The sequence below is a fragment of the Pseudomonas sp. O39 genome (assembly GCF_045447295.1).
Taxonomy (GTDB): Bacteria; Pseudomonadota; Gammaproteobacteria; order Pseudomonadales; family Pseudomonadaceae; genus Aquipseudomonas; species Aquipseudomonas antarctica_A.
Window position 1 is genome coordinate 55,949 of record NZ_JBJGXV010000022.1, and the last position, 56,558, is coordinate 112,506.

Annotated in this window: 49 protein-coding genes, 8 tRNA genes and 1 pseudogene (1 of these 58 cut by a window edge); 24 read left to right on the forward strand and 34 right to left on the reverse strand. The window is 60.6% G+C overall.

Annotated features, from left to right (window positions below; translation table 11 throughout):
* Nucleotides 1–44: the start of a LysR family transcriptional regulator gene (locus ACI77D_RS23195; protein WP_407017573.1), read on the reverse strand. Its footprint begins 880 nt before the window's first position; the window shows 44 of its 924 coding nt (coding positions 1–44); the start codon lies at nt 42–44; the stop codon falls past the left edge of the window.
* Nucleotides 45–150: 106 nt separating this feature from the next.
* On the opposite strand from ACI77D_RS23195, the gene ACI77D_RS23200 reads away from it, so the two are divergent.
* A complete protein-coding gene (locus tag ACI77D_RS23200; RefSeq protein WP_407017574.1) occupies nt 151–1,662 on the forward strand; it encodes an MFS transporter in 1,512 nt (503 codons plus the stop codon).
* A 78-nt stretch (nt 1,663–1,740) separates the two neighbouring features.
* On the opposite strand, the gene ACI77D_RS23205 is transcribed toward ACI77D_RS23200, so the two are convergent.
* The 4 genes from ACI77D_RS23205 to ACI77D_RS23220 form a co-directional block, all read right to left on the reverse strand.
* Nucleotides 1,741–1,817, reverse strand: a tRNA-Asp gene (locus ACI77D_RS23205).
* Nucleotides 1,818–1,836: 19 nt separating this feature from the next.
* Nucleotides 1,837–1,912: transfer RNA gene (locus tag ACI77D_RS23210), tRNA-Val, on the reverse strand.
* Nucleotides 1,913–2,088: 176 nt separating this feature from the next.
* Nucleotides 2,089–2,165: transfer RNA gene (locus ACI77D_RS23215), tRNA-Asp, on the reverse strand.
* 19 nt (nt 2,166–2,184) lie between these two features.
* A tRNA-Val gene (locus ACI77D_RS23220) sits at nt 2,185–2,260 on the reverse strand.
* Between the two features lie 159 nt (nt 2,261–2,419).
* Here ACI77D_RS23220 and rdgC point away from each other — a divergent pair.
* The 3 genes from rdgC to sugE all read left to right on the forward strand — a co-directional run bounded on the left by rdgC (nt 2,420) and on the right by sugE (nt 4,898).
* The gene (gene rdgC / locus ACI77D_RS23225; RefSeq protein ID WP_003190130.1) at nt 2,420–3,340 is read left to right on the forward strand and encodes a recombination-associated protein RdgC; all 921 of its coding nucleotides are present in this window, start codon (nt 2,420–2,422) and stop codon (nt 3,338–3,340) included.
* A gap of 171 nt (nt 3,341–3,511) precedes the next feature.
* A complete protein-coding gene (locus ACI77D_RS23230; RefSeq protein ID WP_407017575.1) occupies nt 3,512–4,477 on the forward strand; it encodes a bile acid:sodium symporter family protein in 966 nt (321 codons plus the stop codon).
* A gap of 106 nt (nt 4,478–4,583) precedes the next feature.
* The gene (sugE, locus tag ACI77D_RS23235) at nt 4,584–4,898 is read left to right on the forward strand and encodes a quaternary ammonium compound efflux SMR transporter SugE (RefSeq protein WP_017136389.1); all 315 of its coding nucleotides are present in this window, start codon (nt 4,584–4,586) and stop codon (nt 4,896–4,898) included.
* Between the two features lie 117 nt (nt 4,899–5,015).
* Here sugE and ACI77D_RS23240 read toward each other — a convergent pair whose 3' ends face one another.
* The 3 genes from ACI77D_RS23240 to ACI77D_RS23250 form a co-directional block, all read right to left on the reverse strand.
* The gene (locus ACI77D_RS23240) at nt 5,016–6,890 is read right to left on the reverse strand and encodes an MFS transporter (protein WP_262667455.1); all 1,875 of its coding nucleotides are present in this window, start codon (nt 6,888–6,890) and stop codon (nt 5,016–5,018) included.
* A gap of 63 nt (nt 6,891–6,953) precedes the next feature.
* Nucleotides 6,954–8,102 (reverse strand): TDT family transporter, encoded by a 1,149-nt coding sequence (locus ACI77D_RS23245; RefSeq protein ID WP_407017576.1) that lies wholly within the window; start codon nt 8,100–8,102, stop codon nt 6,954–6,956.
* 114 nt (nt 8,103–8,216) lie between these two features.
* Nucleotides 8,217–9,404, reverse strand: a complete 1,188-nt coding sequence (locus ACI77D_RS23250) for an MFS transporter (RefSeq protein ID WP_407017577.1) — start codon at nt 9,402–9,404, stop codon at nt 8,217–8,219.
* Between the two features lie 91 nt (nt 9,405–9,495).
* Between ACI77D_RS23250 and ACI77D_RS23255 the strand changes: the two genes are divergently transcribed.
* Nucleotides 9,496–10,041, forward strand: a complete 546-nt coding sequence (locus tag ACI77D_RS23255; protein ID WP_262667453.1) for a TetR/AcrR family transcriptional regulator — start codon at nt 9,496–9,498, stop codon at nt 10,039–10,041.
* 135 nt (nt 10,042–10,176) lie between these two features.
* Here ACI77D_RS23255 and ACI77D_RS23260 read toward each other — a convergent pair whose 3' ends face one another.
* The 4 genes from ACI77D_RS23260 to ACI77D_RS23275 form a co-directional block, all read right to left on the reverse strand.
* A complete protein-coding gene (locus tag ACI77D_RS23260; RefSeq protein ID WP_064451655.1) occupies nt 10,177–10,956 on the reverse strand; it encodes an ABC transporter permease in 780 nt (259 codons plus the stop codon).
* Nucleotides 10,953–11,885: an ABC transporter ATP-binding protein gene (locus tag ACI77D_RS23265; protein ID WP_064451654.1), complete on the reverse strand. Its 933-nt coding sequence runs from the start codon at nt 11,883–11,885 to the stop codon at nt 10,953–10,955. Before ACI77D_RS23265 ends, ACI77D_RS23260 begins: the two co-directional genes overlap by 4 nt.
* 134 nt (nt 11,886–12,019) lie before the next feature.
* The gene (locus ACI77D_RS23270; protein ID WP_407017578.1) at nt 12,020–12,637 is read right to left on the reverse strand and encodes a glutathione S-transferase family protein; all 618 of its coding nucleotides are present in this window, start codon (nt 12,635–12,637) and stop codon (nt 12,020–12,022) included.
* 56 nt (nt 12,638–12,693) lie between these two features.
* On the reverse strand, nt 12,694–13,353 hold the full coding sequence (locus tag ACI77D_RS23275; protein ID WP_064451652.1) for a transglutaminase family protein: 660 nt from the start codon (nt 13,351–13,353) through the stop codon (nt 12,694–12,696).
* 190 nt (nt 13,354–13,543) lie between these two features.
* On the opposite strand from ACI77D_RS23275, the gene ACI77D_RS23280 reads away from it, so the two are divergent.
* The gene (locus tag ACI77D_RS23280) at nt 13,544–15,991 is read left to right on the forward strand and encodes an acyl-CoA dehydrogenase (RefSeq protein ID WP_064451651.1); all 2,448 of its coding nucleotides are present in this window, start codon (nt 13,544–13,546) and stop codon (nt 15,989–15,991) included.
* A 75-nt stretch (nt 15,992–16,066) separates the two neighbouring features.
* On the forward strand, nt 16,067–16,474 hold the full coding sequence (locus ACI77D_RS23285) for a PA2817 family protein (protein ID WP_064451650.1): 408 nt from the start codon (nt 16,067–16,069) through the stop codon (nt 16,472–16,474).
* A 127-nt stretch (nt 16,475–16,601) separates the two neighbouring features.
* Here the strand turns inward: ACI77D_RS23285 and ACI77D_RS23290 are convergent, their stop codons facing one another.
* A complete protein-coding gene (locus tag ACI77D_RS23290; protein WP_407017579.1) occupies nt 16,602–17,534 on the reverse strand; it encodes a LysR family transcriptional regulator in 933 nt (310 codons plus the stop codon).
* Nucleotides 17,535–17,623: 89 nt separating this feature from the next.
* Here ACI77D_RS23290 and ACI77D_RS23295 point away from each other — a divergent pair, with 89 nt between their 5' ends.
* Complete coding sequence (locus ACI77D_RS23295) at nt 17,624–18,250, forward strand: alanyl-tRNA editing protein (protein WP_407017580.1); 627 nt, start codon at nt 17,624–17,626, stop codon at nt 18,248–18,250.
* Here ACI77D_RS23295 and ACI77D_RS23300 read toward each other — a convergent pair.
* Together ACI77D_RS23300 and ACI77D_RS23305 are read right to left on the reverse strand one after the other, a co-directional pair.
* Entirely contained in the window at nt 18,247–19,821 is a 1,575-nt protein-coding gene (locus tag ACI77D_RS23300) for an alkaline phosphatase (protein WP_262667449.1), read from the reverse strand. The genes ACI77D_RS23295 and ACI77D_RS23300 overlap by 4 nt on opposite strands.
* The gene (locus tag ACI77D_RS23305) at nt 19,818–20,372 is read right to left on the reverse strand and encodes a GNAT family N-acetyltransferase (RefSeq protein ID WP_064451647.1); all 555 of its coding nucleotides are present in this window, start codon (nt 20,370–20,372) and stop codon (nt 19,818–19,820) included. Before ACI77D_RS23305 ends, ACI77D_RS23300 begins: the two co-directional genes overlap by 4 nt.
* A 190-nt stretch (nt 20,373–20,562) precedes the next feature.
* On the opposite strand from ACI77D_RS23305, the gene ACI77D_RS23310 reads away from it, so the two are divergent.
* From ACI77D_RS23310 to ACI77D_RS23335, 6 genes are all read left to right on the forward strand, one after another.
* Nucleotides 20,563–20,970 (forward strand): biopolymer transporter ExbD, encoded by a 408-nt coding sequence (locus ACI77D_RS23310; protein WP_064451646.1) that lies wholly within the window; start codon nt 20,563–20,565, stop codon nt 20,968–20,970.
* A 2-nt stretch (nt 20,971–20,972) separates the two neighbouring features.
* Nucleotides 20,973–21,707, forward strand: coding sequence for an energy transducer TonB (locus tag ACI77D_RS23315; RefSeq protein WP_407017581.1), 735 nt, complete (start codon nt 20,973–20,975; stop codon nt 21,705–21,707).
* A 24-nt stretch (nt 21,708–21,731) separates the two neighbouring features.
* Nucleotides 21,732–24,014, forward strand: coding sequence for a TonB-dependent receptor (locus ACI77D_RS23320; protein WP_064451644.1), 2,283 nt, complete (start codon nt 21,732–21,734; stop codon nt 24,012–24,014).
* A 25-nt stretch (nt 24,015–24,039) separates the two neighbouring features.
* On the forward strand, nt 24,040–24,687 hold the full coding sequence (locus ACI77D_RS23325; RefSeq protein ID WP_407017582.1) for a MotA/TolQ/ExbB proton channel family protein: 648 nt from the start codon (nt 24,040–24,042) through the stop codon (nt 24,685–24,687).
* Between the two features lie 55 nt (nt 24,688–24,742).
* Entirely contained in the window at nt 24,743–25,960 is a 1,218-nt protein-coding gene (locus ACI77D_RS23330; RefSeq protein WP_407017583.1) for a phospholipase D-like domain-containing protein, read from the forward strand.
* Between the two features lie 273 nt (nt 25,961–26,233).
* Nucleotides 26,234–27,973 (forward strand): dipeptidase, encoded by a 1,740-nt coding sequence (locus ACI77D_RS23335; protein WP_064451641.1) that lies wholly within the window; start codon nt 26,234–26,236, stop codon nt 27,971–27,973.
* Nucleotides 27,974–28,220: 247 nt separating this feature from the next.
* Here the strand turns inward: ACI77D_RS23335 and gltS are convergent, their stop codons facing one another.
* The 5 genes from gltS to ACI77D_RS23360 form a co-directional block, all read right to left on the reverse strand.
* Complete coding sequence (gene gltS, locus ACI77D_RS23340) at nt 28,221–29,432, reverse strand: sodium/glutamate symporter (protein ID WP_407017584.1); 1,212 nt, start codon at nt 29,430–29,432, stop codon at nt 28,221–28,223.
* Between the two features lie 199 nt (nt 29,433–29,631).
* Nucleotides 29,632–29,707, reverse strand: a tRNA-Gly gene (locus ACI77D_RS23345).
* Between the two features lie 3 nt (nt 29,708–29,710).
* A tRNA-Glu gene (locus ACI77D_RS23350) sits at nt 29,711–29,786 on the reverse strand.
* Nucleotides 29,787–29,891: 105 nt separating this feature from the next.
* Nucleotides 29,892–29,967: transfer RNA gene (locus tag ACI77D_RS23355), tRNA-Gly, on the reverse strand.
* Nucleotides 29,968–29,970: 3 nt separating this feature from the next.
* A tRNA-Glu gene (locus ACI77D_RS23360) sits at nt 29,971–30,046 on the reverse strand.
* 358 nt (nt 30,047–30,404) lie between these two features.
* Between ACI77D_RS23360 and ACI77D_RS23365 the strand changes: the two genes are divergently transcribed.
* Together ACI77D_RS23365 and ACI77D_RS23370 are read left to right on the forward strand one after the other, a co-directional pair.
* Nucleotides 30,405–31,175, forward strand: a complete 771-nt coding sequence (locus ACI77D_RS23365; protein ID WP_064451639.1) for a hypothetical protein — start codon at nt 30,405–30,407, stop codon at nt 31,173–31,175.
* 116 nt (nt 31,176–31,291) lie between these two features.
* Nucleotides 31,292–32,104: an alpha/beta fold hydrolase gene (locus tag ACI77D_RS23370; RefSeq protein WP_407017585.1), complete on the forward strand. Its 813-nt coding sequence runs from the start codon at nt 31,292–31,294 to the stop codon at nt 32,102–32,104.
* Nucleotides 32,105–32,143: 39 nt separating this feature from the next.
* Here the strand turns inward: ACI77D_RS23370 and ACI77D_RS23375 are convergent, their stop codons facing one another.
* The 4 genes and pseudogenes from ACI77D_RS23375 to ACI77D_RS23390 all read right to left on the reverse strand — a co-directional run bounded on the left by ACI77D_RS23375 (nt 32,144) and on the right by ACI77D_RS23390 (nt 36,603).
* Nucleotides 32,144–33,025: a methyl-accepting chemotaxis protein gene (locus ACI77D_RS23375; RefSeq protein WP_407017591.1), complete on the reverse strand. Its 882-nt coding sequence runs from the start codon at nt 33,023–33,025 to the stop codon at nt 32,144–32,146.
* Nucleotides 33,002–34,111, reverse strand: a pseudogene (locus tag ACI77D_RS23380) (HAMP domain-containing protein); the annotation flags it as partial. The gene ACI77D_RS23375 and the pseudogene ACI77D_RS23380, both read right to left, overlap by 24 nt.
* A 114-nt stretch (nt 34,112–34,225) precedes the next feature.
* A complete protein-coding gene (locus tag ACI77D_RS23385; protein ID WP_064451636.1) occupies nt 34,226–35,638 on the reverse strand; it encodes a PLP-dependent aminotransferase family protein in 1,413 nt (470 codons plus the stop codon).
* Nucleotides 35,639–35,841: 203 nt separating this feature from the next.
* Complete coding sequence (locus ACI77D_RS23390; RefSeq protein ID WP_064451635.1) at nt 35,842–36,603, reverse strand: SDR family oxidoreductase; 762 nt, start codon at nt 36,601–36,603, stop codon at nt 35,842–35,844.
* 229 nt (nt 36,604–36,832) lie between these two features.
* Here ACI77D_RS23390 and ACI77D_RS23395 point away from each other — a divergent pair, with 229 nt between their 5' ends.
* Nucleotides 36,833–37,840 (forward strand): NADP-dependent oxidoreductase, encoded by a 1,008-nt coding sequence (locus tag ACI77D_RS23395; protein ID WP_064451634.1) that lies wholly within the window; start codon nt 36,833–36,835, stop codon nt 37,838–37,840.
* A 135-nt stretch (nt 37,841–37,975) separates the two neighbouring features.
* Here the strand turns inward: ACI77D_RS23395 and pyrF are convergent, their stop codons facing one another.
* Nucleotides 37,976–38,674 (reverse strand): orotidine-5'-phosphate decarboxylase, encoded by a 699-nt coding sequence (pyrF, locus tag ACI77D_RS23400; protein WP_064451633.1) that lies wholly within the window; start codon nt 38,672–38,674, stop codon nt 37,976–37,978.
* A gap of 260 nt (nt 38,675–38,934) precedes the next feature.
* Here pyrF and ACI77D_RS23405 point away from each other — a divergent pair, with 260 nt between their 5' ends.
* Together ACI77D_RS23405 and ACI77D_RS23410 are read left to right on the forward strand one after the other, a co-directional pair.
* Nucleotides 38,935–39,699: a response regulator gene (locus ACI77D_RS23405; protein WP_064451632.1), complete on the forward strand. Its 765-nt coding sequence runs from the start codon at nt 38,935–38,937 to the stop codon at nt 39,697–39,699.
* Nucleotides 39,699–40,733, forward strand: a complete 1,035-nt coding sequence (locus ACI77D_RS23410) for a HAMP domain-containing sensor histidine kinase (RefSeq protein ID WP_064451631.1) — start codon at nt 39,699–39,701, stop codon at nt 40,731–40,733. The genes ACI77D_RS23405 and ACI77D_RS23410 overlap by 1 nt, the downstream gene beginning before the upstream one ends.
* Nucleotides 40,734–40,761: 28 nt before the next feature.
* Here ACI77D_RS23410 and ACI77D_RS23415 read toward each other — a convergent pair whose 3' ends face one another.
* From ACI77D_RS23415 to ACI77D_RS23455, 9 genes are all read right to left on the reverse strand, one after another.
* Nucleotides 40,762–41,823, reverse strand: a complete 1,062-nt coding sequence (locus tag ACI77D_RS23415; protein ID WP_064451630.1) for an AI-2E family transporter — start codon at nt 41,821–41,823, stop codon at nt 40,762–40,764.
* A 72-nt stretch (nt 41,824–41,895) separates the two neighbouring features.
* Entirely contained in the window at nt 41,896–42,714 is an 819-nt protein-coding gene (locus tag ACI77D_RS23420; RefSeq protein ID WP_064451629.1) for a DUF4892 domain-containing protein, read from the reverse strand.
* Between the two features lie 114 nt (nt 42,715–42,828).
* A complete protein-coding gene (locus ACI77D_RS23425; protein WP_407017586.1) occupies nt 42,829–43,683 on the reverse strand; it encodes an alpha/beta hydrolase in 855 nt (284 codons plus the stop codon).
* Nucleotides 43,680–44,483, reverse strand: a complete 804-nt coding sequence (locus ACI77D_RS23430) for an alpha/beta fold hydrolase (protein ID WP_064451627.1) — start codon at nt 44,481–44,483, stop codon at nt 43,680–43,682. Before ACI77D_RS23430 ends, ACI77D_RS23425 begins: the two co-directional genes overlap by 4 nt.
* A 97-nt stretch (nt 44,484–44,580) precedes the next feature.
* The gene (locus ACI77D_RS23435; protein WP_128590296.1) at nt 44,581–45,024 is read right to left on the reverse strand and encodes a hotdog fold thioesterase; all 444 of its coding nucleotides are present in this window, start codon (nt 45,022–45,024) and stop codon (nt 44,581–44,583) included.
* Between the two features lie 30 nt (nt 45,025–45,054).
* Complete coding sequence (locus ACI77D_RS23440) at nt 45,055–46,704, reverse strand: AMP-binding protein (protein ID WP_221294322.1); 1,650 nt, start codon at nt 46,702–46,704, stop codon at nt 45,055–45,057.
* A gap of 86 nt (nt 46,705–46,790) precedes the next feature.
* Nucleotides 46,791–47,240, reverse strand: coding sequence for a phosphohistidine phosphatase SixA (gene sixA / locus ACI77D_RS23445; RefSeq protein WP_407017587.1), 450 nt, complete (start codon nt 47,238–47,240; stop codon nt 46,791–46,793).
* Nucleotides 47,237–47,584: a DUF4389 domain-containing protein gene (locus tag ACI77D_RS23450; RefSeq protein ID WP_262667443.1), complete on the reverse strand. Its 348-nt coding sequence runs from the start codon at nt 47,582–47,584 to the stop codon at nt 47,237–47,239. The genes sixA and ACI77D_RS23450 overlap by 4 nt, the downstream gene beginning before the upstream one ends.
* Nucleotides 47,585–47,594: 10 nt before the next feature.
* Entirely contained in the window at nt 47,595–48,620 is a 1,026-nt protein-coding gene (locus ACI77D_RS23455; protein ID WP_064451622.1) for an NAD(P)H-dependent glycerol-3-phosphate dehydrogenase, read from the reverse strand.
* A 195-nt stretch (nt 48,621–48,815) separates the two neighbouring features.
* Between ACI77D_RS23455 and ACI77D_RS23460 the strand changes: the two genes are divergently transcribed.
* From ACI77D_RS23460 to fabB, 5 genes are all read left to right on the forward strand, one after another.
* Nucleotides 48,816–50,948: a TonB-dependent siderophore receptor gene (locus tag ACI77D_RS23460; protein ID WP_082895854.1), complete on the forward strand. Its 2,133-nt coding sequence runs from the start codon at nt 48,816–48,818 to the stop codon at nt 50,946–50,948.
* A 1-nt stretch (nt 50,949) separates the two neighbouring features.
* Entirely contained in the window at nt 50,950–51,879 is a 930-nt protein-coding gene (locus ACI77D_RS23465) for an ABC transporter substrate-binding protein (protein ID WP_407017588.1), read from the forward strand.
* The gene (locus tag ACI77D_RS23470) at nt 51,876–53,777 is read left to right on the forward strand and encodes an ATP-binding protein (RefSeq protein WP_407017589.1); all 1,902 of its coding nucleotides are present in this window, start codon (nt 51,876–51,878) and stop codon (nt 53,775–53,777) included. Before ACI77D_RS23465 ends, ACI77D_RS23470 begins: the two co-directional genes overlap by 4 nt.
* A gap of 249 nt (nt 53,778–54,026) precedes the next feature.
* Nucleotides 54,027–54,542, forward strand: coding sequence for a 3-hydroxyacyl-[acyl-carrier-protein] dehydratase FabA (fabA, locus tag ACI77D_RS23475; RefSeq protein WP_032859207.1), 516 nt, complete (start codon nt 54,027–54,029; stop codon nt 54,540–54,542).
* 11 nt (nt 54,543–54,553) lie between these two features.
* On the forward strand, nt 54,554–55,774 hold the full coding sequence (gene fabB, locus ACI77D_RS23480) for a beta-ketoacyl-ACP synthase I (protein ID WP_053255243.1): 1,221 nt from the start codon (nt 54,554–54,556) through the stop codon (nt 55,772–55,774).
* Nucleotides 55,775–56,558 lie beyond the last annotated feature (784 nt).

Below are 56,558 nucleotides of genomic sequence, written 5' to 3' on the forward strand. Positions count from 1 at the left end.
GCGGTTTTCACGAAGGCGATCACACCACTGAGATTATCGGTCACACCATTACATCCTTATCGTCCGCTATGAACGGAATGTAGGCCTGTTTATCGGTAATTACATCCTGATTAGAGTCTTTATCTTCATAGAACGTTAGGAATGTACGCGATGAACACAGTCGAACCCGCCCATGGTCGCTATTCGATTCTGGCAGCCATTTGCCTGGCAGCCCTGGTGCTGCCCATGAGCTTTACCGGCGGCGCGGTGGCGACGCCGTTTATCGGCCAGGCATTTGCCGCCCACCCCACGCAACTGGTGTGGGTCACCAACGCGTTCATGCTCAGTTTCGGCAGTTTGTTGATGGCCGCCGGCACCCTCGCCGACCTCTATGGGCGCAAGCGCTTGTTCTTGTGGGGCATGGCGCTGTTTACCGTGGCCTCCCTGCTGCTGGCCGTGGCGCCGGGCATTCTTTGGCTGGATATAGTGCGCGGGGTGCAAGGCGTTGCGGCGGCCATTGCGTTGGCCAGTAGCTGTGCGGCGCTGGCACAGGTGTTTGATGGCCATGCCAGGACGCGTGCCTTCAGCCTGCTGGGCACTACTTTCGGCGCGGGCCTGGCGTTTGGCCCGCTGCTGTCGGGGCTGCTGATCGAACACTGGGGCTGGCGCGCGATTTTCCTGGGCACGGCATTGCTGGCGGGGCTCTCACTGCTGTTCGCCGTGCCCAACATGCGTGAGAGCCGCGACCCGCAGGCGCTGCACCTGGACGTGGCCGGCGTGCTGACCTTTTCGGCCATGCTGGTGAGCTTGACCACGGCGGTCATTCTGGCACCGGAACACGGCTGGGGCTCAGCAACGACCCGGTATCTGCTGGCGGCAGCAGCGGTGTTTTTGCTGGTATTTATTCGGGTTGAAAATCATACGAGCCAACCGATGCTCGACCTGCGGCTGTTTCGCTTTGTGCGCTTTATTGGCGTGCAGTTGCTGCCGATCGGCACCTGTTACTGCTACATCGTCCTGATCGTACTGTTACCGCTGCGGTTTATGGGTGTCGAAGGCGCCAGCGCATTTGAGGCGGGTTTAATGATGCTGGCGCTGTCCGCACCCATGCTGGTCGTACCGATTATTGCCGCAACGCTGACACGTTGGCTGTCGGCGGGCGTACTGTGCGCCGTTGGCCTGTTGATTGCGGCTGCGGGCTTGTACGGGTTGAGCCTGGCCAGGATCGGCCAGCCGTTGCAGACCGTCGCCGCACTGCTGGTCATCGGGATCGGCACGGGCTTGCCGTGGGGTTTGATGGATGGCCTGGCGATCAGTGTGGTACCCAAGGAGCGCGCGGGCATGGCGGCAGGCATTTTCAATACAACCCGAGTCGCCAGTGAAGGGGTGGCGCTGGCAATCACGGTTGCCGTGTTGAGCGCACTGGTTGCCCATCATCTGCCCGCAGGCACTGCGCAGGACGCGGCAGTGCTTGCCCAGCAGTTGGTCATGGGCGACGTCCGAGACGCCAGTGCAAACATCCCACTGGAATTGCTGCGCACGGCCTACCTTGCGGGCTTCAATACCTTGCTGCAATTGCTGGCAGGACTCACCCTGTCTACAGCGGCGGTGGTCTTTGTGTTCCTGAGCCGACGCGAAGTTGCGCCAATAGCCGCGGCGCCGACCGTTGAGTCGCTGCGCTGAATCGCAGGCAAAAAAAGCCCGCTCAATGAGCGGGCTTCTTGTGGTGACCTGGCGTTCAGTGTTCCAGGTTACCGAATATGGCGCAGCGGACGGGACTCGAACCCGCGACCCCCGGCGTGACAGGCCGGTATTCTAACCGACTGAACTACCGCTGCGCGTAACACTTGAAGCGAATGGTGGGTGATGACGGGATCGAACCGCCGACATTCTGCTTGTAAGGCAGACGCTCTCCCAGCTGAGCTAATCACCCTTCGTTTCGGTGTGGGCGCATCATACAACAAAAAAACGTAATGTGTTGATTTAAATGCAATTTATTTAAAAAAACTTCATTGCGTGATTGTTTGCCGTATTTCGGACAAAAAAAACCCGCTCAATGAGCGGGCTTTCTGTGGTGACCTGGCGTTCAGTGTTCCAGGTTACCGAATATGGCGCAGCGGACGGGACTCGAACCCGCGACCCCCGGCGTGACAGGCCGGTATTCTAACCGACTGAACTACCGCTGCGCGTAACACTTGAAACGAATGGTGGGTGATGACGGGATCGAACCGCCGACATTCTGCTTGTAAGGCAGACGCTCTCCCAGCTGAGCTAATCACCCTTCGCTTCGGTGTGGCGCGCATTCTACGGAGCGACCCTAAGTCTGGCAAGCACTTTCTTAAATCTTTTTTTTGAGGCCTTCCAATGGCTTAGGCAGGGTTGGCCTCAGCCCTGATCAAGAGAATAATGCCCCCCTTTGTATAAAGGAGAGACTCACCCCATGTGGTTCAAGAACCTGCTTATCTATCGCCTGACCCAAGATCTGCCTGTTGATGCCGAGGCGTTGGAAGCGGCAATGGCCACCAAACTGGCGCGCCCTTGTGCAAGCCAGGAGTTGACCACTTACGGTTTCGTCGCGCCTTTCGGTAAAGGTGAAGACGCTCCCCTGGTTCACGTCAGCGGTGACTTCCTGCTGATCGCCGCGCGCAAGGAAGAACGCATCCTGCCAGGTAGCGTGGTGCGTGACGCACTGAAAGAGAAAGTCGAAGAGATCGAGGCCGAGCAAATGCGCAAGGTCTATAAAAAGGAACGGGACCAGATCAAGGATGAAATCATCCAGGCCTTCCTGCCGCGTGCGTTTATTCGTCGCTCGTCGACCTTCGCCGCCATCGCGCCGAAACAGGGCCTGATCCTGGTCAACTCGGCAAGCCCGAAACGCGCCGAAGACTTGCTGTCGACCCTGCGCGAAGTGATCGGCACCCTGCCGGTACGCCCGCTGACGGTTAAAACCGCACCGACTGCGATCATGACCGACTGGGTCACCACCCAAAAACCGGCCGATGACTTCTTCGTCCTCGACGAATGCGAACTGCGCGACACCCACGAAGATGGCGGCATTGTGCGCTGCAAGCGCCAGGACCTGACCAGCGAAGAAATCCAGTTGCACCTGACCACCGGCAAAGTCGTGACCCAATTGTCCCTGGCCTGGCAGGACAAGTTGTCCTTCATGCTCGACGACAAGATGACCGTCAAGCGCCTGAAGTTCGAAGACCTGCTGCAGGATCAGGCCGAACAGGACGGCGGCGACGAAGCCCTGGGCCAACTGGACGCCAGCTTTACCCTGATGATGCTGACGTTCGGCGAGTTCCTGCCGGCGTTGGTTGAGGCACTTGGCGGCGAAGAGACGCCACAAGGCATCTAAGCCATGTGAAGATCAAAATGTGGGAGCGGGCTTGCTCGCGAATGCGCAGTGTCAGTCACTTAATAGGCTGACTGATTCACCGCATTCGCGAGCAAGCCCGCTCCCACATTTGATTGGGTTTCCAAGCAAACATCAGCACTCCCGAACTTACCTGATAACAAGGACATCCCCATGCGTGCTCTCGCCGCCTTGAGTCGCTTTGTCGGCAATACCTTCGCCTACTGGGTGCTGGTTTTCGCGGTCCTCGCCTTCCTTGAGCCCAGCTGGTTCATTGGCCTCAAAGGCGCCATCGTGCCGCTGTTGGGCCTGGTGATGTTCGGCATGGGGCTGACCTTAAAACTTGAAGATTTCGCCGAGGTCGCCCGCCACCCGTGGCGCGTCGCACTCGGCGTAGTCGCGCACTTTGTGATCATGCCGGGCGTGGCCTGGTTGCTGTGCCAGGCGTTCCACCTGCCGCCGGAAATTGCCGTCGGCGTGATTCTGGTCGGCTGCTGCCCAAGCGGCACGTCGTCCAACGTGATGACCTGGCTGGCGCGGGGCGACCTGGCGCTGTCGGTGGCAATCGCCGCCGTCACCACCCTCCTCGCCCCGCTGCTCACACCGGCGTTGATCTGGCTGCTGGCGTCGGCCTGGCTGCCGGTGCCGTTCATGGAGTTGTTCTGGTCGATCCTGCAAGTGGTGCTGCTGCCGATCGTGCTCGGCGTGGTGGCGCAACGTGTGCTCGGCGAGCGGGTCCGCCATGCCGTGGAGGTGTTGCCGCTGGTGTCGGTGGTCAGCATCGTGATCATTGTCGCGGCGGTGGTTGCGGCGAGCCAGGCGAAGATCGCCGAGTCCGGCCTGCTGATCATGGCCGTGGTGATGTTGCACAACAGCTTTGGCTACCTGCTGGGCTACTTCACCGGTCGGTTGTTCAAGCTGCCATTGGCACAGCGCAAATCGCTGGCGCTGGAAGTGGGCATGCAGAACTCCGGGCTGGGCGCCGCACTGGCCAGCGCGCACTTTTCGCCGCTGGCGGCGGTGCCGAGTGCGCTGTTCAGCGTCTGGCACAATATTTCCGGGGCTTTGCTGTCGACTTACTTCCGCAGAATGAGCGAAAAGGAAGACCGTCGCGCTTTGCAGGACACGCCAAAAACTTGATCGCCCGATCAATATTCGGCACTCTACCGAGCTTCGCGGGGACGACCTCGCGACGCTTTCAAGCGCTAATTCCGGGGACGACCCCAGCTATAGTTTGGAGGTCATCATGTCCTGGATCATTCTGTTTTTTGCCGGGCTGTTTGAAGTCGGCTGGGCGGTCGGCCTGAAGTACACCGACGGTTTCAGCAAACCGCTGCCAACGGCCCTGACCATTGCCGCCATGGCTATCAGCCTCGGCCTGCTGGGGCTGGCCATGAAGGAACTGCCGCTGGGCACCGCCTATGCCATCTGGACGGGTGTGGGCGCGGTGGGCACGGTAATCGCCGGGATTATCCTGTTTGGGGAATCCATGGCGTTGTTTCGGTTGGCGAGTGTGGCGTTGATCATTTGCGGGTTGGTAGGCCTCAAGATCAGCGCCTGAGCCACTATCGCTTTCGCGAGCAAGCCCGCTCCCACACTCAACCGCGTTCGCTTGAACAACTCGGTCAACTGTGGGAGCGGGCTTGCTCGCGAAGGGGCCCTGACAGGCAACAAAAAACTACCTGACACTCCCCCGCAACACCCCTACTCGCTCCTGCAACTGCGCAGGCGTCGCCGCCTCCACCGCAACAGGCTCGCCCGCCACCAACGTGACATGCGACCAGATCCGATGAAAGAACCCCTTGTTCGGATCGCGACTGAAGAAACTCCCCCACAACCCCTGCAACGCCATCGGAATCACCGGCACCGGTGTCTCTTCGAGAATGCGCGTCACGCCGCCACGGAAGTCATTCATCTCACCGTCGGCCGTCAATTTGCCTTCCGGAAAGATGCACACCAGCTCCCCTTCTTTCAGGTACTGGGCAATCCGCGTGAAAGCCTTTTCGTAGATCTGGATATCTTCGTTACGCCCGGCAATCGGAATCGCCCCGGCCGTACGGAAGATAAAGTTCAGCACCGGCAAACGGTAGATTTTGTAGTACATCACAAAGCGAATCGGCCGACGCACTGCGCCACCGATCAACAGCGCATCGACGAACGACACGTGGTTGCACACCAGCAAGGCTGCGCCTTCATCCGGAATCAGCTGCAGATTGCGATGCTCCACCCGGTACATGGAATGGCTGAGCAGCCAGATCATGAAACGCATGGTGAACTCGGGGACGATCCTGAAGATGTAGGTGTTGACCGCAATGTTGAGCAGCGACACCACCAGGAACAGCTCCGGGATCGACAGCTTGGCCACACTCAGCAACAGGATCGACACGATCGCCGAGACCACCATGAACAGTGCGTTGAGAATATTGTTGGCTGCGATCACCCGCGCGCGCTCGTTCTCGGCGGTGCGCGACTGAATCAGCGCATACAGCGGCACGATATAAAAGCCGCCGAACACACCCAGCCCAAGGATATCGAACAGCACCCACCACGCCTGTCCGTAACCGAGCACCGCCAGCCAATCGTTCGCCTGGACGTTCTGCGGGAAGCCGCCGGAGTGCCACCACAGCAGCAGGCCAAACACGGTCAGACCAAATGAACCGAACGGCACCAGGCCGATTTCCACCTTGCGACCTGAGAGCTTTTCGCAAAGCATCGAGCCCAGCGCGATACCCACCGAGAACACCGTGAGGATCAGCGTCACCACGGTTTCGTCGCCGTACAACCATTCCTTGGCGTAAGCCGGGATCTGCGTCAGGTAGATCGCGCCGACAAACCAGAACCACGAGTTGCCGACAATCGAGCGCGACACTGCCGGCGTCTGCCCCAGGCCCAAACGCAGGGTGGCCCAGGATTCGCTGAAAATATTCCAGTTCAGCCGCAGCTCTGGCGTAGACGCCGCCGCGCGCGGAATGCTGCGGCTGGCCAGGTAACCCAGCACCGCCACACCGACAATCGCCGCCGCCACGATCGGTGCGTAATGGGTGGACGACATCATGATCCCGGCGCCAATGGTGCCAGCCAGGATCGCCAGGAACGTGCCCATTTCCACCAGGCCGTTACCTCCCACCAGCTCATCGTCGTGCAGGGCCTGGGGCATGATCGAGTACTTGACCGGGCCGAACAGCGCCGAGTGCGTGCCCATGGCAAACAGCGCCAGCAGCATCAGTTCCAGGTGATTGAACAGGAAGCCCGTGGCGCCTACGGCCATGATCACGATCTCACCAATCTTGATCGCACGGATCAATGCGTCCTTGTTGAATTTCTCGCCAAATTGCCCGGCCAGCGCCGAGAACAGGAAAAACGGCAGGATAAACAGCAGGGCGCACAGGTTGACCCAGATGGAGCGGTCACCGTCGAGGGTGAGTTTGTAGAGAATCGCCAGGATCAGCGATTGCTTGAAGATATTGTCGTTGAAGGCGCCCAGTAACTGGGTAACGAAAAACGGCAGGAAACGCCGTGTTCGCAGCAAGGTGAATTGTGAGGGGTGGCTCATCGTCCGTGTTCCTGCGTGGCCTGAAGGCTTGGATTGTCAGGCCACGACTTTACCTAATCTCGCTTACTTATTCCCTAGCCCCGCAATGCAAGGCGAAACAAAAAGCTCACCTTTATAGGCGCCCTGCACGGTGCGCTTGGCGACGATCAGCCACATCAGCGCCAATGCCACCACCAGCACAGTGCCAAACACACTGAAGAAACCCAGGTGCAATACGCTCGCAAGCTTCAGCGTGGCCAAGGCGTAAACCCCCAATGGGAAGGTAAAACCCCACCAGCCGAGGTTGAACGGAATGCCCGCACGCAGGTACCGCAGGGTAATCAACACGGCGATCAGCATCCACCACAAGCCGAAACCCCACAGGGTGATGCCCGCCACCAGGCCAATGCCGTTGGCCATCTCGCCAACACCGGGCAAGCCGTTGGCCGCGAAGATCGCCGGTGCATCGCCGCCCAGCAGCAGCATGCCGAGGGCGCCGGTGCCGATGGGGCCAAGCGCCAACCAGCTCGACGCAGCCATATTTGCGTGGGGCAGTTTGTGCAGAGCCATGCGCAACATCAGGATGGTCAGGATGCTGAACGCCACCGGCAGGGAAAACGCCCACAACACGTAGCTGGTCACCAGCATCACCAGTTGCGAATGGGCGTCGACCAGGTGCGGCGCCAGCAGGCCACCGCTGGCTGCAGCGACTTCGGCCGCGACCACGGGCAACAGCCACACGGCCGTCATCTGGTCGATGCTGTGTTCCTGGCGGGTGAACATCATGAACGGGATCAGTACACCGCAAGCCAGGGCCATCGCCACATCCAACCACCACACTGCTTCAGCCAACGGTATGACATCGCTGCCCCAGCGTGGCAGGCCGAACAGCAGCAAGCCATTGAGAATCGTCGCCAGGCCCATCGGGATGGTGCCGAAAAACATCGAAACCGTGGAGTGCCCGAAAATCCGCCGCGCCTCGTTGAAGAACATCACCCAACGGGCGGCATACAAGAGGCTGAACAGGACAAACAGGCCAATGGTGAACATCCAAAGCCCTTCGGCAATGGCGTGCAAGCCGGGCACACTGACGGGCAATTGGGCCAAGGCCAACGCCAGCACGCCGGTGCCCATGGTCGCGGCAAACCAGTTGGGGGTGAACTGGCGAATCACTTCCCGAGGACGGGTCAAGTGACTGAAGGGTTTATAGCTGATGGTATTGGAGCAGGTCATGATGGCAATCCTCTTCCTCGCATGAGGTTGAAACCATCATAGAACCTGAACGAATATCTATATAACGGGTAATATCTCTAACTGTTATCTGTTTTGCCGATATAGCGATATTTCCTATACCGCAGTTCTGGCTCGCCCCGAATCCTGCAACATCAAACCGACCAGCGCACTGAGGGCCAGCACAATCAGCACGGCGCCGTAGCCATCGGTGGTGGCGATGAGGCCAAACACCCGGCTAAGGTTACCCGCCAACAGCGCCGGCACGCAGAACGCCAGGTAGCTCAATACGTAAAACGCAGACATCAAGCCCGCCCGTTCATGGGGCAGCGCCAACCCCACGATACTGCGCACACTGCCCATGAACCCGCCGCCGAAACCCAAGCCTGCGATGACACTGGCGACAAAAAACAGCCACAGACTGGCACTCTGCACGGCGACCAGCAGCAACGCCACACCCGCCGCCAACAAGACCGCCGACAGCCGCATGATCTTGTCTGCCGCACGCGCGCGCAGGCTGTAAATCATTACCGCGCCACTCAGGGTTACGACTGCCACCAGTCCGCCGCCAATCAGGTGCGAGGTCGAACCGGTCGCAGCCCGCACGAGCGAAGGGGCCAGGGATGAAAAGAACCCGCCCAGCGACCACACCGCCACATTCAGCGGCATCGCCAGCCACAAGGCACGGCGCGCTTGCTCCGGCACATGCAGGGTCGGCGCCAACGACTTCAAGGCACCGGGTATGCGGCTGACGGTTTCGGGCAAGCGCAACATGCAGACCGCCTGAAGAGCCATCAACCCCAGCAGTGTGAAGTAAACCAATTGAGTCGGGCGTGGTGCGAACTCCACGAGCAAGCCGCTGCCAAGGCCGCCACTGGCCATGCCCAGGAGTGGCGCCAGGCTATTGAGCATTGGGCCGCGCAAACGGTCGGTGTCCAGCAGCGTGGCACTCAGCACCGCCGTTGCCGTGCCTGTCGCGAAACCTTGCAACGCGCGGGCGGCAATCAAGTAGGCGATGCTGTCAGCGTTGATAAACAGCAGCATCGCCAGCATATTCAGGATCAGTGCGACGAAGATCACCGGCTTGCGCCCCAGGTAATCCGACAGCGAACCCACGGTCAACAACGCCGCTAACAGGCTCACCGCGTAAACGCCGAAAATCACCGTCAGCATGGCCGCGGAGAAATGCAGGCTGTCCTGGTAAACCTGATACAGCGGAGTAGGCGCGCTGGACGCAGCGAGGAAGGTCAACATCGTGATGACCAGGAACGCCAGGCTGGAACGTTGAGGCATGACGCTAGACATAAGCACACTCCGCTAAAGCTAATATTTTGCTTTTGCGGAGTGTGCTACTGGCAAGCGCTTAAAGCAAATTCTTTGTGTTAAGGTTTTACGCATGGCGATAAAAGAAGGCCTCCGCCCGGGAGGCCGTAGTGCCCGGGTACAAGAATCAGTGCATAACGCCGCGCGCGAACTGCTGGAGGCCCATGAGCGTTCCAGCGTTACCGTGCCGATGATTGCTGCGCGCGCGGGCGTGACGCCCTCGACGATCTACCGGCGCTGGGGCGACTTGTCCGCCCTGCTCGCCGACGTGGCCTTGGAACGCCTGCGCCCGGACAGCGAGCCCGCCAACACCGGCACCCTTCGCGGTGACCTGCACGCCTGGGCCGAGCAATACCTGGATGAAATGAGCTCAGAACCGGGTCGCAACATGATGCGTGACGTGCAGTGCAGCGTGACCCCGGGGTACTGCGTCAGCATCCTGAGCGGGCAGCTGCAGACGATTGTCGATCGCTACCAAGGCGCCACACCACCGCCGCCGAGCGTGGACCATCTGATCAACCTGCTGGCGGCGCCGACGGTGTTTCGCATTCTGTTCTCAACCGCACCGTTGACGGTACAAGAGCTGCATGCGCTGATTGAGTTGGCACTGAACGCCTGAAGATCCTGCACAAAACCCAATGTGGGAGGGGGCTTGCTCCCGATGAGGGTGGACCAGTCACTGAATAGGTTGACTGACCCACTGCCATCGGGAGCAAGCCCCCTCCCATATTTTTTATCCGTGTGTGATCGCAGCTTACGTACGCATCCCGCGCCCGCTCACCAGCAACCGCGCACAACTGACATACAGCACCACGGTGGCCACCAGCATGAAGGTGATCGCCACGCTGATCTTGATATCCGATACGCCCAGGATGCCGTAGCGGAAGGCGTTGACCATGTGCAACACCGGGTTGGCCAGCGACACGGTCTGCCAGAACGGCGGCAGCAAGGTGATGGAGTAGAACACCCCGCCCAGATAGGTCAGCGGCGTCAGCACGAACGTCGGGATAATCGAAATATCATCGAAATTGCGCGCAAATACGGCGTTGATAAACCCCAGCAGCGAGAAGATCGTCGCCGTCAGTACGACCACCAGCAGGGTGACCCCAAGGTGATGCACCTGCAGGTGGGTGAAGAACAATGACAGCAAGGTCACGATCACGCCGACCATCAAGCCACGCAGCACGCCACCCAGGGTGTAGCCGATCAGAATGGTGTGGGGCGACACCGGCGACACCATCAGTTCTTCGATGGAGCGCTGGAACTTGCTGCCGAAGAAACTGGAGACCACATTGCCGTAGGAGTTGGTGATCACCGACATCATGATCAGGCCCGGCACGATGTACTCCATGTACGTGAAGCCACCCATGTCGCCGATCTGGCGGCCGATCAGGTTACCGAAGATCACGAAGTACAGGACCATGGTGATCGCCGGCGGCAGCAGCGTCTGCGGCCAGATCCGGGTAAAGCGCTTCACCTCGCGGTAAACGATGGTCTGCAGCGCGACAATGTTGGGTTGCAGTTCGGAACTCATACCGCCACCTTCGCCAGATTTTTCTCCACCAGGGACACGAACAACTCCTCAAGGCGATTGGTTTTATTACGCAGGCTCAGCACTTCAATGTTCTGGGCCGCCAACTGGGTGAACAGCGCAGTGATGCCCATGGCCTTGTCCACCTGGACTTCCAGGGTGTGGTCGTCCACCAGGCGGCTCGGGTAGCCGAGCAGTTGCGGCGCCACCGACAGGTTGTTTTTCAGGTCAAGCAGGAAGGTTTCCACATGCAACTGGCCCAGCAGGTTACGCATGCTGGTGTTCTCGACGATGGTGCCGTGGTCGATGATGCCGATGTTGCGGCACAGTTGCTCAGCCTCTTCCAGATAATGGGTGGTGAGGATGATGGTGATGCCCTTCTCGTTCAGCTCGGTGAGGAAGGCCCACATCGATCGACGCAGTTCAATGTCCACGCCCGCGGTCGGCTCATCGAGGATCAGCAGGCGCGGCTCATGCACCAGCGCGCGGGCGATCATCAGGCGGCGCTTCATGCCACCGGACAACGAGCGCGAAGGCACGTCACGCTTGTCCCACAGGCCCAGCTGAGTGAGGTACTGCTCGGCGCGTTCCTTGGCGATTTTAGCCGGGATGCCGTAGTAGCCAGCCTGAGTTACAACGATGTCGAAGGTCTTTTCGAACTGGTTGAAGTTGAACTCCTGGGGCACCACGCCGATGGAACGTTTGAGCGCCGCCGGGGATTTGTCCAGGTCATGCCCAAAAATATTCACCGTGCCGCTGGTCTTGTTGACCAGGGTCGAGAGGATACCAATGGTGGTGGATTTGCCGGCACCGTTGGGGCCGAGCAAGGCGAAGAAGTCACCTTCGGCAACGTCCAGATCGATACCACTCAGGGCCTGGAAACCGTTGCCGTAGGTTTTGGTTAGCTGCCGGATGGACAGAGCGGAACTCATATCGGAATACGCACCAAAGAAGGGAATAGAAAGAATAGATGAGGGCGCGGCCCAGGTAGTTCAACGGCGGCGCATGACAGGCATGGTGCTTGCCTGCGCCGCACAAGTACAGTCACCCGTATTAATAGTAGGTATTAAGTCAACGCAGTCATCACGGCTTTGCGGTAGGCCGGGCGTTCCTTAAGGCGCTGGTACCAGGCCTCTAGATGGGGCATTGCAGGCCGCTCGATGGGCATTTCAAACCAGGCGTAGATAAAGCTGCCCAAGGGGATGTCGCCCATGCCGATCGCATTGCCCGACAGGTAAGGTTGCGTCGCCAGCGTTTTGTCCACGGTGCTCAAGGCATCGATACAGGCCTGGCGCCCGGCATTGATGCTGTCCCAGTTCTGCTTTTCTGCGGGAGTGCGCAGGATGCCCCAGAACACGGCCTTGAACGGCTCAGCGAGGGTCGAAGTGGTCCAGTCCATCCATTTTTCGGCATTGGCCCGCGCTTTCAGGTCGCTCGGGTACCAGCTCGACGCCTGCTTGGCGCAGAGGTAACGCACGATGGTGTTGGACTCCCACAGCACAAAGTCGCCATCTTCGATCATCGGCACCCGGCCATTGGGGTTCAACGCTCGGTATTGCGGCGTGTCGACCACACCAAAAGCCCCGCCCGCATCAATCGCTTCATATTCCAGGCCGAGTTCCTCGGCGCACCAGAGTGCTTTCCTGACGTTTGATGAATTTTTACGACCCCAGATTTTCAGCATGACCGCGCCTTATCGTGAATGAACATGGCTTGATGAACGCAGCAGCATACGCCGCTTCACGCGCGGCTTAAATCGGAGTGCATGTCAGCCAACACGATCGGCATATCCTCGGCAAACAGGTGCGGGTAACACTGCTGAATATGAGCGAAGAAAAACGCCTCGGGCACGTCGGAAAACTGCCCGTGGTCCAGCACATATTCCATCGAGCGCTGCCCCTGACGATTGAACGCGTGAAACACACTGTCGTTGATGCCATCGAATTCCAGCGGTGGCACATCGAACACGTCGCACAGTTGCTGATTAAACGCCGGCGTAGCCTTGACCCAACGGCCGCGCAGGTAAAACTCTGTATAGCCGTGCATGGCGAACACATCACTTTTGAGCAACGCGATCAGGCGTGGCGTCGACAGGTGATTGCGCACGTCCGCCAGACCGATGCGCGCCGGTATACCGCAGTGACGGGCACAGGCGGCAAGCAAGGTGGCCTTGGGCACACAGTAACTTTCACCGGCCGCCAAGGCGAAGCTGGCGCGCAAGGTGCCTGGGTCGCGGCTGAAGGTGTAAGGGTTGTAGCGAATCGCCTCACGTACGGCGTAATAAAGACTGACTGCCTGGTCACGTAAATCCGCACTGGGACCACGGTGTTTTTCGGCGAACTCCACCACCGCAGGGTGGTCACTATCGATGAAGCGGCTGGGATTCAGGTACGTATCCATGAGCTTTATCTCCGAAGGAAGCCTGGAGTGTAACGACAGGTCTGCCGTGGAGATAACGACGATTCGGCCAAATGTCGGCGCCTGGTGATGGTGCTCCCAGTACAACTAGTTACACCCTGATCACCGCGCTTTTTCGGATGCCGACTAAGCTCCATGGTGGTTTCGCCCCTGGTTTCACGGAGGATTGAATATGCTGTTGTTGTGGATACTGGTTCTGGTGGTCGGCATTGCCTACCTGGCACACCGCCGCACCGCGCCCCTGCCCGCCCTGGGCGTGGTCGCCGTTTACCTGTTGGCGATGGGCGCCTGGAGCCACGCACCGGGTTGGCTGCTGCTGATCTTCTGGGTGTTGACCGCCGTCGTCGCCGTGCCCTTGCTGCTGCCCGACCTGCGCCGCCAATACTTCACCAAGCCGCTGTTCAGCTGGTTTCAGAAAGTCCTGCCGCCGATGTCCGAGACCGAGCGCGACGCGATTGATGCCGGCACCGTGTGGTGGGACGGCGAACTGTTCAGCGGTCGCCCCGACTGGGACAAGTTGCTGGCCTACCCCAAGGCGCAACTGACCGAAGAAGAGCAGGCGTTCATCGACGGCCCCACCGAAGAGCTCTGTGCGATGGTCAGCGACTGGGAGATCGGCCAGGCCATGGACCTGCCGCCCGCCGCCTGGGAACACATCAAGACCCATGGCTTCTTCGCGCTGATCATTCCCAAGGAATACGGCGGCAAGGGTTTCTCTGCCTACGCCCACTCCCAGGTTGCAATGAAACTCGCCACCCGCAGCGGCGACCTGGCATCCACCGTAATGGTGCCCAACTCCCTCGGCCCGGCCGAACTGCTGCTGCATTACGGCACCGATGAGCAGCGCAACCACTACCTGCCCCGCCTGGCCCGTGGCGATGATATCCCGTGCTTTGCGCTGACTGGCCCACTGGCCGGCTCCGACGCCGGCGCCATGCCCGACACCGGCGTGATCTGCAAAGGTGAATGGGAAGGCCAGGAAACCCTCGGCCTGCGCCTGAACTGGGAAAAACGCTACATCACCCTCGGCCCGGTGGCGACGTTGCTCGGCCTGGCCTTCAAGGCCCATGACCCGGATCACCTGCTGGGCGACAAAGAAGACCTGGGCATCAGCCTGGCGCTGATCCCGACCGACACCCCCGGCGTGGAAATCGGGCGTCGTCACCTGCCCTTGGGCGCCGCCTTCATGAACGGCCCCAACTCGGGCAAAGACGTGTTCATCCCCCTGGAATTCCTCATCGGTGGCCAGGAAATGCTCGGCAAGGGCTGGATGATGTTGATGAACTGCCTGTCGGTGGGCCGCTCGATCTCCCTGCCCGCTGTCGGCACCGGCGCTGCCAAGTTCACCAGCCTGGTGACGGGGCAATATGCCCAGGTGCGTGAACAGTTCAACGTACCGCTGTCGGCCTTCGAAGGTATTCAGGAAGCCCTTGCGCGCATCGGCGGCAACGCCTGGCTGATGGACAGTGCGCGCATGCTCACCGCCAACGCCGTGGACTTGGGGGAGAAACCCTCGGTGCTGTCGGCGATCCTCAAATACCACCTCACCGAACGCGGCCGCGAGTGCATCAGCCACGCCATGGATGTACACGGCGGCAAGGGCATCATCATGGGCCCGAACAACTACCTGGGTCGCAACTGGCAAGGCGCGCCGATCTTCATCACCGTGGAAGGCGCGAATATCCTCTCGCGCAACCTGATGATCTTTGGTCAGGGCGCGATTCGCTGCCATCCGTTCGTGCTCAAGGAAATGGCCCTGGCCGGTCGTGAAGACCATGACCAGGCGCTGAAGGAATTCGATGGCCTGCTGATGCAACATATCGGTTTTGCCGTGAGCAATGCCGCCAGCACGCTGGTGCTGAACCTGGGCGTTGGCCACTTTGAGAAAGCCCCGGGCAACCGCTTGAGCCAGGGATACTTCCGCGCGCTGAACCGTCAGGCCGCAGCATTCGCCCTGCTCGCCGACCTGAGCATGATGTTGCTGGGCGGTGAATTGAAACGACGCGAACGCCTGTCGGCGCGCCTGGGCGATGTACTGAGCCATATGTACCTGGCGTCGGCGGCGCTCAAGCGTTATCACGACCTGGATTCGCCGGACCATCTGGAGCCGCTATTCGCCTGGGCCATGGAAGAAAGCCTCGGCGAGTCGGAGCGTGCGCTGGATGAACTGCTGAGCAACTTCCCGAACAAGGTGCTCGGCTGCCTGCTGAGGGTTATCGTGTTCCCGTTCGGGCGTCGTCATACCGGGCCGTCCGATGCACTGGACGCCGAAGTGGCTGCGGTGATCGGTCGCGCCAAAGGCGACCCGACCCTCGAGGAGTTGCTGGCCGGCTGCTATCGCCCGCAATCGGCGGAAGATCCTGTCGGCGCCCTGCAACATGCCTACGACCTGCTCGGCGCCAGCCATCCGCTGCAGAAAAAACTGCATGCCGCGTTGAAAAGCGGCCAGGTCAAACCGACTGCCGGCGAGCATGCCATCGATGCCGCCCTGCACGCCGGGGTGCTGCAACCGGCCGAAGCGCAAACCCTGCGCGATGCCGAAGCAGCGCGGCGCAAGGTGATCGACGTGGATGATTTCAGCAAGGAAGAGCTGACCCAGGCTGAGGGTAAGGTCCGCTGATACCAGCGGTCATATAAAAACGGGCGCGAGAGGCATATACTCTCGCGCCCGTTTTTGCTTTAGAGGACTTATCTCGTGTCCAACGTCGTTGCCGATCATCTCGTCTTGCTCGACCACTTGCGCAGCATCCTGGTTGCCGTCGGCGAAGCCGAACAGGTGCCCGAGGAAAGCCACACTTTGTTCATGGAGCGTTTCGACGAGTTGCGCGCCCTGCTGCCGATCGATCCGATCGAAAGCCAATACCTGGGCCAGGACCTGATGAGCCAGGTCATCCTGCGCTACCCGCAAATTGCCCACCTGGTGCCGCGCGACCTGCTGTGGTTCTTCGGTGGTGACTGCCTGCACTTCATGCCGGACGACGAACTGGACCTTTACCAGGCCCTGGAAGAACGTCGCTTTGAAGCCGAACAGAACGACGAACCGTTCGACTGGAACCAGGAAAAGCAGCTGCTGGCGATGCCGCAAGACCAGAGCACCCACTGATCTCGGCTGACACACTGTTTTTCTGTGGAAGCTGGCTTGCCTGCGATGCAGGCGACTCGGTTGGTCATTCAAACCGAGGCGATGTCATCGCAGGCAAGCCAGCTCCCACACAAGCCAGCACCCGCCACTACCGTCGGCGCAATGTCGGCTCACGCGCCATACACTCCACCAGATAATCAATAAACACCCGTAGCTTCGGCGGCAGATACCGTGTGGGCGAATGCAGCAACCACGCCTCGCCATGGTAGGACGCAATAAAATCCCACTCCGGTAATACCTGCACCAAACGCCCCTCTTCCAAAGCATGGCGCGCGGTGAAATACGGCAAACTGCCAACCCCCACATGCTGCAACACCGCATCCAGCCGCACCCCGGTGTGGTTCGCCGCATACCGCCCGCGCACGCCCACCGTCACCGCCTTGCCACCCTGGCGGAATTTCCAGCGTGAATCGCCCGGTGTTTCACCGAGGTAGATGCAACTGTGCTCCAGCAAGTCATGGGGATGGCCTGGCGTGCCATGCTCGGCCAGGTACTGCGGCGTCGCACACAGCAAGTGTTCAATGGGCAACAACTGGCGGCCGACCAATCCGGGCGGTGGGCTATCGGTGATGCGGATGCTCAGGTCGACATTGTCGTCGATCAGGTCGACATGCTGATCCTCAAGGATCAGCTGTACATCGACCTTGGGATAGCGCCGCAAGAACTCCGGCATATGCGGGTGCACCACAAACCGCCCGACGGCCTTGGGTACGCTGACACGCACCAGGCCCTCGGCTTCATGGGTGAACTGGCCGCTGACTTCCATCACCGAACGCGCCGCGTTGACCATCTCCTGGCAGCGCTTGAACACCTCTTCACCGCCCTCACTCAAGCGTAACTTGCGTGTGGTGCGTTGCAGCAAGCGCGTGGCCAGGGCTTGCTCCAGGCGCGAGATACTGCGACTTACCGCCGAGGGTGAAACGCTCAGTTGCCGCGCGGCTTCGGAAAAGCTGCCGGTTTCCACCACTTTGACGAAAATCGCCATTTCACCCAGCAACGGCAAAGGAAGATTGATGCTCATCACGCACAGGTCCATTGATATTTGAATGGATTATCACTCATCAGCGCACTATTTATACTGCCCGCAGAACCTTGATGCGGATGTAGATAATGACCGAGCGCCTGTTTTTTACCCACGACCACCTGACGGCCGAGCTTGAAGTGCTGAGTTGTACCCCGCACGAAGGCCAGTTTGCCGTCACGTTGCAATCAACGATTTTTCATCCTCAAGGTGGCGGGCAACCGTTTGACACCGGCTGGCTCGGCGACAGCCAGGTCGTGCGTGTCACCCAGGAAGCCGACCGCGTGCTGCATTATGTCAGCCAGCCCGTGGAACTCGGCCCGATCACCGCGCGGGTCGATGCGCAACGCCGCTCCCTTTACACGCGCCTGCACTCCGCTGGGCACTTGATTGGCAATGCCGGTGAAAGCCTGGGCTGGATGCCGATCAAGGCTCATCACTGGCCGGGCGAATGCAAAATCACCTTTATCCGCGGGCAAGCGGCGCAGGCCATAGACGCCGAGACGCTCCAGGCTCAAATCAACCAATGGATCGCCGCTGACTACCCGCGCCACATGGTCCTGGAAGACGGCACCCGTGAAGTGGGCTTTGGCGAATTGCCCTCCTACGCCTGTGGCGGTACACATGTGCAGGCCTTGAGCGAGTTGGGCCAGGTGACGATCCTCGGCCTGTCGGAGAAAAAAGGCGCGCTGTCAGTGCGCTATAGCCTGGATTAAAGCGCAATCGCCCCCGGCCGACCCGGCTCCACCACAAACGACTTAAGCGTCGACACGGTGGCCTGTGGGTCACGCGGGTCGGTAATCACGCGAAAGTGGGTGAGCATGCTCGAAGCCTCCAGCTCCACCGACACATAGCCGCGTTGTCGACTGTCGAAGAACTTTACATGCGGGTTGAGCGGCAGGATCTGGCTGAACGCCTCAAAGGGCGGGCCATCGGAGGTCACTGAGCTGCCGACGAATTCGGTGGCCACAATCTGCGAGTCCGGGTTGTTGGCGTCGGCATGCAGGTCGGTGGTCCAGAACGAATGGATATCACCGCCCCAGAACACCGGGTTCTTCACCTGATGACGCTCGATGGACGCCAGCATGCGTGAGCGGTTCGCCATGTAGCCGTCCCAGCCGTCTGTCCAGTGGCCCATCTGGTGGCTGGTCAAATCGCGCTGGATCAGTGGCGCTACCAGCAAGTCCTGAGCGATCACATTCCACTGCGCCTTCGACTGCGCAAACCCCTGGTCAAGCCAGGTTTCCTGCTGCCAGCCGAGCATCGTGCGACGGGGGTCGCGCAGGTCGGCGCAGGTGTTGGCAGCAATGTGCCCCTGATGACTGCCATTGGCCTGGATGCAGGGTTGTTCGGAGCGGTACTGTCGGCCATCCAACACATGGAAACGCGCCAGCCGTCCGTAGTCCAGGCGTCGGTAAACGCGCATGTCCGGACCTTTGGGCAGGCTGCTGGCGCGCAGCGGCATGTGTTCGTAAAAGGCCTGGTACGCCGCAGCCCGTTGCTGGAGAAATTGCGTTACTGGAATCTTCGGGTCCTGGGACCAACGGTCGGCGTAGTCGTTCTGCACCTCGTGATCATCCCAGGTCGCCACGCTCGGCGCTGCGGCGTGCAGGGCCTGCAAGTCCGGGTCGGTTTTGTACAGCGCATAACGGTTGCGGTAGTCGCTCAAGCTCACGGCATTACCGCTGCCATGGGGGCGAATGATCTTGCCTGAGTCCGCAGCAAGGGAACTGTCGTAGATGTAGTCGCCAAGGAAAAACACCAGGTCGGGTTGCTCCGCCGCCAAGTGGCGATAAGCACTGAAGTAACCGCGTTCCCAATGCGAGCAGGAGACAAACCCCAGCCGTGCCGACGCCATGGCCTGCAGCGGCGGCGTCGTGCGCGCCTGGCCCACCGCGCTCTGTGCGCCGAGGCCTTCGAACTGGTACCAATACGGCCTGCCCGCCTCCAGCCCCGCCACCTCGACATGCACCGAATGGGCGAAATGTTCGGTTGCCATGACCTCACCCTGTTTCACGATGCGCTGCATCGCCGCATCGCTGGCCACCCGCCAACGCACCGGCACGGCGCGGCTCAAGCCACCCCGCCCATCCGCTGCGTTAAACCACGGTGCCAGGCGCGTCCAGATCACAAAGCCATCCGGCAGCGGGTCACCGGATGCCACGCCAAGGGTAAACGGATAATCAACCCCAGCACTGCGCGCAAAGGGGCTGAGAATCGAAAACGCGGTGGCGATGGCAAAACCACTGAGTACCCGCCGCCGATCATGGTCCACTGCACCAGTCACACTCGGCGCTCCCAGTCACCGCGTACGGTGGCGAAGCCGAGCAAGTCCTCATACACGCCGTTCTTGAGAAACGCTTGGCGCATACAGCCCTCATAACGCAGGCCGATTTTCTCCATGACCCGCGCCGATTCCTTATTGCGGCCAAAACACTGGCTGCCCACCCGCTGCAACCCCAGTTCGGCAAACCCGAAATCCATCACCGCGCTCGCCGCTTCAGCCGCATAACCCTGGTTGCGACAGTGCGCCGCCACCCAGCCACCCAACTGCCCATAGTGATGACGAGGGTTAAGTCGCAGGCTGACGATGCCGATCAACACACCGGTTTCACGTACATGCATACCCAGGCTCAACAACTCACCCGCGCGGTATTTTTCGGCGTTCCCGGCAATAAACCCCTGCGCCGTTTCCAGGGTGTAGGGCGACGGGATATTCGCCGTGTTGTCGGCGATTTTCGGCCCGTTGGCGAGGTGGAACAGTGTCTCGGCCTGATCCATTTCCAGCGCCCGCAATAGGAGCCGCGGTGTGGATATATGAGGCAATGCAGTGAACATACGAGCGGGCTCTCGAGATAAATTCTTCAAGGATGTACGCCCTTCGTGTCAATTTCATTACGTCATAAAACTGCAAGGTTAAACGCCTGTAAGACGCGTCCTAGAGCCTTTAAAACGTAAATTAATGTTAACCATTCGGTCATTTTTGACTGTTAGCGTGTCGCCCCTAATTCAATTACGGGGTAACAGAATGAGAACCTGGGATGAGCCCAAGAAACGCAAGGCGCACATTGAGTTGATCCCAATGATCGACGTGATGATGTTCCTCCTGGTGTTTTTCGTACTGGTGAGCTTGAACGTGATTCCGGCACTCGGCATGAAGACTCAATTGCCCAGCGCGAGCAGCTCACAACAACTCAAGCCGCAGAACAAATTCATCCTGACCCTGGGTCTGGAAGGCCAGTTGCAGCTCGACGGCAAGGACCTCGCGGTCGACGCTCTGGTGCCGGCACTGAAGGCGGCAGAAAAGCCTGATACCAAATCGACAATTATCGTCAACAGCGACAAAGGTGTGGAGGTTTCGCGCCTGGTGGAAGTCATGGACACCCTGCGCCTGGGTGGCTTTACCTCCGTGTCCATCGCCACGCGTAAGTCCTGATCATGTATGTACTGTTTCGTACGCGTCGGCTGCTGGGCAGTGTCCCGGCCCTGATCGCCCTGGTGCTGATTGCACTGGGTATCCAGTCCCAACCCCTGAAAATCCAGCCGCAGTACGACGAGTCGGCGGTTGAACTGGCCTTGGTCGAGCCGGAGCCCGAAGTGGTCCCCGAACCCGTGGTGGAGCAAGAGCCGCCACCGCCGGTCATCGAGGATGAAGAGGCCGAACCGGCCCCGCCGCCGCCACCGCCCAAGCCATTGCCAAAACCTGAACCCAAGCCCAAGCCGATCCCCAAGCCCAAGCCCGTCGTTGCTGCCAAGCCAACACCCACGCCGACGCCGGCACCTGCGGTTGCGGCGAAGCCGGTACAGGCTGCCGTCGCACCGACGCCTGCCCCGCCCGCCCCGCCGGCGCCGCCCAAAGTGGATGGCCTGGCGCTGGAAGGCGGCTACCTCAAGGGGTTGCGCAACGAACTGGACACTTACAAGCAATACCCCACCGGGCGCCAGGCGTCCCTCGAACGCCCCAGTGGCGAGGTGGTGGTCTGGTTGATGGTGGATCGACAAGGCCGCGTCCTGGACGCCGGGATTCAGACCCCGGCGCCCAGCATGCTGCTCAATCGGGCCGCTACCAATAGCCTGCGCCGCATCAAGCAGGTCAAACCGTTCCCCGAACAAGCCTTCGGTGGACGTAACGAGCAACGCTTCACCGCCACCTTCAACTACAGCGTGCAATAAGCACCCGACACCAGGACGACAGTGATGAGGTTCACCCGCATTCATCTGGCACTCGTTGCCGCTACGAGCATGACCCACGGAGTGGTCATGGCAGATACCAGCGACAGTGACGTCGGCACGATTGGAGTACAGGGCAAGGCAACCGCGGGGGGCGGTTACATGGTCCAGGAAGAGAGCGCCAAGGGCCGCTCGACCATCACCAAGGAAGCGTTGGACAAACAGACTGCCACCGGCAACGCCATCGACAAGCTCAAGTACACGCCGGGGCTGAACATCTCCAGCGAGGACAACACCGGCCTTTCGGGCTTTCGCTTCACCATGCGCGGGATGAACTCCGACCAGGTGGGTATGTCGGTCGATGGCATGCCGATCAACGACTCCGGCAACTACGCGCTGTATTCCAACCTGCTGGGCGACCCGGAAAACATCGACCAGATTTTTGTTACCCAGGGCTCATCGGAAGCCGACGGCCCGCACATCGGCTCCAGCGGCGGCAACATCGGTATCGTGACGATTCGTCCGACCAAGGAAACCGGAGCCTTCGTCAAACAGGTGGTGGGCAGCAACGCCACCCGCAAGACGTTTGCCCGACTCAACACCGGTGAAGTCAACGGCCTGAGCAACTGGCTGTCGGCCTCCCATACCGAAGGCCAGATGTGGCGCGGCTCGGGTGCCGTACGGGCCGACAAGGTGGAGTGGAACAGCTTCTTCGACGCCGGCAACGGCAACACGGCCAACCTGATCCTCAAATACCACGAGCAAGACAACAACAGTTACAGCCAGTTGACCAAGGCGCAGTTCCAGCAATACGGCCGCAAATACGACCCGTACCCGGCGACGCCGGCGGTGGGCTCCAACGGCAAAGTCAGCAGCTACTACGACCTGGCGCAGAACCCGTTCCAGACCTTTACCGCCGTCCTCAACACCCAATACAAGTTGCGCGACAACCTGTCCCTCTCGGTGATCCCGTATTACTACTACGGCAACGGCAGCGGCGTAGGCTCCTCCGCCTATGCGCTGAACAGCAGCTCGAACAAGGGTGGCGTTTTCGACCTCGGCAACCTGCCGACGGCGGCTCAATACAACGCCGACGGCTCCGCCACCACAGGCGTCTACTACCGTCCTTCGCGCACTCAGACCTGGCGCCCGGGCATCACCACCAAACTGAACTGGGACCTGGGCGACCACAGCCTGCAATTCGGCTACTGGTACGAACGCGCCCGCCAAAGCCAGACCCAACCGTTCATTGCCCTCAAGAACAGCGGCAAGCCAAGCGACACCTGGCCGGACGGCAGTTCCGTGGTCGATGCGAACGGCAACACCGTACAAGGTCGCGACCGCTACACCGTGACGCCTGCGCAAAAAGTCTGGACCCAGGACACCTGGTACATCAACTCGGACTGGACGCTGATCGCTGGCATTGCCTACATGAACGTCGAGCGTGAAGGCACCAACCACGGCAGCCTCACCGAACAACCGGGCAAAGCCAACCAGACCTACAACAAGTTGCTGCCCAACGCCGGCCTCAAATACCAGCTCGACGAGCGTGACCAGTTGTTCTACAGCCTGTCGCGCAACATGCGTATTCCGCAGAACTACGTGCTGTACGACAAAGGCGTCGGCTCCCTTGACGCCAAGCCGGAACTGAGCTGGAACCAGGAACTGGGCTGGCGCTACACCGGCGAAGACACCACCCTCGCCGCCACCCTGTTCTATATGCAGTTCAAGAATCGCCAGCTCACCTCCCTGGACAGCAACGGTGATTCGGCCGACATCAACGCCGGCACCGTCATCAACAAAGGCCTGGAACTGGAGTGGAGCGGCAAGCTGCCCAACCACTTCAACTACTACACGTCCTACACCTACACCAGCTCCAAGCAGCAGGATGACCTGACCGTCTTCAACGCCGGCAAGCCCATCGTGCTGCCCACCAGCGGCAAGCAGTTCGCCAACGTGCCGACCAACATGCTGGCGGCCAACCTCGGCTATGACGACGGGCGCTTCTACGGCACGTTCGGCGGCAAGTTCACCAGCAAGCTCTACGGCGACCTGACCAACGACGAAGCCATTTCCGCGCGCACCATTTTCAACCTCGGCGCCGGTATCTACCTGCCGGTCGACAAGAAAGTGGTCAAGGACGCAACCCTGCGCCTGAACGTCGACAACCTGTTCGACAAGAAGTACCTAGACGGCGTGTACACCACCAAGACCAACTCGGCGACCTACAGCGGTTTCCGCGATGGCGACCCGGCTTACATCGTGGGCCTGGACCGTACCGTCACGGTTTCCCTGGAAGCGAATTTCTGATTATTCACCTGAGAGGACAACACTCATGGACATGGACCTGCTTCACCAAATCACCTTTTATGTGATGTATGCCGCGATGGCGATTGCGATTTTCATCACCATCGAACGTGGCATCTACTTCGCCTACGTACGCCGCCAGGCGCGGGCCTTGACCGAAGCGCTGGGCGCCAGCGTGCACAGCGAACGCGACCTGCCACAAGCGCTGACCCGCCGTGACAGCCTGCCGCTGAACATGGTGCTGCCGATCCTGGCGCAGAAGGCGTCCCATGGTTCGCGCAAAGACCTGGACGACGAAATCGAAACCCAGTACCTGAAGACCCGCGCACCGCTGTCGCGCAGCCTGTGGATCATCGAAACCATCACCACCGCCGCGCCGTTGCTGGGCCTGTTGGGCACCATCCTTGGCATCATCGACACCTTCAAGGCACTGGCCAGTGCCGGCGTGTCCGACCCAGGCCAGATTTCCGGTGGTATCGGCACGGCCTTGTTCGCCACGGGCTTGGGTATCGCCATCGCACTGTTCTGCGTGGTGTTCCACAACTTCTTCCAGGACAGCCTGGAGCGCATCAACGACCAGCTGAAAATCCTGCTGATCCGCGCCGCCACCGGGGCCCGTGTACAGGGCGAAGTGCCGCACCTGGTGCCGAACCCGTTGCACACCCGCACCGCATGACCTGCAGGGCGGGCGCAGCAGGCGCCCGCCCTTCTTTTTGCCTGCCGAGACTCCTATGTCCCTATCGCTGAAGTTGCGTATCGCAGGCCTCACCGGCCTACTCCTCAGTCCGCTTGCCCAAGCGGACTTTTCGATTCCCGGGTTTGAACTGGTGCACACCGTGCCGGTGGACACCGCATTGGGCACCGCCGATTTGCGCCAGCCTGGCCCGGTGTGGATCGAGTTGTTTGACGGTGCGAAAAGCACCCTTGATATCGGCCAGTTCTACGCGGCCGACCATCCCGGCTCGGTGATGGACAAGGTCATCGAACACCTGGAAGCTGCCGGCAAACGCGGGGTGAAAATTCGCTTTTTGCTCGAAGAAAAAGGCATTCGGCTGTCGGAAGCGTCCACCCTGGAACGCTTGCGGGCGATCCCCAACCTGACCTTCCGCGTGCTGTCGTACGGGCAACTGAGCGATGGGATCATCCACGCCAAATACATGGTGGTGGACGGCAAGCAGGCGTTTGTCGGCAGCCAGAACTTCGATTGGCGCTCGCTGGAACATATCCACGAGACCGGGCTGCGCATCAGCGATGCCACCGTGGTCAGCCAGGTTCAGGCGATCTTCAATCAGGACTGGCAAGCCCAGGCCGCCCTGGCAGATAAACAACCGGTGCCACTGCCTGCCGCAAGCCAGGCACCTGCGCGCACCGGCAACTATCTGGTGGCCAGCCCGCAACGCTACAACCCGCCGGGCGTGGGCGATTCACAGCTGGAACTGCCGCGCCTGCTGAGCGAAGCCAAGAAAGAAGTGCGTGTGCAACTGCTCGACTACGCGCCGCTGTCCTACGGACCGGACAGGACCCGTCCGTACTACGCGGTGATCGACAACGCCGTACGTGCTGCGGCAGCGCGAGGGGTGGCGGTCAAGCTGATGGTGTCCAACTGGAACACCGACAAGCTGGAACTGCCCTACCTCAAAAGCCTGGCCGTGCTGCCCAATGTAGAGATCAAAATCGTCACCCTGCCCGAGGCCAAGCAAGGGTTTATCCCTTATGCGCGGGTGATCCACAGCAAGACGATGGAAATCGACGGGCAAGTTGCATGGGTCGGCACCAGCAACTGGCTGGGCGGGTACCTGGATAACTCGCGCAACCTGGAAGTGGTGATGCACGACACGGCGATGGCCAAGCGTATAGGAGAGCTGCATGAACAGTTGTGGGACGGGCCCTATGCCAAGCCATTGGATGTAGCGGCACAGTATCCGGACCCTCATCCTGGCAAGCCTTGATGTGAAACGTGCGTCAACACCCGCCACACCCCTGTGGGAGCGGGCTTGCCTGCGATAGCGATGCACCCGTCACCGCCGGCTTCGACTGACACACCGCCTTCGCGAGCACGCCCGCGCCCACATTTGGATCTCTACAGTCCCGGCATTTAAGTACGACATTTCCCACACCAAGGTCTCCCTCTCCCGACCTTGGTGATGGTAGTGTGTGGAAATGTTTCTGACTTATTGATCAGAAACTCCTTACTTACTACCTGCAAAGGAATGCCTCCAGCAATGCACTTTCCCCTTAAAAAACTGGTTGCCGCCACCCTGTTCGCCGCCAGCCTCTCGGCCGTCGCCACACCGGCATTTGCCAACATCACCGCCGAACAGAGCGCGACAATTCTGAAGAGTTTCAACGAAACATCGGTCACCGATTTTCGTGGTTTCCTCGGCACCCTGGCCAAGGGCGACTTGGCGAAAACCGATGACGTCGGGCCGGCCATCAATGCCTTCCTGGCCAATAAAACCCTGACCGCCGACCAGCAAAATGAAATCAATCGCCTGCTGGGTATTTACACGCGAGTGAAATACGGCAAAGCCGCCCTCGAAACCCTGCGCGAGCTGGTGGAAATCCCGACCTTCAACGTCGACGGCCTGCCGCAGTACAAGAACCCGGAATTCCTCAAGATCGCCGACAAGATTCAGAGCCTGGCCAAGGCCTTCAACCTGAACTTCCGGAACATCGACAACCGCGTGTACGAAATCTCCCTGGAAGGCAGCGGCGATGAAGTGGTCGGCATTCACGCCCACGCTGACGTGGTGCCGGTGACGCCGGAAAACTGGGTGCTCAAGGACGGCACCAAACTCGACCCGTTCAAGGTCACGCTGATCGGCGATCGCATGTATGGTCGCGGCACTGAGGATGACAAAAACGGCATCGTAGTGGCCATGTATGCAATGAAGGTCATCAAGGAAGAGAAGCTGCCGCTGGCGCGCAACTTCAAGCTGCTGGTGGACACCACCGAGGAAACGTCCGGCGACGCGATTCCTTACTACTTCGAACATAACCCAACGCCCAAATACAACCTGGCGCTGGACGGCGGCTACCCGGTGGTGATTGCCGAGAAAGGCTACGGCACCGTCATGGCGACGTTCCCGGTGCGCAAGGGTGAAGGCAAAGGCGCGGAAATCATCGCGATGACCGGCGGCATGGCCACCAATCAGATTCCGTCGGTGTCGGTGGCCACCCTGGTCAGCGACACGCCCGCAGAACTTGCCGCCAGCCTGCAAAAAGCCGGCGCGGAATACGCCAAGCGTAATGGCGGCGACTTTGAGGTCAACGCCAAGGTCGATGGCAAGCAGGTCAAACTGACGGTCACCGGCGTGTCCGCTCACTCGTCCGAACCGCAATCGGGCGTCAACCCGGTTGCACGCATGTTGGAGCTGATCCACAGCATCGACGGCAAAATCGCCCTCAAGCACAACCACATCACCGATGCCGCGCGTTATGCCGCCGACAACTGGGGCCTGGATTACCTGGGTGGCAAACTGGGCGTTGGCTTCTCCGATGCGTTCATGGGGCCGCTGACCACCTCGCTGACCTTTGTCGGTCTGGATGACAAAGCCTTCAAGCTGGCGGTGAACCTGCGCGTACCAAAGGGCAAATCCCCGGCCGTGCTCAAGGCCGAAATTGCCGACAAACTCAGCGCCTGGGACAAGCAAACCAACGTGGCCGTGAACTTCACCTACTCGGTCGCCGAGCCGATGTACCGCAACCCTGAAGGTGAATGGGTGAAGGCCTTGTTGGCCGTGGCCAGCGAAAACCTGGGCATGGAACACAAGTTCGGCACTTCGGCTGGCGCCACCTCCGTGCATGAACTGCCCAATGGCGTGCAATTCGGCCTGGCGCGGCCGGAGGTCAAATACACCGGGCATACGGACGGTGAATTCAAGACGGTCGACCAGTTCCTGCTGGACCTGCAGATTGTCACTGAAATGATGGGACGTGTCGGGCAATTGCCGAAGCTCTGATTGGCAAAGCACCGGCTGTCGCCGTCATCACAACAACGCCGATCATCACTGATCGGCGTTGTTGTTATTGCGGCCCTGTAAACGACCCGAAAGGCATTCAGTACAGTGCAGGGCCTACTGCATCGGCTCGTTCACGGGTTTTCCTGTGGGGTTCAAGCGCTGCAATGCCAGCGGGCGCGGGTCACCGTCGAGCAGGAGCGGTTCTTAATCCTCACCCAACTTCTGGGTGAAGCGAGAGGTCGCGGACTCATCCCACCACATCGAACAACGGCAGCGCCAGGTACAGCTTGATCACCACCGCATTGGTGATATCGATAAAGAACGCACCCACCATCGGCACGACCAGAAAGGCGATTGGCGACGGGCCGAAGCGTTGCGTCACCGCCTGCATATTGGCAATCGCAGTGGGCGTGGCGCCCAAACCGAAGCCGCAGTGCCCTGCCGCCAGCACCGCTGCGTCGTAGTGACTGCCCATGACCCGGAACGTCACAAAAATCGCAAACAGGGCCATCATCAACGCCTGTGCCGCCAACAGGATGAAAATCGGCAGCGCCAGCGCCGCCAGGTCCCAGAGTTTGAGCGACATCAAAGCCATCGCCAGGAACAACGACAAGCTGACATTACCCAGCACCGACACTTCACGCTCAAACACTTGGTGCCAGCCCAGCGCCGACAAGCCGTTGCGCACTACCACTGCAACGAACAGCACACACACAAAAGTCGGCAGCTCGAATGCCGTACCTTGAATCAAACCACTCAAAAACGTACCGACCTGCAGACTGATCGCCAGGAGCGCAAGCGTCTCAATAAAGGAGAACGGGGTAATCAAGCGCTCCTGATCGGGCTGCTCAAAGCCTTGCGGCAGGCGCGGTTGAGAATGCTCAACACCCGGCACGCGTACACGCTTGATCAGCAAACGCGCGACCGGGCCACCAATCAAGCCACCCAGTACCAAGCCAAACGTCGCCGACGCGATCGCCAACTCAGACGCGGACGCCACGCCATACTTCTCACTGAACACTCCCGCCCATGCGGCTCCGGTGCCGTGCCCACCCGACAACGTGACAGAGCCGGCAAGCAAGCACATGAGCGGGTCGAGCCCGAGCGCCGTGGCCAGGGCGATGCCCATGGCGTTCTGCACAACCAGCAGGGCAGTCACGACCAACAGGAAGAGACCCAACACCCGTCCGCCTTTTTTCAGGCTGGCAAAGTCCGCATTCAGGCCAATGGTGGCAAAAAACGCCAACATTAATGGCGCTTGCAATGACGCATCGAATCGAACCTCGACCCCCGTCAGTGCGCGCAACAACACAAGCAACGCGGCAATCAACAGGCCACCGGCGACCGGCTCCGGAATACTGTAGGCACGTAAAAAGCCGATTCGGGCCACCAGCCAGCGCCCCAGTAACAGCACCAGCGAGGCGGCGACCAAGGTTGAATAGAAATCGAGTTGGAACATCCGGGCAGCTCTCTGAAGTGAACACGCAGAACGGGCTGGCCAGAGTAGAGACAACGGAACAGGTACACACCCACCCGATATCAAATACAGATTATTCCTACGCGCTTCACTACACGCCCTACACACGGTGTGTTTCCGTGGATAAAAATCAACACACACAAAAACGCCGATCATCACTGATCGGCGTTTTCGTTAAATATGGAGCGGGAAACGAGACTCGAACTCGCGACCCCGACCTTGGCAAGGTCGTGCTCTACCAACTGAGCTATTCCCGCAAATGGCGTCCCCTAGGGGACTCGAACCCCTGTTACCGCCGTGAAAGGGCGGTGTCCTAGGCCACTAGACGAAGGGGACACGCTACTGAAACACATGGTGTGTATTTCAGTGCCCAGAGGCCGCATCCGAAGACTTGGTCCTGGTTTCACTCAGTGCCGCCCGAAAGCCACACTGCTTGTAAATTGGAGCGGGAAACGAGACTCGAACTCGCGACCCCGACCTTGGCAAGGTCGTGCTCTACCAACTGAGCTATTCCCGCATATGGCGTCCCCTAGGGGACTCGAACCCCTGTTACCGCCGTGAAAGGGCGGTGTCCTAGGCCACTAGACGAAGGGGACACACGTACAACATTCACTCCCTACCGCATTTCGCTGTGTGCTTTACGCTGTAAGTGGCGCGCATTCTATGGATGGATTGAAAGGTCGTCAACCCCCAAGGATAAATTTATTTAAATCAATGACTTCGCCCTGCTTTCCAGGCCTTTGCGGGCAATCTGCCCGTCCGGGCTTTGACGCCTATATTCTGGCGCCCGACAAGGCGCTATAGTTCGCCTCAGCAAATGATGGCAATGTGCATCTATCCAGCGCGCCTTTACCTATATAGAAGAAACTACCTGGGCAACTGGTCGAACAGTCCTATCCGCCGGATGGCCCAGTCACTACACTCCACAACAAACCCTATAAAGAGGTCACACCGGTGACACCACTCATGATCACCCTGCTGGTAGTAGCCGGGATCGTAATACTGATCGCCATTGGCTACATGAACCACATGGTGGAAAACAACAAACTGGAAAAGAAACGCACCGAAATCGAACTCAACGATCGGCTGCGTCGTTGCGGTGAAATTACCGAGACCTTCCCCGGCCAGTTGATGACTCCGAAGCTCAAGCTGTTGCTGACCCGCCTGGAGCTCAACGTCAACCAGCGTCTGTTGAACCTCAACAAGTCCAGCGCGCCGCTCAAGGCCCGTATCGCTGAATTGAATGCGCTGATCGGCCAGGGCGAATCGATTCCGGTGGCCAACCCGCCGGCGCCGATCCAGACCGAAGCCAAGGCCAAGGATGTGCGTTTCCTGTTGGAAGCCCTGCACGGCCAAGTCACCCGTGCCGCCCAGGACGGATTCCTGCCGACCAACGAGGCCAAGCACTGGATCAAGGAAATTCGCCATATTCTCGTGCTGCTGCACATCGAGTTCTTCAACAACCTCGGCCAGCACGCCCTGCAACAAGGCCAGCCTGGCCAGGCACGCCTGGCGTTCGAGCGTGGCGTACAGTACCTGCGCAAACAGCCGGAGCCGGTCCTCTACAGCGCGCAGTTGCAATTGCTGGAGAATCAACTGGCCCGCGCCAACTCTACGGTGCTGACCAACAGCGCGCCCGCCGAGGATGAAGTCAACGAGTTGACCGAAGGCCTGAAAGTAGTCGATGCCGACGCAGAGTGGAAAAAGAAAGCCATCTACGACTGATCGCCCTGCCTCGCATGTGGCGAGTTACTCGCCACATGCCATCACTTTGCATCTATCCGCACGGCCCCGACTAGCGTAAAAAAGTGCCCCTCACTCCGTGAAGTTAGAGGCCTGCTATGCCTGTTGCCGTGATTGATGGACAACCGCTGCACTATGTCGACCAGGGCACCGGCCCGGTCGTCCTCCTTGGCTCGAGCTACCTGTGGGACCGCGACATGTGGGCACCGCAGATTGAAGCCCTGTCGCAACAATACCGCGTCATCGTCCCCGAGCTGTGGGGCCACGGTGAGTCAGGCCCGCTACCGGCCCAGACCCACTCCCTGGATGACCTGGCGCGCCAGGCCCTGGCCCTGCTGGACCAACTGGACATTGCACAGGTCAACCTGGTGGGCCTGTCGGTCGGTGGCATGTGGGGCGCACGCCTGGCATTGCGGGCACCTGAGCGCATCAACAGCCTGATATTGATGGACACCTACCTGGGCGCCGAGCCCGAGACCACGCGTCAGTACTATTTCTCGCTGTTCAAGATGATCGAAGACGCTGGCGCCATCCCGGAGCCGTTGCTGGATGTGGTCGCACCGATCTTCTTCCGACCGGGGATCGATCGTGAGTCGGCGCTGTATCAGGATTTCCGCAAGGCCCTGAAGGCGTTTACCAAGGAGCGGCTGCTGCAGAGCATCGTGCCCCTGGGGCGCCTGATCTTCAGCCGCGCCGACGTATTGGATCAACTGCCACAGCTGGACGCAGAGACCACCCTGGTGATGTGCGGCGAACAGGACAAGCCTCGTCCACCCGCCGAATCCCAGGAAATGGCCGAGCTGATCGGCTGCAGCCTGATCCTGATTCCAGAGGCCGGGCATATCTCTGCCCGGGAAAATCCGGACTTCGTCAGCGAAGCGCTGCTGACCTTCCTCGCCAACAACGCCTGATCGCTCCTGCGCCCTTTGATCGCGGCCAACACGGCACGATCAAAGGCGGAAGTGCCCCACCATGCCCTTGAGCTCAGCCCCCAATTGCGCCAGTTGAATGCTCGACGCGGCGTTACCTTGCATGCTCAACGCCGATTGATCGGCGCTCGCGCGAATGCTGGTGACGCTGCGATTGATCTCCTCAGCCACCGAGCTTTGTTCTTCGGCCGCCGCCGCAATCTGCTGGTTCATCTGTTGGATCAATGACACTGCGGCGGCGATGCTGCCCAACGCACTCTCGGTCTCCAGGGCATCACTGACGGCCAGCTTCACCAATTCGCCACTCTGCTGAATCTGCTGTACCGATGACTGCGCCGCACTGCGCAAGGTGCTGACCAGCCGCTCGATCTCCTCGGTCGACTGCTGAGTGCGCTTGGCCAGCGCCCTCACCTCATCAGCCACCACCGCAAAGCCTCGGCCTTGCTCGCCTGCGCGGGCGGCTTCGATGGCGGCGTTGAGCGCAAGCAGATTGGTCTGCTCGGCCACGCTTTTGATCACGCTCAACACGGTGCCGATGTTCTGGATTTCCGCACTCAGGCTCTCGATACTGGCGCTGGCACTGGTGCTCGACGTTGCAAGCAATTCAATGCGCTGCAGGCTCTGGCGCACCACATGCTGACCGCTTTCGACCTTGTCATCGGCAGTCTGCGCGGCTTGCGCGGCCTCTTCGGCGTTGCGCGCCACGTCATGCACCGTGGCCGTCATCTGGTTCATCGCCGTGGCGACTTGCTCGGTCTCTTCCTTCTGGCTGCTGACTTCAACATTGGTTTGCTCGGTGACGCTGGACAGGGAATGCGCCGAGCTGGCCAATTGCTCAATCCCCGCCTGCAAGCCGCTGACCATCTGGCTCAGGCCATTGCCCATCTGCTGCATCGCCTGCATCAACTGGCCGATCTCATCACGACGGCTGACTTCCATCCGCCCACTCAGGTCCCCGGCGGCAATCTGCTGGGCCACGGTGATCACACTGCGCAGGGGCGCGACGATCAACCGGGTGATCACCCACGCCGCAATCAACCCCACCAACAGTGCCAGGGCTGAGGAACCGATGATCAGCAACGCGCTTTTTTTCAACTGCGCCTGCATCGACTGATCTTCGGCGGCGTACGCCTGGTTGACCCGGCTGACCACTTGATCGGCGCGGTCATGCAACTGCTTGTAGACGACTTTTTCCTGAGCCAGCAACCCGGTGTATTCGCCGAGTTTTTCGCTGAACGCGGCAATATGCCCGGACACTTCGTTGAGCACGGTCTGGTAACCCGCATCCTTGACCGACGTTTTCAACTGTTCGACCTGAGCCAGCGCCTGATCGGCCTGCTCGATCCTGCCTTGCTCGGCATTGTCGGCATCCGCCTTGCGGCTCTGATCCAGGCGCACCCGCGCTTCATTCATGGCTTGCAGCATCAACCGCGACACCTGGCTGACCTGCCCCGCCTGCGCGATAAACTCGGCGCCGTCCTTACCCTGGCTTTCCTTGAGGCCATAGGCCCCATCATCGGCCAAACCGGCCTGCAATACGTCGAGGTTATTGGCCACACTGGACACCGACCAACTGGCCATCTCCAGGGCCAGGTCCTTGGTCTGGGTCAACTCGACAAACTCATCGAACGCCTTGCGATAGGCGGCCAACGCCTGCTCAACATCGCTCATCACCGGTACATTGGCAGCGGACTGGGCTTTTAACGTGGCCGCCAGGGCCGCCAGCGCATCGACGCTTTCATGCAGGGCATCGACAGCTTTGGGGTCAACGTGCAACGCATAGTCCTGCTCGATCAAGCGCACCTTGAGCAAGCCACTGTTGAGCGAAGACATCGCCTTGAGGCCTTCAAACCGCTGCCCCACAGTTTGCAGGGACCACACGCCAATGGCCGCCACCAGCGCGGTCAGCAGCAGCACCAGGGTGAAGCCCAAGCCTAGTTTTTTCGCCATACCGAGGTTGGCAAAACGTCGTTGCACGGCCGAAATCATTGCACTTGAATCCTCTTGCAATGGCAGATGCCATCAAGCCTGGTTTCCATGCTGGGAGATTCGCAACGACGAGCTACCGGCACAAGACGTTGGCGCCACAATAATGGCAAAAAGCTACATGCTCGTCGTTTTCAGAATGGTCGAGGTCGATCTTGCAGGCCCCATGGCGCGGAACAACGCCAGCGCGCGCTGATCATCAGCATAGGCCACATTGATGCGCAGCCAGTCACTTGCTTCACCTTTTGGATTAAACAGCGCACCGGGCGACAACAAGACGCCGAGTCGCCGGGCACAGGCCTGCAACCGTGAAGGATCGCCCACGCCAGGCCGCGCCCACACAAACATACCGCCGGCAGGCACAACAAACACTTCCCACTCCTCATCCTCCAGCACCTGCAGGGTCGCGGCCATTTGCGTGTTCAAGCGCTTGCGCAGGCGCTGCACCCACTTGCGGTAAGTGCCATTGGCCAGCAACGTGGCGACGACCGCTTCGGCAAAACGCGAGGTGCCGATGCCGGTCAGCGTCTTGAGGCTGGCCATTTGCGCAATGATCGCCGCGCCGGCACTGACGTAACCCACGCGCAACGCACTGCTGAGGGTCTTGGAAAAGCTCGAGACATAGATCACCCGGTCATCGTGGGGCAACGCCGACAGCCGCGTGCAACTGGCGTGCTGCAAGTCGCCATAGACGTCCTCTTCAATGATCAGGAAGTCTTCGCTACGCGCCAGTTGCAGCAAACGCTCGGCTATCGCACGGCACAGGCTGGTACCGGTGGGGTTGTGGTACAGGCAATTGATGAACAGGCACCGGGGGCGATGGCTTTGCAGCAGCGTCTCGAGCACCGGGATATCCGGGCCGCCCACGGTGCGCGGGACTTCCAGCAACGTGACGCCGTGGCGCTCCAACTGCCGATAGAGGTTGGCATAGCCCGGCGTCTCGACCACCACCGTGTCGCCGGCCTTGAGCAGTGTGCGTATCAACAGGTCCTGGGCGTGGCCGGCGCCGTGGGTCGTAAGGATGCAATCGAGGCGAGTGGCGACTTTTATCTGGGTCAGCCGCTTGAGCAGTTGCTCACGCAACGCCGGCAGTCCCAGTGGCGTGCTGTAGTTGAAGAGGCCGGCGGTGTCGGTACGGCTGATTTCGCGTACCGCGTAGCAGAGGTCGTCGCTTTCACGCCACGCGTCCGGCAACCAGCCGCATCCCAGTTTCAATTCGCCCAACGGGCCTTCGACGAAGGCGCCCCACGCCAGTTCCGCCCCCTCGTACCAGTGGCTTTCAAGGGAAACAGGCGGCTGGGCCACCACAAATCCCGAGCCCTGCCTTGAGGCCAATAACCCCTGGGCCACCATTCGCTCGAATGCCTCGATCACGCTGGACTGGCTAAGCAGGTTATCGAGGGCCACTTGCCGGATGGACGGCAAGCGCGTGCCGGGGCTCGCGCCGCTTTTGCGTATCCATTGCGCCACCGCGCTGACGATTTGCTGCACCACCGGTACAAGGGCTTGTCGATCGATCCCTAAATCCATGAGCCACTCACTTCAACTGTCTGTTATTCAACCCCAAACAGTTAAGCACAGAAGCCCGCTCATGCCGGCCGCCAACCTTTATTAAAGTATTGATTTTATTGACTTATTTACCTACTGATACACATTCTGACGAGGCCTTGTGCCAGCCATGGAAACGCCCCACAGCGTCCCTGGCCTTTTCGAAGAGTGCGCGACCTTGAGTCCTAGATAGCCGTCGCGCCGCCATCCACTGCCAACGCTTGGCCAGTGGTAAATGCGGCCCCATCACTGCACAGGTACAGCACAGCGCTGGCGATTTCCTCAACTTTGCCAATACGCCCGACCGGGTGCATGGCGGCGGCAAATTCCGCCTTGCGCGGGTCAGCTTCATAGGCACGACGGAACATGTCAGTGTCGATCACCGCAGGGCAGACTGCGTTCACACGAATTTTTTTCTTCGCGTACTCAATGGCTGCCGACTTGGTCAGACCGATCACGGCATGCTTGGACGCGGCATAGATGCTCATCTTCGGTGCAGCACCCAACCCCGCCACCGACGCAGTGTTGACGATCGCCCCGCCGCCCTGGGCCAGCAACAGCGGTAACTGATACTTCATGCACAACCACACGCCCTTGACGTTGACGCCCATGATTGCATCGAACTCGTCCAGTGTGCCGTCGGCCAACTTGCCCTTCTCGATCTCGATCCCGGCGTTGTTGAAGGCATAGTCAAGGCGCCCATAAGCGGCGACGGTCTGCGCCATCAATTGCTGCACATCCGCGTCCAGGGTGACGTTGCAGCGCACGAACAGCGCCTCGCCACCCGACTGTTGGATCAACGCAACCGTGCCCTCGCCGCCCGCCACGTCCAGGTCGGCGACCACAACCTTCAAGCCTTCTGCGGCGAACGCCAGCGCGGTAGCGCGGCCAATACCGGCGGCGGCGCCGGTCACCAGGGCGACCTGGCCGGAAAACGTCATGCTCATGGGGGATGTCCTATGGAAGAAATAGCCGTGAGACGAGTCTAGCCAACGGCGCGGCGGGCGCGTCAGCACTATCAGAAGGCCGGTGGGTGCTGCATGAATCGCAGTGATAAGACCGCACGACTCACTATCATCCAAGTCTATCGGCAGGCATTCGCCCCCCTCTAATAACCTTGCCCCCAGACCGTTCAGGGTCTATCACTCAAGGTCCACTTCTTGAAGAGCTCTTGCCATGACTGCCCAGACCAACCGCCAGTTCCTGCTCGCCAAACGCCCGGTCGGGGCGGCCACGCGGGAAACCTTCACCTACCAGGAAGTGCCAGTCGGCACGCCTGGAGACGGGCAAGTGCTGGTGCACAACGAATACCTGTCGCTGGACCCGGCCATGCGTGGCTGGATGAATGAGGGCAAGTCGTACATTCCGCCGGTAGGCATTGGTGAAGTAATGCGGGCGTTGGGCGTAGGCAAGGTGATTGCTTCGAACAATCCGAAATTTTCGGTCGGCGATTATGTAAATGGCGCGCTGGGCGTACAGGATTATTTCCTTGGCGAGCCACGGGGTTTCTACAAGGTCGACCCTAAACTCGCCCCCCTGCCCCGTTACCTGTCAGCCCTCGGCATGACGGGCATGACCGCCTACTTCGCCCTGCTCGATACCGGCGCCCCAAAGGCCGGCGAGACCGTGGTGATTTCCGGCGCCGCCGGTGCGGTCGGCAGCATTGCCGGGCAGATTGCCAAGATCAAAGGCTGCCGCGTGGTGGGCATCGCCGGGGGTGCCGACAAGTGCAAGTTCCTGGTGGATGAACTGGGCTTCGACGCAGCGATCGACTACAAAAACGAAGACGTACCCGCCGCCCTCAAGCGCGAATGCCCCAAAGGCGTGGACGTGTATTTCGATAACGTCGGCGGTGACATTCTCGACGCTGTGCTCAGCCGCCTGGCATTGAAGGCGCGCGTGGTGATCTGCGGTGCGATCAGCCAGTACAACAATAAAGAAGCTGTGAAAGGCCCGGCCAACTATTTGTCGTTGCTGGTCAATCGCGCGCGCATGGAAGGCTTTGTGGTCATGGACCATGCCGCGAACTTTGCTGCGGCCGGGCAGGAAATGGCCGGCTGGATGGCGCAGGGCAAGCTCAAGAGCAAGGAAGACATTGTCGAGGGGCTGGAGACGTTCCCGGAGACGTTGATGAAGCTGTTCAACGGCGAGAACTTTGGGAAGTTGGTGTTGAAGGTCAGCTGACAGACCACGAAACCGGGTGTGGGCAGGTCAATGTGGGAGCTGGCTTGCCTGCGATAGCCTCAACTCAATATCACTGTAGGACCGAGTTGCCTGCATCGCGGGCAAGCCCGGCTCCCACAGTTGACCGCAAACCGGTCAGGCGATTTCGGCAACCACTGCCGCCAGCGCCTTCGCCGGGTCCGCCGCCTGGCTGATCGGGCGACCGATCACCAGGTAGTCAGAACCTGCATCCAGTGCCTGGCGCGGCGTCAGAATACGACGCTGGTCGTCCTGCGCACTGCCCGCCGGACGAATCCCCGGGGTCACCAGTTGCAGCGACGGGTGAGCCGTCTTCAAAGCCTTGGCTTCCAGTGCCGAGCACACCAGACCATCAAGGCCGGCCTTCTGCGCCAGGGCCGCCAGGCGCAATACTTGCTCCTGAGGCTCGATATCCAGGCCGATACCGGCCAGGTCTTCGCGCTCCATGCTGGTCAGCACGGTGACACCAATCAACAGCGGTTTGGGGCCGCTGCGCTGCTCCAGCACTTCGCGGCAGGCGGTCATCATGCGCAGGCCGCCGGAGCAGTGCACATTGACCATCCATACGCCCATTTCGGCAGCGGCCTTGACCGCCATGGCCGTGGTGTTGGGGATGTCATGGAATTTCAGGTCGAGGAATACTTCGAAGCCTTTGTCACGCAACGTGCCGACGATTTCCGCGGCGCAACTGGTGAACAGTTCCTTGCCGACTTTGACCCGGCAAAGCTTCGGGTCCAACTGGTCAGCCAGCTTCAGTGCGGCGTCACGAGTGGGGTAATCCAGGGCGACGATGATAGGAGTCTGGCAGACGGACATTGGAATGGGCTCTCAGGCAAGTCGAAATCGGCGCGGATTGTAGCGCAAGCAGCGCCGTTGCGGGATCCGATGATCGGTAAATACTGTTCAACCACGCTACAGCCGCCATTCAGGTCAATTGTGTCAGAACTGATACATTCACGACATGCCCCCAACACGCGCCGCCTCTAGCCTCGCGCACATGACCGCCCGTCCAGCACTTACAGCCGTGGAGCTGGGCGCCTATGCTGACAGCAACAACCCAGGCAGATGATCGCACTATGCATACCCCTACCGTCTCTGTAAATGAAGAGCAAAAAGGCGCGGTGCTCGCCGAAGACAAGCGCTGGAATACCCGTGCGCTGATCGTCGACGACGATGTACCGATTCGTGAGCTGCTGATCGATTACCTGGCGCGCTTCAATATTTTCGCCGTCGGCGTGACCGACGGCGCCGCCATGCGCCTGGCCATGCAAGCCGAAACCTTTGATGTGGTGGTGCTCGACCTGATGCTGCCAGGCGAAGACGGCCTGTCGCTGTGCCGCTGGCTGCGCACTGAGTCAGACATCCCGATCCTGATGCTCACCGCCCGTTGCGAGCCCACCGATCGCATTATCGGCCTGGAACTGGGCGCCGATGATTACATGTCCAAACCGTTCGAACCCCGTGAACTGGTAGCACGCATCCAGACCATCCTGCGCCGAGTGCGCGATGACCGCACCGAACAGCGGGCCAACATCCGGTTCGACAACTGGCGCCTCAACAGCGTATTGCGCCAACTGGTGGCCGACGACGGGCTGGTCGTGCCGCTGTCCAACGCCGAGTTTCGGCTGTTGTGGGTGTTTATCGAACGTCCACGTCGCGTGCTGAGCCGCGAACAGTTGCTGGATGCCGCCCGTGGTCGCTCCATCGAAGCGTTTGACCGAAGCATCGACTTGCTGGTCTCGCGCCTGCGCCAAAAGCTGGGGGATGACCCCAAAGCACCGCAATTGATCAAGACCGTACGTGGCGAAGGCTACCTGTTCGACGCTCGAGACATCGGCTGATGCGCGCCACCTTCAATACGCTGTTCGGAAGGCTGTTCGGCGTACTGCTGGTGGCCATTGTGCTGGCCCATGTGCTGGCGTTCTTTTGGTTTCACCACTATGGCCCGCCGCCGCCACCGCCTCAGGAAACCTTTGTCGAGCAGCCGGACGGCACCATGACGCCGCTGCCCCGGCATCATCGCCCGTGGTTTGGTGGCCCCGTGGTGCCGCTGACGTTTCAGTTTATCTCGCTGATCATCGCCGCCTGGTACGGCGCCAAACTGTTGAGCCGGCCGATCCAGCGCCTGAGCGCCGCCGCCGAGCGCTTAAGCCTCGACCTCGACAGCCCGCCGCTCAACGAGTCCGGGCCGCGTGAGGCACGCCAAGCGGCGTCGACGTTCAACCTGATGCAAAAGCGCATCCGCGAACAGGTCAGCCAGCGCGCGCGCATGCTCGGCGCCGTCTCCCATGACCTGCGCACCCCGCTGTCACGCCTAAAGCTGCGCCTGGAACAGATCGAAGACACCAAGCTGCAAGGCCAGATGCGCCAGGACCTGGACGACATGATCGGCATGCTCGATTCCACCCTGAGCTACCTGCACGAACAACGCACCAGCGAAACCCGGCATTGGCTCGACGTACAGGCGTTGGTGGAGTCTCTGAGTGAAAACGCCCAGGACCAAGGCGCCGACGTGCAATTTTCCGGCACCTGCGTGCCTTTGCAGGTGCAGCCGATGGCCCTGCGTTCATGCCTCAATAACCTCATCGATAACGCCCTGCGCTATGCCGGTACGGCGCGCATAGAACTGACCGACAGCCGCGAAGCCCTGGTCATCCGTGTCATCGACCACGGGCCCGGGATTGCAGCGGATAAACGTGAGGCGGTGTTCGAGCCGTTCTTTCGTCTGGAAGGCTCACGCAACCGCAACTCCGGTGGCGTCGGCCTCGGCATGACGATTTCCAAGGAAGCGGTGGAACGCCTCGGCGGCCGCCTGAGCCTGGAGGAAACCCCAGGCGGCGGCTTGACGGCGGTGATGTGGCTGCCCCGCGCTTAAGAGCGGCACATCAGCCCTCACCCAGTCTTTACAGTGGCTTGTCTTCGCGGCGAACTTGGGCCTGGGTCGCACTCCAATCGGTCAACAGGCTGTAGGCCACCGCCAGCAACGTCGGGCCGATAAACAAGCCAATAAAGCCAAAGGCGATCAACCCGCCGAACACTCCCAACAGCACGATCACCAGCGGCAAGTTGCCGCCTCGGCTGATCAGGTACGGCTTGAGTACGTTGTCCACGCCGCTGATGATGAACGTGCCCCATACACCGAGGAAAACTGCGTAAGTGTAATCGCCCTTCCAGGCCAGCCAGGCCGTGGCCGGTATCCACACCAGCGGTGGCCCCATGGGGATCAGGCTGAGCAGGAAGGTGACGATGCCCAGCACCAGCGCGCCCGGCACGCCGGCGATCAGGAAACCGATCAGCGCCAGCAGGGCCTGGGCGGCCGCCGTACCGATCACACCGTTGACCACGCGCTGCACGGTACCGGCCACCAGTTCGATGTAGTAACCGGCGCGCTCGCCGATCAAACGCTCCAGCAAGCGATGCACGAACAGCGCCAGGCGTGGCCCGTCGCGATAGAAAAAGAACACGAACACCAGGCTCAGGGTCAGTTCGAGGATGCCGCCACCAATCTGCGCACTGCGCGCCAGCAGCCAGTTGCCGACCTGCCCCAGGTACGGCTTGATGCTGACCATCAGCGCCGCGCCCTGCTGGTCGATGCTGTCCCACGTCGCCACCAAACGCTCGCCGACAAAGGGGATCGAGCCCAGCCAGGTGGGCGCGGCAGGCAAGCCATCGACCTGGATATCCTTGATCAGGCCCACGGCGTCACGCACATGGTCTGCCAGGTTGAACCCCAGCCACACCAGCGGCACCGCCACCAGCAACATCCAGCATAAGGTCAGGATGCCTGCCGCCAGAGATTCCCGGCCGCCCAGCCAGCGAGTCAGCAAACGCATCAGCGGCCAGCTGGCGAACGCCAGCACCGCGCCCCAGAACAGCGCCGACCAGAATGGCGCCATCACCCAGAAGCTGGCACCAAACAACACCAGCAGCAGGATTTGCACCAGTAGGCGATCGTTATTGAGCATCGGGTATCTCGAGAAAAAGGCTGTAGGAAGAGAGCTTAGGCGAGCGGCGCGGGTCCGCTCGCCTGATAACGGTCAGCGTATCAGATGCAGGTGCAAACCCTTAGCGTCACCGGTGCCGGTTTCCATGCGGGCGGCGCGTACGCCGCTGTCGATCAAGCCTTGGCGCCAGGCTTCGGCCGTCGGCCCGGTCAAACTGACGCGCAAGGTGGCGTCAAGGTTCAAGCCGCGCGAAATCAGGGTCAACCAGGTGGCATCAGGCTCGGCGCCCAGCGCCGGAAAATCCAGCTCGCCCGTACTTTTCAACTCACGCAGCAAGGTCGCGGAGGTGGGCAGCAAGTCCCCCAGCGGCGCGCTGGCATCGAGTTGCTCCACATGCAGATAAGCGCGACGGTTGCCGCGGGTGATGCCGTACAACGCCACCAGGGAGTTGTCCTGCGGTGCGGCCAGGCGCAACAGCAGGTATTCCTGCTGGCCATCGGCGCCGACCAGCTTGGCGTTGCCGAATACTTCATTGGCCCACAGGCTGCTTTCGCCGCAATCGCGGGCCTGGCACCAGAACAACAGCTGCGCGCCCTTGGCCTGCAACGCTTCGCGCGTCTCGGTAAACGCGGCGCTGGACGTGTGCTCGGCGGGCAGTTCATAGGTGATGGCAGTGGCTTGACCGCGCGCCGTGGCCTGGCCTTCATAGCGCAGCTGGCCGCTGATCTTGCGGATCGCACCCATGGGGTAGATGCGTTCCTTTTCTTCTGCGGGGCGGTAATCGACGATTTGCGCATCGACCTGGCGGGACACGGCCGGTAAATCCTGGCTACCCGGCACGTCGGCGGCGAACACCAAGGGGCTGAAACAGCACAGCCCGAAGGCACGGATACATCCTTTACGCAGGCTCATCGGATCAATAAGCCCTGGCCATCGGAGGTTGCTGCTGTTTTAAGAGCGGTGTTCACATCGTTCATGGTTGACTCCCTTTCAATCCGCCCAGCCTCGGCAGTTGACCCCGCCAAGTCAAGGCGTGGAGAAGAACCGATTGAAACAGTCTGCAACAAGGATCGCGCCAGGCTCATCATTAAGGTGTAAATGATGGCCTCCCGGCAGCGTGTTCACCGTAAAGGGTAGCTGAGAAAGCAATTCGGGATGTTTCGCCAGCATGCCATCAGCGGCGACCACCAACTGCGTAGGACACGCCACACGCCGCACGAAAGCCATCGCCTGTTCATCGGTCAGGCGCATCGGCGAGGCCAGGGTCAGACGGCTGTCAGTACGCCAGGTATAACCGCCCGGCACCGGCATCAAACCGCGCTGGGCCAGCAGTTCGGCGGCTTCACGGCTGACTGCCACAACGCCTTTCATCCGTGCTTCAACCGCCCGATCAAGGGTGCTGTAAACCGGCTTGCGCTTGTTCTGCAGGCTCAATTGCGCCTGCAGCGCCATGCCCAGCCGCTCCGCCGCGTTCTCGCCAGCGGCGGTCGGCGGGATTACACCGTCGATCAAACCCAGGTGCGTCACACGCTCCGGCAAAGCGCCCGCCAACACCAACGACACGATAGCGCCGAGGGAGTGGCCAAGTAATGCAAAACGTTTCCAGCCCAGTTGTTCGGCGACTTGCAGCACGTCAAAGACATAATCCCACAAGGCATAACCCGCCCCGACAGGACGATGCGCCGAGTGCCCATGGCCGGCCATGTCCAACGCGACGATGCGCAAGCCCTGCAGCTTCGGCGCCAGCCGCGCAAAGCTGTTGGCGTTGTCCAGCCAGCCATGCAGGGCGATCACCGGCAAGCCGTCTTCGGGACCAAACAGGTGCGCTGCCAACTCGATGTGCGGCAGGCTCAGGCGCACTTCCTCGACCGGCGCACTCATGCGCAACTGCGCTCGCGGGCTTGCCAACGGGAGAACAGGTTCTTGATCAAGGTCGCAGTGTCCTGAGGGCGTTCAAGGGGGAACATATGGCCACCGGGCATGGTGAGCATTTCGCCCATGGGCAGGCGGTCGACGCCGCTGGCATGGTGCCGCATCACCACCCGGCTCTGGCGCCCGCGCACCACCGCCAGCGGCACCTTCAATTGGCGAACCTGGCCGGGACTGGTGTGGGGCACGCCGCGGTAGATGCTGATTTCGGTGGCGGGGTCAAAGCGCAGGCGCAGGCGATCGCCCACTTGTTGCAGGCCATGTTGCAGGTAGGCGTCAAAGCATTCCGGGTCGAAGCCGCGAAACAGGGTCTTGCCGGCGAAGTAACTGCGCGCGGCGTCGAGATCGGTGAACTCTTCACGCCGGCCCAAGGTGCGCCCGGCAGGGGTCAGGCGGTCGATAAAACCAAAGCGCTTGGCGGCGCGGATTACCCAGCGGTCGGCGCGGGTCAGCACCGGCGAATCCAGCATCACCACACCGCGATACAGCTGTGGGCAGCGCATGGCCGCGTGCAAATGCAACACGCCGCCCAGGGAGTGGCCCACGCCCCACACCGGCTCCGGCTGCAGCTCCAGGTGGTGGATCAACTCATCCACCAGGTTCTGCCAGTTGTCGTCCACCGGAAACCTGGGGTCGTGGCCGTGCTGCGGCAGGTGAGCCACTGCATATTCCGGGGCCAGGGCGGCAAACAACTTGCCGTAAGTGGCCGAAGGGAAGCCATTGGCGTGGGCAAAAAACACGTGCTGCGACATACAAAATCCATCAACAAAAACAAGAGTTGATTGTCACCATGCCTGGCCTTTACAGCAATGACTGTAACCGCCAGGAATGATGACACTCACGCCACGCCTATCGTGCTGGCGGGTTCTCGCCCAAAGGCACCACGGCCATGGTCAGGCGCGATACACAGCTGGCCTTGCCATCGTCGCTGCTCAGGCGAATATCCCAGACTTGGGTGGTACGACCGATATGAATCGCCCGCGCCACTGCCGTCACCCGACCGCTGCGCACACCCCGCAGGTGGTTGGCATTGACCTCAAGGCCCACGCAATAGAACTTGCTGGCATCAATACACAGATAAGCCGCCATGGAGCCGACGCTTTCCGCCAACACCACCGAAGCACCGCCGTGCAACAGGCCGTAAGGCTGATGAGTGCGATGGTCGACCACCATGCTGGCGGTCAGTGACTCGTCGTCGAAACGTTCGAAACGAATATCCAGCAATTCACCGATGGTGTTTTTCTGGATGGCGTTGAGTTGCTCGATATCGGGTTGGGTGCGCCACAGGCTCATGCAATTGTCCTTATTGGTTTTATTACGTGCCTAATCCTGCCACAGAATAGATTCGGTGCGCTCGCTCCAGGCCTGGAACTGTGCGCCGTAGGTCGATTCGATCACCGTGCGTTTGATCTTCAGGGTCGGCGTCAGAAAGCCGTTTTCCACCGCCCAACTGTCTTTCACCACCACCAGTTGGCGCAGACGTTCGTGTTTGTCCAGGCTCAGGTTGACGTGTTCCAGCCAGCGCTCGAGGCTACTGTGCAGTGCTTGTCGGTCCTGGCCCGCAGCCGACAGCACGCACAAGCCCATCGGCGCGGTCAGGCCATCTCCGACCACGCACACCTGTTCGATCCGCGCGTGTTCGGCCAGGCGGTTTTCGATCGGCGCAGGGGCGACGTATTTGCCCTTGCTGGTCTTGAAGATTTCCTTGAGTCGCCCGGTCAGGCGCAAGCGGCCATCGGTGTCCTGCTCGCCCTTGTCGCCGGTGCGCAGGAAGCCGTCATCGGTCAGGGTCTCAGCGGTTTTCTGCGGGTCCTTGAAGTAGCCGAGCATGGTCGCGCCGCTGCGCACTTGCACTTCTCCTGACGCGTCGATGCGCACTTCAACGCCGGGGCACGGCCGGCCGATCCAGCCGAGTGTCTGCTGGCCGGGGCGACACACGTGCGAATAGCCGCAACTTTCGGTCATGCCATACACCTCCAACACGTCTAGCCCCAGGCGCTGATACCAACGCAGCAAGCCCTCGGGAACAGGCGCCGCACCGGACAACGCAATGCGCAGCGCATCCAGGCCCAAACCCGCCAGGACTTTATGGCCGACGCGTTTGCCGATAAACGGCAGGCGCAACAGGGTGTCGAGGCGCTGTTGCGGGATCTTGCTGTAGACGCCCATCTGAAATTTGGTCCAGATGCGCGGCACACCAAACAGCGCCGTCGGCCGTGCCCGGCGCAAGTCTGTAAGAAAAGTATCCAGGCTCTCCGCGAAAAACACCGTTTGCCCGGTGTAGATCGAGGCCAGTTCGACAAACATCCGCTCCGCCACATGGCACAACGGCAGGTAGGACAGCAGCCGATCGCCCTCCCCCAACCCAAATAATTGAGTGCCTTGCGTGGCGGCAAAACCCAGGGCGCCGAAGGTCTGCATCACGCCTTTGGGCAAGCCGGTGGTGCCGGAGGTGTAGACGATGGTGGCCAGGCTTGAGGCAGCGGGCGTGGGGTTGTCCTGGATCGGTGAACAGGCTTGCAGGTCTGACCAGCTGAAATCAAAGTCACCGGCCGGGCACAGTGGCAGGCTGATCGTCGGCAGACCGGCCGGGATACCGGCGACCATCGCCGGCCAGTCGTCCAACTTGCCGATCAACGCCAGTGCCGCCTCGGAATGCGTCAACACATGGGCGACCGAGTCGGCAGTGAGGTTGGGGTACAACGGCACGGAGACATGCCCGGCCATCCAGATTGCCAGGTCGGCGATGATCCAGTGCGCGCAGTTTTTCGAGATCAGGGCAATGTGCGAGCCCTGGGGCAACTCCCGGGCACGCAGCCACTGCGCAGCGCAACGGGCCTGGTGACCGACCTCGCCCCAGGTGAGGGTCTGCACCGCCCCGCCGCCGATGGGCTGTACGAGAAAGGGCTTGCGCGGGTGCCGCGCTTCACGTTCGTAGAAGACCTGCAACGGCAAACGAAAAGCGACAGGCATGGGACGCGCTCCTTTGTGATCCGATGATAGCCAACCAAGCACTTGCTTGGTTGACTATATAGCACACAAAACAGCGATGACTTTTCCTACGGGTTCTTCACACCCACCAGGCTCATCAGCCCTGCCAGCGGAAAATCCCCCTCCAACTCCGCCAGGCTGGCGGTGTGCATCGGTTGTGGCTGACGCAGATGGCCATGCTGCAAAAAGCTGATCAGGCTGCCTACCAATGGCTGGTGACTGACCAGCAGCACGTTGTCATCAGTGTCGAGCTTGTCCAGCACCTGCAGCGGGTTGCTCTCCGGCGTCAGCCACAGCACCGTGCGGATTTGCGGCTCGAAGCCCAACGCGTCACGCACCAGATGGGCAGTCTGCTGGGCGCGTACATACGGGCTGGCGATGATGGCACTGATCGGCTGGCCGATCAGGTGCGCAGCACTGCGCAACACTTCGCCACGGCCATGCTCGGTGAGGTTGCGCTCGGCGTCGGTGCGCGCGTGCCCTTCGGCTTCACCGTGACGCAAAATCCACAGCTTCACAGCTTTGGCTCTTCATCACGCACCGGGTGCGGCGCCGGCGGTACGCTGTGGGCGGCTTCGCCCTCCGGTGCGCGCGGGGTCGGCCAGTCGGCGAACGGCCAGGGTTTTTGCTCAGTATGGAAGCTGCCAAAACGGCCAATCTGCGCCAGGAACTGGCTGAGACTGTCGCCAAAGTTCATCAGGCCCAGGTTCGGCGCGCCGTAGATCAGGCGATAGACCAACTGCACCACCACCAGCGCACCGAGCAGGAACTGCGCCACTTGCCACACCAGCGCAAAGACCAGCATCCACAGGATACGCAGGAGGATGGACTCGTATTGGGGGGCTGCTTTCGGATCGTTCATGGCGCGTTCCTCAGTTGAAACCACTGGTGGAAATGAAGTCGACATCGGTTTTCGGTTCAGCGCGCATCAGCAACTCGATGACCTGATTCAAGGTGCGCCCTTCAAACAGGATCGCGTGCAGCCCGGCGACCAGCGGCATGTACACGCCGACTTCCTGAGCCTTGGCCTTCAACACTTTAAGCGTGTTGACGCCCTCGGCGACCTCACCCAGGCGAGTGACCGCGTCTTCCAGGCTAAGGCCCTGGCCCAGCGCGAAACCGACCTGGTAGTTGCGGCTTTTCGGCGACGAGCAGGTCACGATCAAGTCGCCCACGCCCGCCAGCCCCAGGAACGTCATCGGGTTGGCGCCCTGATTGACTGCAAAGCGGGTCATTTCGGCCAAGGCGCGGGTGATCAGCATGCTCTTGGTGTTTTCACCCATGCCCAAGGCCACCGCCATGCCGGCAATGATCGCGTAGACGTTTTTCAGTGCTCCGCCCAACTCCACGCCAAAACGATCGCTGCTGGCATACACGCGGAACGTGCGGCCATGCAGCACGGCCTGGACGCGCTCGCACAGCGCTTCGTCTTCACTGGCGACCACGGTGGCCGTCAGTGCGTGCTCGGCGACTTCCCGTGCCAGGTTCGGCCCGGACAGCACGCCAATGCGCGCCTGGGGAGCGATCTCGGCAAGGATTTCGCTCATCAGCTTGAACGTGTGCGCCTCGATGCCCTTGGTCAGGCTGACCAGCAGCTTGCCCGCCAGGCGCTCGGCGTGGGGCGCCAGCACCGAGCGCAAAGCGCTGGACGGCAGCGCGACGAAGCACAGGTCGCAGTCAGTGAGCGTTGCCAACAGGTCCGTGACCGGCTCGACCGCCGGATGAATCTTGATGCCTTTAAGGTAACGGGGGTTTTCCCGATGGACGCGGATGGCCTCGGCCTGCTCGGGATCGCGCATCCACTGGCGCACCGCATGGCCGTTTTCAGCCAGCAGATTAGCCACGGCGGTACCAAAACTTCCGCCTCCCAGGACCGCAATTGGGCGCTGTTCAGTCATATGCAATCCGTTAATCCATACCAGTGGCGATGGCCGCATTATACGGGGCGACTTGCTGGCGGCCAGCCCCCGCGTCAATTCAAGCGCATGTCGGAAAATGCCACACTTGTGTGAAGTAATTGCAAGGTCCACGACTGGCAAATGGCCCCACCTCAGTTAACATGGGCGGCTATTCGTAATTATCAAGGCCGTGCCGTGTATCTGGGCCCTCCTCCTCGCTCATCTCTGTTGTGGATGTTGCCGTTGACACTGTCGTGCAGTGCAACGGCGCTGGCTGATGACCTGTTCCTCGACAGCCAGCCGCTGCCGCAGGTGCTGACGGCCACACGCCTCAAGCAATCGGCGGCGGCCGTGCCCGGCAGCATGACAGTGATCGACAGCGAGCTGATCAAGGCCAGCGGCGCACGGGACATCGCCGAGCTGCTGCGGCTGGTGCCGGGGATGATGGTCGGCTACACCACCGGCAATCAGGCGGCAGTGAACTACCACGGCACCAGCGCCAGCGATGCACGGCGCATGCAAGTGTTGATCGACGGGCGTTCGGTGTATCGCGCGGGCCTGGCGACGGTGGACTGGAGCGATATTCCGGTCGCCATGGAGGATATCGAGCGCATCGAGGTATTCCGTGGCCCCAACACCGTCAGTTACGGCGCTAATGCACTCATGGCGGTGGTCAACATCCTCACGCGCTCACCGGCCAACAGCCACGGCTCGCGGGTCAAAGTCATCCGTGGCGAGCGCGGGATCAACGACTTCTACGCCAGCCAGGGCGTTGGTTGGGAAACCGGCGACTTGCGCCTTTCGATGTCGGGGCAACAGGACGATGGTTTTGACAGCGACGCGGTCGGTGCTGACCGCCGTGACGGTCGGCGCCTCAACCGTTTCAGCCTCGCCGTCAGCCAGACACTGAACGCGCAGCAGAGCATCGACTGGCAATTTGACGCCAAGGAAGGGACCAATCAGCGCCCCTATACCTACGCCCCGGTATTCGCCGGGATTACCGAAGGTGGTACTAATTCCGATGTCGTCGCCAAGGACTATGCCGGGTCAATGCGCTGGAACGTTGAGTTCAACCCCGAGCACAGTTTGTACATTCAGGGCTCGGCCCAGCAATGGGACCGTCAGCAAGTCTGGAAGGCCTGTGACGCCAAGGTGTCGTTCAGCCCGGAATTGACCCGGCTATGGCAGTTGAACCCCAACTATGCCGAACAACTGGCCCGTCATATGGACCGCTACACACCAGGCAGCCCGCCACCTGGCAGCAGCGCCGAGCAGGCGCTGGCCGATGAAGTGCTAAAACAATGGGGCAACGACGGCAAAAACCCGGTCTGCGGCGACATCGACCAAAGCACTCGCGAAAGCCGCTACGACCTGGAGATTCAGGACACCCTGAGCCTGTCCGACAGCCTGCGCCTGGTCAGCGGCATGAACTACCGCTACGACCGCGCCGATTCCGACACTTACTTCAACGGCACCCTGGACGACACCACCTGGCGCTTGTTCGGCCACCTGGAATGGCGCGCCAGCGAACACTGGCTGCTGCAAGGCGGCGCCATGTATGAAGACACCTACTTAAGTGGCAACTCGCTGACGCCACGGGTGGCGGTCAATTATCTGATCAACCCGCGCCACGGCCTGCGGGCGGTGTACTCCGAGGCAATTCGCTCGCCGGACATGTTCGAGAACAACGTCAACTGGAGCTACCGCGTCACCAATCTGAGTTCCCCGGCCTACGGGCAGAATTCCGGGCAATATTTTGTGGTAACGCGAGGCCCGGGCAACCTCGATAAAGAGTTGATGCGCTCGCGAGAGCTGGGCTACAACGGTTTCTTTGCCGACCTCGGGCTCAATGTCGACGTGAAACTGTTCTATGACGAAATCACCGACATGATCAGTTCGCCGCTGCGCAATAACCAGTACATTGCCAGCAACGCCAACAGCGCGCGGTTTACCGGTGCCGAGTCGCAATTTGACTGGCGCATGAGCAGCGCCGACCGTCTGCGGCTCACCTATGCTTACGTCGATGCCACCTCCAGCAACCCGCTGGACAAGGCACAAACTGCCCGCAACAGTGGCTCGGCCGGTTGGTTGCGCGAATGGGGCCACGGCTGGTCCAGTGCGCTGTTCTACTATGGCGACGATGCACTCAACCAATATCGCTTCGAACGGGTCGACCTGCGGGTGGCCAAGCGCATTGCCTTGGGCAAAGCCAATGTGGAGCTGGCCGGCATGTTGCAACAACGCCTCGATAACCAGCCCACCACCTGGGCCGACAACAATTACGACAGTCGCCACGTCCTCTACTTCAGCGCGGAGTTAGAGTTCTGACATGGGCGATCAGTCACGGATGACCCTCCATTTCTTATCCAGGCTCTGGCGGCGTGGTGTGCTGCTGGCATGCCTGCTGATGGCTGCGCCGGCGTGGAGCGCGGACATCCTGCTGACCGCCGCCGAAGACGGTGCCGGCGTACAAGCCTTTACCCAGGCCCTCGCCCGGCAGCGCCCCGAAGACCATGTGACCTTTACCCCGCTCAAAGACCTGCCCGCCCCGAGCCAGTTGCCTGCCAGCACCCGCCTGATCCTGCTGGACCTGCCCGGTCTCGACTGGCGCCTGCAGGACACTCAGGGTCCGCCGACCCTGGTGTTGCGCATCAGCCGCCTACAAGCTCGCCAACGCCTGGGCACCGCTCAGCCGGCGAAAATCAGCCTGCTGTGGAGCGACCCGCCACTGGCACGCCAGTTGAACCTGATTGCCAACATCCTGCCCCAGGCTCGACGCATCGGCGTGCTCTACGGCGCCGACAGTGAATTCCTGCTGCGCGAATTGGCCCAATACGCCGCGCCCATGGGGCTGGAGATCGTGCCGCAGCTCTGGGACAACATCAGTGACAGCCGCCCGCTGCAAAACCTGCTCAAGAACAGCGATGTGCTGCTCGGCCTCGACGACCCACGGCTGTACAACCCGAAAACCGTGAAGAACCTGTTGCTCAGCAGCTACTCCCAGCAACTGCCCCTGGTGGGCCCCAACGCCGGGTTCGTCAAGGCGGGCAGCCTGGCCAGCACCTACAGCGACCAGGCCGACTGGCTCGATGTGCTCGACCGGCTGCTGGACCACTCGCCGGCCAGTTGGCCGCGCACCTTGTACCCGGAACACTTCAAAGTCGTGGGCAACTCGCAAGTCGCGCGCTCACTGGGGATCGAACAGGTTGACGAAGCCGCCGTCGCCGCCCGATTGGCCGAAGGAGAAAAACGTCCATGACCTTGCGTCGTCGTTGGGACATCAACACCCGCACCCAGCTCATCACGCTGGGCCCGGCGCTGTTGCTGACCTTGCTGTTGATCAGCTTCTTTACGTTCGTACGTATCCAGGACCTGCGCCAGGAACTCGACCATACCGGCCAACTGATCGCCAACCAATTGGCCCCGGCCACCGAGTACGGGGTTATTTCCGGCAACAACGACGTGCTTGAAAGCCTGCTGCGGGCAACCCTGGCCACGCCTCATGTGCGCTTCCTGGAGATTCAGGACAGCAGCGAAAACATTCTGGTGTATGTCGAACAGCCGTCGGAAACACACGACCGTTCGCTGTCGGTGAAAGTGTTCCAGGCGCCCATCCGCCTGCAACACATCCAGCTGGGCAATGATTTTTTCCAGGACAACCTTATTGAGCCCAGGACGCGGCGCCCGGATTACCTGGGCCGGGTGATCGTCGGCATGTCCAACGATGCGTTCAGCCAGCGCCAACAGGAAATTCTGTTCAAGGCCGGCATCCTCGCCCTGTTTGCCCTGCTCTTCACCTTCCTGCTGGCACGGCGCCTCGCCGCCAGCCTGTCGCAGCCGATCAGCGCCATGGGCCATGCGGTGAAGGCCATCCAGCAAGGCGACTACAAGACGCCGCTGCCGATCGTCGATGACTCGGAGCTGGGCGACTTGTCGCGTCATATCAACAACCTCGCCGAAGGCCTCAACCAGGCCAGCCGCGAGCAGCATCAGGCCATGGCCCAACTGATCCAGACCCGCGAAGAGGCCGAGCGGGCGAACAATGCCAAGTCGGACTTCCTGGCGATGATGAGCCACGAGCTGCGCACGCCCATGAACGGCGTGCTGGGTATGTTGCAGTTGCTGGAAACCACCGAGATGACCGAGGAGCAGACCGAGTACGCCGCACTGGCGTCAGAGTCCACGGAGCATTTGCTCAAGGTGATTAACGACATCCTCGACTTCTCGCGCATCGAACGCGCCGCACTCGAGCTGGAAAATATCCCGTTCAACCTCGCAGACTTGATCAGCAGTTGCGCGCAGGCCTTCCAGCACAGCGCCCAGCAGCGCGGGTTAACACTGGAGTTGCCGATTCCGCCGGGCATGGACTCACTGCGGGTGCAGGGCGACCCGACGCGTATCCGGCAGATCCTGGTGAACCTGATCGGCAACGCGCTCAAGTTCACTGAACACGGCACCGTGACCGTCGAACCCCATTGGCAAACCCTCGACCATGAACTGGTGTGGTTCACCTGCACCGTGCGCGACACCGGCATCGGGATTTCCGCTGAACGCCTGGAGTTGATGTTCGACGCGTTCCAGCAGGCCGACAGCTCCATTTCAAGACGTTACGGCGGCACCGGCCTGGGCCTGCCCATTGCCCGTACGCTGGCTGAACGCATGGGCGGCACACTGCGCGCCCAAAGCGAAGAGGGCCGCGGCTCGGTGTTTACCCTGGAAATTCCACTGGCCATCGACCAGCACAGCCTGCCTGCGATCGCGCAGGACCGCGAAGGCAAAACCGGCGCAGGCGACGGTCGCCATGTGTTGCTGGTGGAAGACAACCCAGTCAATCGCACCGTGGTCGAAGCCATGCTGCGCAGCCTGGGGTTTGAAGTGAGCCTGGCCACCGATGGCGCCGAGGCAATCCGAAGCGCCGAGAGCCTGATATTTACGGCAATCCTGATGGACTGCCGCTTGCCATTGATCGACGGCTACGAAGCCACGAGGCAGATTCGCCAGCTGCCAGGCTGCGCCGACCTGCCGATCATTGCCCTGACGGCCAACGCTTTGCAGGGTGATCGCGAAGCTTGCCTGGCAGCGGGAATGAACGATTACCTGGCTAAGCCGTTCAAACGCACGGATTTGCAGCAAATCCTGCAGCGCTGGGTGCAATAGCGCCGCGCCATCAACCAACTGCGACTGGCGTGAAAGACGAAAGTGCGGCAGTCTTAGGCACCCAAACGGGCCGATAAACAGGCTCGGTTTAAAATTTCAGTGAACAAGTGTACATTGAGTGCCTTGACGCTGTGACTTTCACTACAACGCAATAGTCTATGTGTAGGCTGCCGATATGAGGCATGAACGCTTCATTCGGTTCGGGAAGATTTGCCCTACCCTGCCGCATGGGATTATTGAGGAGCTCGCATGACCAAACAAAACGCCTTTACTCGGGAAGACCTGCTGCGCTGCAGTCGCGGTGAGCTGTTCGGCCCAGGTAACGCGCAACTGCCCGCCCCGAACATGCTGATGGTGGATCGCATCACCCATATCAGCGAAGAAGGTGGCAAGTACGGCAAAGGTGAATTGGTCGCCGAGCTGGATATCACCCCTGACCTGTGGTTCTTCGCCTGCCATTTCGAAGGTGACCCTGTCATGCCGGGCTGCCTGGGCCTCGACGCCATGTGGCAACTGGTTGGCTTCTACCTGGGCTGGCAAGGCCTGCCGGGCCGCGGTCGTGCCCTGGGTTCGGGCGAAGTGAAGTTCTTTGGCCAAGTCTTGCCGACTGCCAAGAAAGTCACTTACAACATTCACATCAAGCGCGTCCTCAAGGGCAAGCTGAACCTGGCCATCGCCGACGGTTCGGTGACTGTCGACGGTCGCGAGATCTATACTGCCGAAGGCCTTCGGGTCGGCGTATTCACTTCCACTGACAACTTTTAAGGGTTATCCGCATGCGCCGCGTCGTTATCACTGGTCTGGGCATCGTTTCTTGCCTGGGCAATGACAAAGAGACCGTCACCGCTAACCTGCGTGCAAGTCGCCCTGGCATCCGCTTTAACCCGGAATATGCCGAAATGGGTCTGCGTAGCCAGGTTTCCGGCTCCATCGACCTGCCCCTCGAAGAACTGATCGATCGCAAGATCTATCGCTTCGTCGGCCACGCTGCCGCTTACGCTTACCTGGCCATGAAAGACGCCATTGCCGATTCCGGCCTGAGCGAAGACCAGGTATCGAACGTACGCACCGGCCTGATCGCCGGCTCCGGCGGCGCATCCACCCTGAACCAGATGGAAGCGCTGGACATCCTGCGCGAAAAAGGCGTGAAACGCGTTGGCCCGTACCGTGTAACGCGGACCATGGGCAGCACTGTTTCGGCCTGCCTGGCCACGCCGTTCCAGATCAAGGGTGTGAACTACTCGATCTCCTCCGCCTGCGCCACCAGTGCTCACTGCATCGGTACTGCGGTTGAGCAGATCCAACTGGGCAAACAAGACATCGTGTTCGCCGGTGGCGGTGAAGAAGAGCATTGGAGCCAGTCGTTCCTGTTCGATGCCATGGGCGCCCTGTCCACCCAGTACAACGAAACCCCGGAAAAGGCCTCCCGCGCCTACGACGCCAAGCGTGACGGTTTCGTCATCGCCGGCGGTGGCGGCATGGTCGTGGTCGAGGAGCTGGAACACGCCCTGGCCCGTGGTGCAAAGATCTACGCGGAAATCGTCGGCTACGGCGCCACTTCCGACGGCTACGACATGGTTGCGCCAAGCGGTGAAGGCGCCATCCGTTGCATGCAGATGGCCATGTCCACCGTTGACACCCCAATCGACTACCTGAACACCCACGGCACGTCGACTCCGGTCGGCGACGCCAAGGAAATGGAAGGTGTGCGTGCGGTATTCGGCGACAAGGCTCCGGCCATCAGCTCTACCAAGAGCCTGTCCGGTCACTCCCTGGGCGCCGCCGGCGTTCACGAAGCGATCTACTGCCTGCTGATGATGGAAGGCAACTTCATGGCCGGTTCGGCCAACATCGAAGAGATCGACCCGGTCGTTGCCGATATGCCGATCCTGACCAAGACCGTTGAAAACGTCAAAATCGACACCGTGATGAGCAACAGCTTCGGCTTCGGTGGCACCAACGCCACCCTGGTACTGAAACGCTGGCAGGGCAAGTAAGCCCCGCAGGTTGATCATGTAAAAAAGCCCCGACTGGTTCGGGGCTTTTTTATGGGCAACTGAAAAGGTGCGATCGAGTCGCCCGCATCGCAGCATAGGTATCTACACATCTTTTTTTACGGGTTGAGTGCTGTGGTTGTCGGGGGGCGCTGAGTACATATCCGTTGTTTGGGTCACGGCTGACATGGGTTCCGCCCTTACGGCGGGTCACTTTGGAAAAGCCCCAAGTCCACCACTCGGCACCTCACCTGCGGCATCACGAAGCGGGCCGCCGCGACGGGCCGTTCCTGCCCCGTCGCGGCTAAACCGGCGTCCTGCCGGTTTAGCCGCGCCGTAATACCTGCGTTCGGCCAGCGTGGTTAACGGGGCGCCTAAGATCAAAATCAACAGCAGATCAAAATCAAAAGCAGAGCACGGCAGCCTGGTAGCCTGGTAGCCGACCTGATATTGGAAGCTGAACCCAATCAAATGTGGGAGCGGGCTTGCTCGCGAAAGCGGTGTGTCAGTTACAAATAAGTTGACTGACACACCGCATTCGCGAGCAAGTCGAATCGTCGCACCGCCGCTCCCACATTTGGAACTCATTTCATCCGGTAAAAGTGGTGTTGCTGTGCTGTTGCCATGCTTTTGCTTCAACCACTCAGGTCGGCTACCAGGCCGCCGTGCTCTGCTGTTGATCTGCTGTTGATCTTGATCTGACAGGCCCCGTTAACCACGATGGCCGAACGCAGGCTTGAATCCGTGGGCAACCCGGCAGGACGCCGGGTTAGCCGCACTGGGCCAA

Bases quoted from the DNA above. Each gene is read 5' to 3' on its own strand.
- ACI77D_RS23255 (WP_262667453.1), top strand. From the start codon at position 9,496: ATGGCGATAAAAGAAGGCCTCCGCCCGGGAGGCCGTAGTGCCCGGGTA.
- ACI77D_RS23275 (WP_064451652.1), bottom strand. From the start codon at position 13,353: ATGGATACGTACCTGAATCCCAGCCGCTTCATCGATAGTGACCACCCT.
- ACI77D_RS23270 (WP_407017578.1), bottom strand. From the start codon at position 12,637: ATGCTGAAAATCTGGGGTCGTAAAAATTCATCAAACGTCAGGAAAGCA.
- ACI77D_RS23440 (WP_221294322.1), bottom strand. From the start codon at position 46,704: ATGCCTGTCGCTTTTCGTTTGCCGTTGCAGGTCTTCTACGAACGTGAA.
- gltS (WP_407017584.1), bottom strand. From the start codon at position 29,432: ATGTTCCAACTCGATTTCTATTCAACCTTGGTCGCCGCCTCGCTGGTG.
- ACI77D_RS23245 (WP_407017576.1), bottom strand. From the start codon at position 8,102: ATGACCTGCTCCAATACCATCAGCTATAAACCCTTCAGTCACTTGACC.
- ACI77D_RS23260 (WP_064451655.1), bottom strand. From the start codon at position 10,956: ATGAGTTCCGAACTGCAACCCAACATTGTCGCGCTGCAGACCATCGTT.
- ACI77D_RS23425 (WP_407017586.1), bottom strand. From the start codon at position 43,683: ATGAGTGCGCCGGTCGAGGAAGTGCGCCTGAGCCTGCCGCACATCGAG.
- rdgC (WP_003190130.1), top strand. From the start codon at position 2,420: ATGTGGTTCAAGAACCTGCTTATCTATCGCCTGACCCAAGATCTGCCT.
- ACI77D_RS23305 (WP_064451647.1), bottom strand. From the start codon at position 20,372: ATGTTCACTGCATTGCCTCATATATCCACACCGCGGCTCCTATTGCGG.
- ACI77D_RS23465 (WP_407017588.1), top strand. From the start codon at position 50,950: ATGGGCGATCAGTCACGGATGACCCTCCATTTCTTATCCAGGCTCTGG.
- sugE (WP_017136389.1), top strand. From the start codon at position 4,584: ATGTCCTGGATCATTCTGTTTTTTGCCGGGCTGTTTGAAGTCGGCTGG.
- ACI77D_RS23230 (WP_407017575.1), top strand. From the start codon at position 3,512: ATGCGTGCTCTCGCCGCCTTGAGTCGCTTTGTCGGCAATACCTTCGCC.
- ACI77D_RS23250 (WP_407017577.1), bottom strand. From the start codon at position 9,404: ATGTCTAGCGTCATGCCTCAACGTTCCAGCCTGGCGTTCCTGGTCATC.
- ACI77D_RS23280 (WP_064451651.1), top strand. From the start codon at position 13,544: ATGCTGTTGTTGTGGATACTGGTTCTGGTGGTCGGCATTGCCTACCTG.
- ACI77D_RS23415 (WP_064451630.1), bottom strand. From the start codon at position 41,823: ATGCTCAATAACGATCGCCTACTGGTGCAAATCCTGCTGCTGGTGTTG.
- ACI77D_RS23315 (WP_407017581.1), top strand. From the start codon at position 20,973: ATGTATGTACTGTTTCGTACGCGTCGGCTGCTGGGCAGTGTCCCGGCC.
- fabA (WP_032859207.1), top strand. From the start codon at position 54,027: ATGACCAAACAAAACGCCTTTACTCGGGAAGACCTGCTGCGCTGCAGT.
- fabB (WP_053255243.1), top strand. From the start codon at position 54,554: ATGCGCCGCGTCGTTATCACTGGTCTGGGCATCGTTTCTTGCCTGGGC.
- ACI77D_RS23200 (WP_407017574.1), top strand. From the start codon at position 151: ATGAACACAGTCGAACCCGCCCATGGTCGCTATTCGATTCTGGCAGCC.
- ACI77D_RS23265 (WP_064451654.1), bottom strand. From the start codon at position 11,885: ATGAGTTCCGCTCTGTCCATCCGGCAGCTAACCAAAACCTACGGCAAC.
- ACI77D_RS23290 (WP_407017579.1), bottom strand. From the start codon at position 17,534: ATGAGCATCAATCTTCCTTTGCCGTTGCTGGGTGAAATGGCGATTTTC.
- ACI77D_RS23435 (WP_128590296.1), bottom strand. From the start codon at position 45,024: ATGAGCCTGTGGCGCACCCAACCCGATATCGAGCAACTCAACGCCATC.
- ACI77D_RS23420 (WP_064451629.1), bottom strand. From the start codon at position 42,714: ATGAGCCTGCGTAAAGGATGTATCCGTGCCTTCGGGCTGTGCTGTTTC.
- ACI77D_RS23395 (WP_064451634.1), top strand. From the start codon at position 36,833: ATGACTGCCCAGACCAACCGCCAGTTCCTGCTCGCCAAACGCCCGGTC.
- ACI77D_RS23370 (WP_407017585.1), top strand. From the start codon at position 31,292: ATGCCTGTTGCCGTGATTGATGGACAACCGCTGCACTATGTCGACCAG.
- ACI77D_RS23385 (WP_064451636.1), bottom strand. From the start codon at position 35,638: ATGGATTTAGGGATCGATCGACAAGCCCTTGTACCGGTGGTGCAGCAA.
- ACI77D_RS23295 (WP_407017580.1), top strand. From the start codon at position 17,624: ATGACCGAGCGCCTGTTTTTTACCCACGACCACCTGACGGCCGAGCTT.
- ACI77D_RS23335 (WP_064451641.1), top strand. From the start codon at position 26,234: ATGCACTTTCCCCTTAAAAAACTGGTTGCCGCCACCCTGTTCGCCGCC.
- ACI77D_RS23470 (WP_407017589.1), top strand. From the start codon at position 51,876: ATGACCTTGCGTCGTCGTTGGGACATCAACACCCGCACCCAGCTCATC.
- pyrF (WP_064451633.1), bottom strand. From the start codon at position 38,674: ATGTCCGTCTGCCAGACTCCTATCATCGTCGCCCTGGATTACCCCACT.
- ACI77D_RS23375 (WP_407017591.1), bottom strand. From the start codon at position 33,025: ATGCAGGCGATGCAGCAGATGGGCAATGGCCTGAGCCAGATGGTCAGC.
- ACI77D_RS23410 (WP_064451631.1), top strand. From the start codon at position 39,699: ATGCGCGCCACCTTCAATACGCTGTTCGGAAGGCTGTTCGGCGTACTG.
- ACI77D_RS23455 (WP_064451622.1), bottom strand. From the start codon at position 48,620: ATGACTGAACAGCGCCCAATTGCGGTCCTGGGAGGCGGAAGTTTTGGT.
- ACI77D_RS23310 (WP_064451646.1), top strand. From the start codon at position 20,563: ATGAGAACCTGGGATGAGCCCAAGAAACGCAAGGCGCACATTGAGTTG.
- ACI77D_RS23390 (WP_064451635.1), bottom strand. From the start codon at position 36,603: ATGAGCATGACGTTTTCCGGCCAGGTCGCCCTGGTGACCGGCGCCGCC.
- ACI77D_RS23320 (WP_064451644.1), top strand. From the start codon at position 21,732: ATGAGGTTCACCCGCATTCATCTGGCACTCGTTGCCGCTACGAGCATG.
- ACI77D_RS23450 (WP_262667443.1), bottom strand. From the start codon at position 47,584: ATGAACGATCCGAAAGCAGCCCCCCAATACGAGTCCATCCTCCTGCGT.
- ACI77D_RS23330 (WP_407017583.1), top strand. From the start codon at position 24,743: ATGTCCCTATCGCTGAAGTTGCGTATCGCAGGCCTCACCGGCCTACTC.
- ACI77D_RS23405 (WP_064451632.1), top strand. From the start codon at position 38,935: ATGCATACCCCTACCGTCTCTGTAAATGAAGAGCAAAAAGGCGCGGTG.
- ACI77D_RS23325 (WP_407017582.1), top strand. From the start codon at position 24,040: ATGGACATGGACCTGCTTCACCAAATCACCTTTTATGTGATGTATGCC.
- ACI77D_RS23240 (WP_262667455.1), bottom strand. From the start codon at position 6,890: ATGAGCCACCCCTCACAATTCACCTTGCTGCGAACACGGCGTTTCCTG.
- ACI77D_RS23430 (WP_064451627.1), bottom strand. From the start codon at position 44,483: ATGTCGCAGCACGTGTTTTTTGCCCACGCCAATGGCTTCCCTTCGGCC.